Below are 55,719 nucleotides of genomic sequence, written 5' to 3'. Positions count from 1 at the left end.
ATAGAATGCAAATCAAGTGCAACGTCTCCTGTCCCTGGTGGTAGGTCAAGTAGTAAGTAGTCTAATTCTCCCCACTCTACTTCTTCAAAAAACTGATTCAACATCTTTCCTAACATTGGTCCTCTCCAAATAACCGGCGCGTTATCCTCTACGAAGAAGCCCATGGAGATCACTTTTACCCCTTGTCTTTCCACAGGAATAATGCGGTCACCACGTACGACTGGACGTTTTGTAATCCCCATCATATCAGGTACACTAAACCCATATATGTCAGCATCCACTAGCCCCACTTTTTTACCTTCTCTAGCAAGAGCAACAGCAAGGTTTACAGAAACGGTAGATTTACCTACGCCACCCTTACCACTTGCTATTGCCACAAACGTCGTTTTACTTAAAGGAGATAATAGCCCTGCACCAGTTTGGCCTCCTTGTAAACGGAACGATTCTAATTCCTCTGGAGAAAGATCCTCAAATCTAATGCCTACTGTATTAGCACCTGCATCTTTGACCACTTGAACCACTTTTTGCTGAAGAGCCATTTGTTCAGGAGTGCCCGTTTTGGCTATCCTCACTTTTACACTAACATGGTTCTTCTCTTCTTTAATACTTACGGACTCTATGCCGTTTGTTTCACTTAATGGTTTATGTAAGAACGGATCTTCTAATGCTCCGACTTTTTCACGAATAATTTGTTCCGTAATCATATGTACCCGCCCCTTGTTTGTATTCGTTTTCATTTCCATTATAGCACATGCAAGAAAAGAATCCGACTATTCTGGCTTTATAATACAAAAAGGGGCTATTCTTTACTTTAAAGATGCTGAGTTAGGTTGATAGTACTCCATCACTCCTGCATAGATAGTTGCAGCAATTCTATCCTGGTATTTATCTTGCACCAAAAGCTCTCTCTCTGCAGGGTTGGATAAGAAACCAATTTCAATCAAGGCACCCGGTTTTGTCGTGTTCTTTAAAATAAATATGTTACTAACTGCTTTTGCGTCTCTAGTTGTATTTTCTAGTTGGCCTTTTAAATGATACTGAATGGCTTTTGATACTGCCTCACTTTCCTTCATATGCGGAGAAAAGAAAGCTTGAGCTCCGGACCATTTAGCAGAAGGTATAGAATTTAAATGGATACTTAAAAACATATCCGCTTCCGATTCATTTATGCGTTTTACACGCTCTTTTAAGTCTTCTACTTTTCTTCTCGAGTATCCTTTTGTATCTACATCAGCAAGGTCAGTATCATGTTCTCTTGTTAATATAACTAATGCACCTTGCTCCTGAAGGTAATCTCTTAGCTTAAGGCTAACCTCTAAAGCAATATCCTTCTCTAAAGCACCCACTTTACCTGCACCACCATCTACCCCACCGTGACCTGGATCTAAATAAATAATTTTCCCAGACAGAGGTAATTGTAGGCCATTAAACGTGTTATTTTTATCAAACTGAAATTGCAAAATAAAAAAAATGACGCCCACTCCGATAATGAGCAGGACCCATTTTCGATTAAATCCTATCATGCCTGTCCCTCCTTTTTCTCCATAAACTATATGGAGTTAGGACAGGTTTTAGAAGTAAGATTTTATCGTAATCGAAGTTTTAAGCGTCTAGTACCTTTATCAACACCCTCTTTATACCAGTGGTCAACAAAGGGTTCACATACAAAGTAAATCGATTCATCCATTCCCCCATGATCCCCTATTTTCGCCCAGTACAACCAGAAGTTATAAAGTGTATCTGTAATATGCTTGCGTGTAGAAATGCTTTTTTTCTCTATCGCATCCTGTCTTTCCCCTTTGTGTAAAAGGTGACTAAATTGTGCCCCAAGCAGGTAAGCTTCAATCGCTACATCGTAACAACCTTCCACAACACTCTCTTGGAGAGGCTTACCTCCCATAACTTTCACTGAGCCAAAGTGATTCATTACACTTTCATGTATATGATTTAATGTTATTTCCTTAAGAATTGTTCTTTCCCATTTCCATTGCTTCTCTCTTCTTTTAGCAGTAAAGGATGTAATGACTGTCAATGTTGCTCCCTCCTTACCCTTAGTGTGGGCAAGTTAGGGTAAACCTTGTCATACAATAAATGGGACTTTGTTTGGTGTATGTGGAAGTTTTTAGAGTTGGTCGCTTTTCCCTTTATTTCGGTCGCTTCTTCATAAAGTTGGTCGCTTTTCCCTCCACTTCGGTCGCTTCTACGATAAGTTGGTCGCTTTCTCTTCTTTTCGGTCGCTTCTACGATAAGTTGGTCGCTTTCTCTTCTTTTCGGTCGCTTCTCCGATAAGTTGGTCGCTTTACCCGACATTAGTCTTGGATTTCTTCACATACCAAAAAAACCCACCATAAATGGCGGGTTTTTTGCATAACGATAATATAGATTAACGTTTTGAGAACTGAGGTGCACGACGAGCGCCTTTAAGACCGTATTTCTTACGCTCTTTCATACGTGGGTCACGAGTTAGTAAACCAGCACGTTTTAGGCCTGGACGATACTCAGGATCAACTTGTAGTAATGCACGAGCGATACCGTGACGGATAGCTCCTGCTTGACCAGTGTAACCTCCACCGTTTACGTTTACGTGTACGTCGTAAGCGCCAAGAGTTTCTGTTACGTTTAATGGTTGTTTGATTACTTCGCGTAATGCTGCGAATGGAATGTAGTTTTCAACGTCGCGTCCGTTGATTGTGATGCGGCCTTCACCTGGAACTAGGCGCACACGTGCAACAGAGCTTTTACGACGACCTGTTCCGATATATTGAACTTGTGCCATCTTTATGCCCTCCTCTTAATTAACCGCGAAGCTCGTAAGCTTCTGGTTTTTGTGCTTGGTGATTATGTTCTGCACCAGCGTATACGAATAATTTTTTGAACATTTGGCGACCTAGAGAACCTTTTGGAAGCATTCCTTTGATTGCTAGTTCAAGCATTTTTTCTGAGTAGTTTGTACGCATTTCTAATGCTGTACGAGACTTTAATCCACCTGGGAATTGAGAATGACGGTAGTAGATTTTGTCTGTTAATTTTTTACCAGTTAATTCGATTTTCTCAGCGTTGATGATGATAACGAAGTCACCAGTGTCAACATTCGGTGTGAAAGTTGGTTTATGTTTACCACGTAAGATTGATGCAACTTCTGAAGAAAGACGACCAAGCGTTTTACCTTCTGCATCAACTACGTACCATTTACGCTCGATTTCATTAGCTTTCGCCATGTACGTTGTACGCATTGCGTTTACCTCCTAAAAGTAAATAAGTTTAATCATTTGTATTTATCTGTTCAACACGAAAGAGTTTCCGGGGCTCATCGTGGGGTTAAATACATACCATATGACATGATATAATTATCTAGAAAAAAAGTCAATAGCTATTGTACACCTGGTTGAGTTGACTTACTTATTTTTTTTATTTTATTCATAATCAACCGACCATAAATACAACCCATGGGGAGGAGCAGTTTTACCAGCATCTTGGCGAAAACGTGATTGTAGCGCGGTTTCTACACTAGTTACTGGTCGTGTACCTCTACCAATTTCTAATAATGTTCCTACCATAATTCTTACCATATTGTATAAAAAACCATTTCCTGTTATTTGAATAGATATGTCACCTTCCTGCTCCTCGACAGAGATGGAGTAGATCTCTCTCACCTTATCCTCTATTTCTGTCTTCGCAGAACAAAAGGCAGTAAAGTCATGAACACCCAAAAATTTTGAAGCCGCTTTTTTCATTTTATTTATATCTAAATCGTACTGCTCGAAATAAGCGTAATTTCTTTTAAATGGCGTTTTATGATTACCAGTATAGATTTTATAGCAATATGTTTTTCTCTTTACCGAAAAGCGCGAGTGAAAATCTTCTTGTACATAATCTGCCTTAGTGATGACGATATCACTAGGTAACTTTGTTTGAATTACAATGGGCCATTTCTCAGCTGGAATAGATAAAGGCGTATCAAAATGAAATACTTGTCCGAAGGCATGCACTCCCGCATCTGTTCTCCCAGAAGCAGCAATACGGATCTCCTGCCCTTTATGAATCATTGTTAAAGCTTGTTCTATTTCACGTTGAACAGTACGCTTACCTGGCTGTACTTGATATCCAGCAAAGTTCGTTCCATCGTATTGAACAATGCATCTCACGCGCCTCACAATCCTACACTCCTTACACCAACTAACAAGATAGCTAGTACACCCAGCGCTAAAATGGATAATGTATCGACCTTACTCCACGTTAGGGCTCGATATTTAGTACGTCCTTCTCCACCTCTATATCCTCTTGCTTCCATTGCTGTTGCTAAATCTTCTGCACGTTTAAATGCGGATACGAATAAGGGAATTAATAAAGGGATTAGAGCTTTTACTCTTTGAATAAGGGTACCAGTGGTGAAGTCACTACCTCTTGCTTTCTGTGCCTTAATAATTTTTTCTGTTTCATCCATTAACGTAGGAATAAAACGTAACGATATGGACATCATTAAGGCCACCTCATGTACTGGGAAGCGTATCTTTTTTAACGGGTGGAGTAAGTACTCTAGCCCATCGGTAATTGTAATAGGTGCAGTGGTTAACGTTAATAAGGACGTAACCAGAATGAGTAATAAAAAGCGAATAGAGATAAAAATACCTTGCCTTAAAGCCTCTGTATGAATCGCAATCCAGTTTAAATCTATTAATATAGGTCCTTCTTTTGTAAAGAAGATATGAAGCAAGAAAGTAAAAATAATGATGAAATAGAGTGGCTTTAACCCTTGCAACACATATAAAAGTGGGAATTTAGTTTCTTTAATTAAAAATAGCGTAAATAGCAATAATATTGCATACGTTGTTACACTATTAGCTAAAAAAACAACAAAAAGGAACAAGAATACGAATAGCAGCTTCATCCGAGGATCTGCTCTATGTACCCATGAATCTGTTGGAATATATCTTCCAAAGATCATTTTATTCATAGTACTTCACCTCTTTTTTGACTAGTTACAGCATCCACCAATTCTTTGATAGTTAAACACGTCTTATTTAAAGACAGCCCACTTTTTTGCTCCCACGCTTTTTGGAATCTTACCACTTCTGGGATACTAAGACCAATAGGGGCTAGTTGCTCAGCTTGGGAGAATACTTCTCTCGGAGTCCCTTGCATCACTACTTCACCTTTATTAAGTAAAACTAAATTCTCTGCATATTCAGCAGCATCCTCCATACTATGAGTTACCAAAATAATTGTAATACCATGCTCATTTCGAATATCCTCAAATAGATCCATGATTTCTTGTCTACCTCTTGGATCTAAGCCAGCAATGGGCTCATCTAGAACGAGAACGTCTGGGTTCATGGCTAACACTCCAGCGATCGCAACTCGTCTCATTTGCCCTCCTGATAGCTCAAAAGGAGACTTCTGTGCTATTTCTTGCCCTAAGCCTACTCTATTTAGCCAATAATCCGCTCTTTTCTTTGCTTCTTCTTCAGACAATCCAAAGTTAATAGGACCAAAACATATATCTTTTTCTACCGTTTCTTCAAACAGTTGATACTCAGGAAACTGAAAGACAATCCCCACTTGTTGGCGAATCGGTTTCAAATGCTTTTCTTTTGTCTTAGGATTAATAGTTGTATCTCCTATAGAGACAGTACCACTAGATGGAATTAAAAGGCCGTTTAAGTGCTGTAACAAAGTAGACTTACCAGAACCGGTATGTCCTATAATGGCAGCATAACTCCCTTTAGGAACCGATACAGACACATTGTGCAGAGCTCTTCGTTCGAAAGGAGAACCTTTTTGGTATACATAGTCTATATTCTTTATCCTAATGTCCATAAAGCATCCACCAACTCTTCCCTTGTAAGTGCAGGCTTGTCCAGTTGCCAACCTTTTTCTGCAAAAGCCTTTTGTAATTTTAACGAGAACGGAACATCTAATCCAAGCTTCTTCAATTCCACTTCATTCGTTAATACTTCCCTAGGAGTTCCTATTTTATATACTTCTCCCTTATTCATCATAATGATGGTATCAGCTTGCGTCGCTTCTTCCAGATCATGCGTAATGGATATTACCGTCATGCCACTATTTTTCTGCACTTGCTGTATGGTCTGAATTACTTCTTCTCTACCAATTGGATCTAACATAGATGTTGCCTCGTCTAATATAATTACATCTGGTTGAAGTGCCAAGACTGATGCAATGGCAACTCTTTGTTTTTGTCCACCAGACAGATGGTGCGGCTCTTGACGCAGAAAATCTGTCATTCTAACTTGATGTAAGGCTTCTTGTACTCTAGCTATCATTTCTTCTCTAGGAACCCCATTATTTTCTAATCCAAAAGCCACATCATCTTCCACTGTTGTCCCAACAAACTGATTATCTGGATGCTGAAAAACCATACCAATCTTCTTACGGATATCCCAAACAGTAGTCTCATTAGAAACTAGAGAATCAATCAATAGCTCTCCCTTTAAAGGAAACTGTAGGCCATTTAATAGCCTTGCAATTGTTGATTTACCTGATCCATTGTGACCTACGATAGCAGTCCAAGACCCCTTCATTATAGAAAAAGATACTTCATTAAGTGCATTTACCGTTTGACGTGGGTATCTAAATGTTACATTATTCAACTCTATGATAGGCTTCATCATTATCACCTCGTTACTATACTAACCATTCTAACCTAAGCTCCATATTTTTAAAAAAGTTCCACATAATAAAAAAGCCTGCACTCCTCCAACATAGCGAACGCCGCTATACTACTTTTCAGTAGACCTTAAAAAAGGGTGGAGAAGTACATGAGCTAGACAAGAGCATAGTTACATACCCTTATCATGACACTCTTATTTGCTTTTTCATACCCATCCACTCGAATGGGGGATAATTGCGGTCAATTATCTCTTTCGGGGCGTCCCAGGCGTACTTATAAATAGTACGATAAACAAAAAGGCAGGAAGCAGTTACGATTAGGAACTGTCCCTGCCCGGAGTATAACAAATTATACTAACTCGATAACTACCATTGGCGCGCCGTCTCCACGACGAGGTCCCAATTTCATAATACGAGTGTATCCACCTTGGCGCTCTGCATAGCGAGGAGCAACGTCAGCGAATAATTTTTGTAAAGCGTCTTGACCAGTCTCAGCGTTAGCAACTTCTTTACGGATGTATGAAGCAGCTTGACGGCGAGCATGAATGTCTCCGCGCTTTCCAAGAGTAATCATTTTCTCTACTGTTGAACGTAGTTCTTTTGCACGTGCTTCAGTAGTTTCAATACGCTCGCTGATGATTAGATCAGTTGTAAGATCGCGTAGTAAAGCTTTACGTTGAGAGCTAGTGCGTCCTAATTTTCTGTAAGGCATGAAGAGTTCCCTCCTTTGTTGTCGTTATCCATATTCTATAGACTAGTTATCAGTCGTCTTTACGAAGACCTAATCCTAGTTCATCTAATTTAGCTTTAACTTCTTCTAGTGATTTACGTCCTAAATTACGCACTTTCATCATATCTTCTTCGGTCTTATTCGCCAGCTCTTGTACCGTGTTGATACCTGCACGCTTTAAGCAGTTATAAGAACGGACAGATAGATCAAGTTCTTCAATCGTCATTTCTAGAACTTTTTCTTTTTGATCCTCTTCTTTTTCAACCATAATTTCAGCGTTTTGTGCTTCGTCTGTAAGACCAACAAAAATGTTTAAGTGTTCCGTAAGGATTTTAGATCCTAACGCAATCGCTTCTTTTGGTCCAATGCTTCCATCAGTCCATACATCAAGAGATAACTTATCAAAGTTTGTCAATTGTCCTACACGAGTGTTCTCTACTTGGTAGTTAACACGTGAAACAGGTGTGTAGATCGAATCAATTGGAATAACACCAATTGGTAGATCGTCACGCTTATTATGGTCTGCAGGAGTATAACCACGTCCACGACGAGCTGTCATACGCATGCGAAGGTGACCTTTATTAGATAATGTTGCAAGTTGAAGATCTGGGTTTAGTACTTCTACGTCACTATCGTGATTAATATCAGCAGCAGTAACAGTTCCATCACCCTGAACATCAATTTCAAGCGTCTTTTCTTCATCGGAGTAAATTTTTAATGCTAATTTTTTTACGTTTAAGATGATAGTAGTTACATCTTCAACGACGCCTTCAATGGTTGAGAATTCATGCTGTACGCCATCAATTTGAATGGATGTAACCGCAGCTCCTGGTAATGAAGATAATAGGATACGACGTAAGGAGTTACCTAAAGTAGTACCATATCCACGCTCCAGGGGTTCTACGACAAACTTTCCGTACTTAGCATCATCGCTAATCTCAACGGTTTCAATCTTTGGCTTTTCAATTTCGATCATTAGAATTTACCCTCCTTTAAACGTCGAAATCTCGACTCTTACTTTAGTAAGTTCGAAATTCCCCATGTTTACGTTCCCGAAGTACAAACTACGTTTCTCTTCTCAATCTGTAAAGAACGAAAACTCTTATCATACCCATTATAGACAAGGATATGAATTCTATACAGAAAAATTAAACACGACGACGTTTTGGTGGGCGGCAACCGTTGTGAGGTACTGGTGTAACGTCACGGATTGCTGTTACTTCTAGACCTGCTGCTTGAAGAGCACGAATTGCTGCTTCACGTCCAGCTCCAGGACCTTTAACAGTAACTTCAAGAGTTTTTAGACCATGCTCTTGAGAAACTTTTGCTGCAGTTTCTGCTGCCATTTGCGCTGCGAATGGAGTAGATTTACGAGATCCTTTGAATCCAAGTGCTCCTGCACTAGACCAAGCGATCGCATTACCATGAGTATCTGTGATTGTAACGATCGTGTTGTTGAATGTAGAACGGATGTGAGCTACACCTGCTTCAATATTCTTTTTCACACGACGTTTACGTGTATTTGTTTTACGTGCCATAGTAAGAGAGAACCTCCTTTACCGATTATTTTTTCTTGTTAGCTACAGTCTTACGAGGGCCTTTACGAGTACGAGCGTTGTTTTTCGTGTTTTGTCCACGAACTGGTAAACCACGACGATGACGAAGACCACGGTAAGAACCGATTTCCATAAGGCGCTTGATGTTTAAAGAAACTTCACGACGAAGATCTCCTTCAACTTTTAAGCGGTCAACGATGTCACGAATTTTACCTAACTCATCTTCTGTAAGGTCGCGTACACGAGTATTTTCAGAAACACCTGCTTCAGCTAAAACTTTCTTAGCAGTGTTGCTACCAATACCAAAGATGTACGTTAAAGAAATTACAATACGTTTGTCACGTGGAATATCCACACCTGCGATACGTGCCATTTTAATTGCGCACCTCCTTCAATATTAACCTTGTTTTTGTTTATGTTTTGGGTTTTCGCAAATAACCATAACTTTACCGCGTCTGCGAATTACTTTACATTTCTCGCAGATCGGCTTAACAGATGGTCTCACTTTCATCTTGTAATTACCTCCTTAGTAATACGGAGTGCCGATTTATTTATATCGATACGTAATGCGTCCGCGTGTTAAATCGTACGGTGAGAGTTCAACCGTTACTTTATCTCCAGGTAAAATGCGGATGAAGTGCATGCGAATTTTACCGGATACGTGTGCTAACACCGTATGACCATTTTCTAATTCTACCTTAAACATAGCGTTTGGCAAAGTTTCTAGAACTGTACCTTCAATTTCAATTACATCTTCTTTAGCCATTTTGCTTTCTCCCTTCTTCACTTCAATTGGAACCAACCGAAAACTAGTTATTGCTGAACAATAAGCGACTAAACGCTGCCAGTTTTCCTTGTAGATACTGCTACCTGCAAATATATAAGTTTCAGACAATACTTTTCATTATTAACATAGTGTCAATATTTCATAACCGTCTTCCGTGATTGCAACAGTATGTTCAAAGTGTGCACTTCGATTACCATCCATTGTAACAACGGTCCAACGATCAGATACTGTCTGTACTTTACGGTTACCTGCATTAACCATAGGTTCGATAGCAAGCACCATACCCGGCTTTAACAATGGCCCTTTATCCGGAGGCCCGTAATGTGGTATTTGTGGGGCTTCGTGTAAGTGATGACCGATCCCATGACCGACATACTCACGAACAATCGAAAACCCTTCATTCTCCACATAAGTTTGAATAGCATGGGAGATGTTCGACAGACGGACACCAGCTGCGGCTTGCTCTATCCCTTTATAAAGAGATCGCTCAGTCACATCTAAGAGTTGCTGCGATTGTTCATCTATATTCCCAACAGGATAGGTCCAGGCAGAATCTCCATGGTAGCCATTATAATAGGCACCGATATCGATGCTTATAATATCACCCTCACGTAAACGGTAATCCCCAGGTATTCCATGTACAACCTGTTCGTTAACAGATGTACAAATACTACCCCGGAAACCATTATACCCTTTAAATGATGGTTTTGCACCATGTTGTGAGATGTATTGCTCGGCAATTGTATCTAGTTCTCTTGTCGAGATTCCAGGAACAATATGTTTCTTCAACTCTATATGAGTCAAAGCAACGATCCGACCTGCTTCTCTCATGATGGAGATCTCACGAGGGGTTTTACAAATGATCATGCACGCAAGCCCTTCAGTAGTCCATCAATATCCTCAAACACTTCTGAAATTTCTTTTTGGCCATCAAAAGTACGAAGGTACCCTTTATCCTCATAGAAATCAAGTAATGGTTGAGTTTGTTTAATATTTACTTCCAAGCGGTTTTCAACTGTTTCTTCATTATCATCAGCGCGTTGATATAACTCGCCTCCACAACGGTCACAAACTCCTTCTTGAGCTGGTGGATTGAAGATTAGATGATAAGTTGCGCCACAGTCTTTACAAATTCGACGTCCTGTTAATCGATCTTTTAGAATAGATCGGTCAACACTGATGTTTAAAACATAGTCGATTTTTTTCCCTAACTCAGAAAGCATATTTTCTAAAGCTTCCGCTTGAGCAACCGTACGAGGGAAACCATCTAGTAGAAAACCATTTTGGCAATCTTCTTGAGAAAGTCTTTCACGTACAATGCCAATCGTTACGTCGTCAGGCACTAATGCACCTTGGTCCATAAACGATTTCGCTTTTAGCCCTAGCGCTGTTTCGTTTTTCATTGCAGCACGGAACATGTCACCAGTTGAGATGTGAGGGATACCGTACTTTTCAACGATGCGCTCTGCTTGAGTTCCTTTTCCTGCTCCTGGTAGCCCCATTAACACTAGGTTCACTCAAAGACCCCCTCGTTCTCTTGGTTACATCATTTTAGGAACAGATATCTGTTCCTAAAGTGATGTTATTTAATAAAGCCTTTATAATGGCGCTTCACTAGTTGAGCTTCAAGTTGCTTCATTGTCTCAAGGGCAACACCAACAACGATTAGTAAACTAGTACCACCAATTTGGGCTGATTGCGGAAGACCTGCAAAGTTGATAAAGAATACCGGTAATATAGAAATTACCGAAAGGAAGATTGCTCCAACAAACGTTAAACGGTATAAAACACTTGTTAAATAATCTTGAGTATTCTTTCCTGGACGAATCCCTGGAACATATCCACCTTGCTTCTTCAGATTTTCTGCCATTTGTTCAGGATTAACCTGAATGAAGGCATAGAAATACGTAAACGCAACAATTAATGCTACATAAATAAGTGCACCTACCGGCTTTGTATAATCAAAGATTTCGATGATTGTTTGTGTAACACTATTTTGATCAAAGAATGATGCAATAGTTTGAGGAGTTATAATGAAGGAAATCGCAAAGATTACCGGGATAACTCCAGCAGCATTTACTTTTAACGGTAAATGAGCAGTTTGCAAACCACCATTTCCTTGAGCAGATTGACGTTTAGCGTACTGCACAGGTATTTTACGTAATGCCTGTTGAATAAAGATTACTCCAACTATAATCGCTAAGACAGCTAAAGCGATAAGAGCTAAGATAACGATATTTAGGAATAATCGATCTCCGGCACCCTCAATTTGCTGTGCATATATTTGGTTAATCGTAGTAGGAATAGCAGCAATAATTCCACCTAAGATAATGATAGAAATACCGTTTCCAACACCCTTAGCTGTAATCTGTTCCCCTAACCACATTAGAAAAGCTGTACCAGCAGTTAATACTAACGCAATTAAAAGGTAATTACTAATGCCAGTTTCTGTTATTAACAATCCACCAGCCATTTGGTTAAATCCATAGGACATACCTAACGCTTGAATAAATCCAAGAACAATTGTGAAGTATCTAGTAAACTGAGCTAGTTTACGTCGACCAACTTCACCTTGCTTAGCCCACTCTGTAAACTTTGGTACTACATCCATTTGTAACAACTGCACAATGATAGATGCAGTGATATATGGCATGATTCCCATAGCAAAGATAGAGAAGTTAAACAGCGCTCCTCCTCCAAACGTATTCAAGAAACCAAATAAGGAAGCTTGATCTTGCATCTGAAGAACTTCAGCATTTACATTTGGAACAGGAATGAATGCACCAATTCGGAATACGATTAACATAAGAAGGGTGAAGATAATCTTGTTTCTTATTTCACCCACGCGCATAAAGTTGGAGATAGTCTGAAACATTAGATCACCTCAACAGAACCGCCAGCAGCTTCAATAGCTTCTTTAGCAGCAGCAGAGAACTTGTGAGCTTTAACAGTTAGCTTTTTAGAAATAGAACCTTTTGCAAGGATCTTAATTCCAGATAACTCTTTGCTTACAACACCTGTTTCAATAAGAAGCATAGGTGTTACTTCTGTACCATCTTCAAAGCGATTAAGTGTGTCTAGGTTTACTACTGCGTACTCTTTACGGTTGATGTTAGTGAATCCACGCTTAGGTAGACGTTGGAATAAAGGTGTTTGACCACCCTCGAATCCAAGACGTACACCGCCGCCAGAACGCGCATTTTGACCTTTATGACCTTTACCAGCAGTCTTACCGTTACCAGAACCGATACCACGACCAACGCGGTTACGTTCTTTACGAGAACCTACTGCAGGCTTTAACTCATGAAGTTTCATAACTCGGCACCTCCTTGATTAGTAGTGATATCTTATTGCTCTTTTACTGATACAAGGTGTGATACCTTGTTGATCATTCCACGAGTAGAAGCATTATCTTCTAAAGCAACAGTTTGGTGAAGCTTACGAAGACCAAGAGCTTCAACCGTCTTACGTTGTTTCTCTGGACGACCGATCAGACTGCGAGTAAGGGTGATTTCTAATTTAGCCATCGTTATCCCTCCCTTAACCTAACAGTTCTTCTACTGATTTGCCACGTAATTTAGCAACATCCTCAGCACGTTTTAGTTGTTTTAAGCCTTCGATAGTAGCGCGTACCATGTTGATTGGTGTGTTTGTACCAAGAGATTTAGATAGAATATCAGATACTCCACCTAACTCAAGTACCGCACGTACTGGACCTCCAGCGATAACTCCTGTACCCTCAGAAGCATTCTTAAGAAGAATTTGACCTGCTCCAAAGCGGCCTACTACTTCATGAGGAATTGTTGTACCAACAACTGGTACTTCGATTAAGTTTTTCTTTGCATCTTCAATAGCTTTACGGATTGCTTCAGGTACCTCTTGAGCTTTACCAGTACCGAATCCTACGTGACCATTCTTGTCACCAACTACTACAAGAGCAGAGAAACGGAAACGACGACCACCTTTAACAACCTTCGCAACACGGTTGACGGTAACTACGCGTTCTTCAAGTTCTAGTTTGTTTGGATCGATGCGACGCATACTTTTCCCTCCTTTTTAATTAGAATTGTAAGCCGTTTTCACGAGCAGCTTCAGCTAATGCTTTAATACGTCCGTGGTATAAGTAACCTCCACGATCGAATACAACACCGCTTAATCCTTTTTCAACAGCACGAGTTGCAATTAGTTGACCTACTTTAGTAGCAGCTTCAAGGTTTCCAGTGCTTTCTAGACCGAAATCCTTCTCGAAAGAAGAAGCGCTAGCAAGGGTAACACCATTAACATCATCGATAAGTTGAGCGTAGATGTATTTGTTTGAACGGAATACGTTTAGACGTGGACGAGTAGCAGTTCCAAATAATTTAGAACGTACACGTGCGTGTCTCTTTTTACGAACTTTGTTCTTATCTTGCTTCGTAATCATTGGTTAGTCACTCCTTTCTGACTGCCTAGGCGGCGTTACTTACCTGTTTTACCTTCTTTACGACAAACGAATTCGCCTTCGTAACGGATACCTTTACCTTTATAAGGCTCTGGTGGACGAACGTCACGGATGTTTGCAGCAAGAGCACCAACGCGCTCTTTGTCAGTTCCTTTTACGATGATTTTCGTATTAGCTGGAACTTCTACTTCGATACCTGCTTCAGGCTCGATTTCTACTGGATGAGAATATCCAACGTTAAGAATTAGTTTAGTACCTTGTTTTTGTGCACGGTAACCGACACCAATAAGTTCTAATCCACGTTCAAAACCTTTAGATACACCTTCAACCATGTTTGATAAAAGAGCACGAGTAGTACCGTGTAAAGCACGGTGTTCTTTCGCATCAGACGGACGAGCAACAGTGATGATGTTCTCTTCAACTGTTACTGTGATGTCTGGATTAAAAGTACGAGTTAGTTCGCCTTTAGGGCCTTTTACTGTTACTGTAGATCCTTCTTGAACGATAGAAACGCCAGCAGGGATCTCAATTAGTTTTTTACCTACACGAGACATGAGTTTTGCACCTCCGTTCTTTTCTTAAATTATTACCAAACGTATGCTAGAACTTCTCCGCCAACTTGCTTAGCGCGAGCTTCTTTATCAGTTAAAACACCTTGTGAAGTAGACACAAGTGCTACTCCTAAACCGTTAAGTACGCGAGGTACTTCATCAGATTTCGCATAAACACGAAGACCTGGTTTAGAAATACGTTTTAATCCAGTGATTACACGTTCGTTGTTCACACCGTACTTCATGAAAATACGGATGATACCTTGTTTGTTATCTTCAACGTACTCAACATCGCGAACGAAACCTTCACGCTTAAGGATTTCAGCGATTTCTTTTTTAATATTAGAAGCCGGAATTTCTAGCTTCTCATGACGTACCATGTTCGCATTACGAATACGAGTAAGCATATCTGCAATTGGATCTGTCATAACCATTGAATTTACCTCCTTCCCGAGTGTGGGATATTACCAGCTTGCTTTCTTTACGCCAGGGATTTGACCCTTGTACGCTAATTCGCGGAAACAAATACGGCAAAGCTTAAATTTACGTAGTACTGAATGTGGACGTCCGCAACGCTCACAACGAGTGTACGCTTGTACATTAAACTTTGGAGTGCGCTTTTGCTTTGCAATCATTGATTTTTTAGCCACGATTTCGCCTCCCTTTATGATCGATTACTTTTGGAACGGCATTCCGATTTGAGTTAATAGTTCACGAGCTTCTTCATCAGTGTTAGCAGTTGTAACAATAACGATGTCCATACCACGAACTTTAGATACTTTATCGTAGTCGATCTCAGGGAAGATCAGCTGCTCTTTTACACCTAATGTGTAGTTTCCACGACCGTCGAAAGATTTCTTAGAAACCCCGCGGAAGTCACGTACACGTGGTAAAGATACTGTTACTAATTTGTCTAGGAATTCGTACATACGCTCGCCACGAAGTGTAACTTTCGCTCCGATAGGCATACCTTCACGAAGACGGAAACCAGCGATAGATTTTTTCGCACGAGTTACTAGTGGTTTTTGACCAGCGATCTGTGCTAATTCTTCCACTGCTACATCAAGAGCTTTTGCGTTTTGTACAGCGTCACCAATACCCATGTTGATAACGATTTTATCGATTTTTGGAACCTGCATAACTGATTCATAACCGAATTTAGTTACTAATGCAGGACTAATCTCTTTATTGAACTTTTCTTTTAGGCGGTTCATTTAAGGTACCTCCCTTCACAATTAACTATTTATCTAGAATTTCACCTGATTTTTTTGCTACACGAACCTTTTTACCGTCCTCGACTTTATACCCTACGCGAGTTGGTTCGTTTGTCTTTGGATCGATTACCATTACATTAGAAACATGAATTGCTGCCTCTTGAGTAAGAATTCCACCTTGTGGATTAAGCTGAGAAGGCTTGGAGTGCTTTTTAACAACATTTACACCTTCAACAAGTACACGGTCTTTTTTAGGGAAAGCAGCTAAAACTGTACCAGTTTTACCTTTGTCTTTTCCTGTGATAACCATGACTTTATCACCTTTTTTTACATGCATTTCGTTCGCACCTCCTTGGTTGCACAGTCAATTATATTAAAGAACTTCTGGAGCTAGAGAAACGATCTTCATGAAGTTGTTTTCACGTAATTCACGAGCAACTGGGCCGAAGATACGAGTTCCACGTGGGCTCTTATCGTCTTTGATGATGACACATGCGTTCTCATCGAACTTGATGTATGTTCCGTCTGTACGACGTGCGCCACTCTTTGTGCGTACTACAACAGCACGAACTACATCACCTTTTTTAACAACGCCACCTGGTGTTGCTTGTTTTACAGTACATACGATAATGTCACCGATGTTGGCAGTTTTACGGCCAGATCCACCTAGAACTTTAATCGTAAGAACTTCACGAGCACCAGAATTATCAGCTACTTTTAAGCGAGATTCCTGTTGAATCATCTACGTTACCTCCTTCCGGAATAAGCGTATATCCAGACTTTTATCATTAGATAATTACTGCTTTTTCAACTACTTCAACTAAACGGAAACGTTTTGTTGCAGATAGTGGGCGAGTTTCCATGATGCGTACTACATCACCGATCTTCGCAGTGTTTTGCTCATCATGAGCTTTGAACTTCTTAGAGTACTTTACACGTTTGCCGTAAAGTGAGTGTCTTTTGTAAGTTTCAACCATAACCGTTACTGTTTTATCCATTTTGTCGGATACAACACGGCCAGTGTAAACTTTACGTTGGTTACGTTCACTCATTGTGCAAACCTCCTCTCAATTATCGGTTGTTTACTCCAATCTCTCTTTCACGAATCACAGTTTTCATACGAGCGATCGCTTTGCGCACTTCACGAATACGAGCAGTGTTTTCAAGCTGACCAGTCGCTAATTGGAAGCGTAAGTTGAATAATTCTTCTTTAAGAGATTTTACCTTTTGTTCGATTTCAGCAGTGGTAAGTTCACGAATATCATTAGCTTTCATTTGATTCACCACCAATTTCTTCACGTTTTACAAACTTACATTTAACAGGAAGTTTGTGTGATGCAAGGCGAAGAGCTTCACGAGCGATCTCTTCAGAAACGCCAGCAACTTCGAACATGATCTTTCCAGGTTTAACAACAGCTACCCATCCTTCTGGAGCTCCTTTACCGGATCCCATACGTACTTCTAGAGGTTTTGCTGTATATGGCTTATGAGGGAAAATCTTAATCCAAACTTTACCGCCACGTTTCATGTAACGTGTCATCGCAATACGAGCAGACTCGATTTGACGGTTTGTGATCCAAGATGCCTCAAGTGATTGTAGACCAAATTCACCGAAAGAAACTTCAGTTCCGCCTTTCGCACGTCCACGCATCTTTCCGCGGTGTTCGCGACGGTACTTCACGCGTTTAGGTAATAACATGATTAGTTTCCTCCTTCCTCGGTTTTCTTCTTAGTTGGAAGGACTTCACCACGATAGATCCATACTTTAACGCCAAGCTTTCCATAAGTAGTATCAGCTTCAGCATGTGCATAATCGATGTCAGCACGAAGAGTATGAAGTGGTACAGTTCCTTCAGAGTAAGACTCAGAACGAGCAATATCTGCTCCGCCTAGACGACCAGATACCATTGTTTTAATTCCTTTTGCTCCAGCGCGCATTGCACGTTGAATTGTCTGCTTTTGAGCACGACGGAATGAAACACGGTTTTCTAATTGACGAGCAATGTTCTCAGCTACTAATTTTGCATCAACATCAGCGCGTTTGATTTCAACGATATTGATGTGAACTCGTTTGCTAGTTAACGCGTTAAGAGCTTTACGTAAAGCTTCCACTTCCGTACCACCTTTACCGATAACCATACCTGGTTTAGCAGTGTGGATAGTGATGTTAACACGGTTAGCAGCGCGTTCGATTTCTACTTTTGATACAGACGCGTCGTTTAAGCGTTTTGCAATATACTCACGAATTTTTAAGTCTTCGTGTAATAGATCTGCATAATCTTTTCCAGCGAACCATTTTGATTCCCAGTCACGAATAACGCCAACGCGTAGTCCTATTGGATGTACTTTTTGACCCACGGATTATCCCTCCTTCTTTTCTGATACCACTACAGTAATGTGGCTAGTGCGTTTGTTGATTGCGCTTGCGCGTCCCATAGCACGTGGACGGAAACGTTTAAGTGTTGGACCTTCGTTTACGAATGCCTCAGTCACAACTAGGTTATTAATATCCATTTCGTAGTTATGCTCTGCGTTCGCAACAGCAGATAATAACACTTTCTCTACGATTAGAGAAGCAGCTTTAGGCGTATGTTTTAAAATCGCAACTGCCTCACCTACTTGCTTACCTCGAATAAGATCAGCTACTAGTCGTGCTTTACGAGGAGCAATACGTACTGTTCTTGCAACAGCTTTTGCTTGCATCAGGATGCCCTCCTCTCAATTAACGTCTTGTTTTCTTATCGTCTGCACCATGGCCTCTATATGCACGTGTTGGTGCGAATTCACCAAGCTTGTGACCTACCATGTCTTCTGTTACGTATACAGGAACGTGTTTGCGTCCATCGTATACCGCAATTGTATGACCGATGAAATTAGGGAAAATTGTAGAACGGCGAGACCAAGTTTTGATAACTTGTTTCTTGCTTGCCTCATTCATTTTCTCTACTTTAACCATAAGATGATCATCGACAAATGGTCCTTTTTTTAAGCTACGACCCATTGTGGTACCTCCCTTCGTGTTTGCGCTACGGCTCTTCTGGAGAACCGTAGTTCAATCACGTTATTTTTTACGACGACGTACGATAAATTTATCGGACTTATTTTTCTTCTTACGAGTTTTGTATCCAAGAGTTGGTTTACCCCAAGGAGACATAGGTGACTTACGTCCGATTGGTGAACGTCCTTCACCACCACCGTGTGGATGGTCGTTAGGGTTCATTACAGATCCACGTACAGTTGGGCGTTTACCTAACCAACGAGAACGACCTGCTTTACCAATGTTGATAAGTTCATGTTGCTCGTTACCTACTTGACCTACAGTCGCGCGGCAAGTAGCAAGAATCATACGAACTTCACCAGAGTTTAAACGAACTAGTACGTATTTACCTTCTTTACCTAGTACTTGTGCAGAAGTACCAGCAGAACGTACTAATTGTCCACCCTTACCTGGTTTTAATTCGATGTTGTGAATAACTGTACCTACAGGGATGTTTGTAAGTGGTAAAGCATTACCTACTTTGATATCCGCGTCAGGACCAGACATAACCTCTTGTCCTACAGTTAATGTTTTTGGAGCTAAGATGTAACGCTTTTCACCGTCAGCGTAGTTAACTAACGCGATGTTAGCGGAACGGTTTGGATCATACTCGATTGTAGCAACGCGTCCTGGTATACCATCTTTGTTTCGTTTGAAATCAATGATACGGTATTGACGCTTGTGGCCACCACCTTGATGACGAACAGTAATTTTACCTTGGTTGTTACGGCCTGCTTTGTTCTTTAATGGAGCAAGCAATGATTTTTCCGGCTTATCAGTAGTGATTTCCGCAAAATCAGAAGTCGTCATATTACGACGGCCGTTTGTGGTTGGTTTATACTTTTTAATCGCCATGTGTTTTCCCTCCTCTTCTTATTTTAAAGTGAATTACATTTCGAATAAGTCGATTGTTTTGCTATCAGCCGTTAATTTAACGATAGCTTTACGACGCTTGTTTGTATAGCCACCGAAGCGACCCATGCGCTTAAATTTACCTTTGTAGTTCATGATGTTAACTTTCTCAACTTTTACATCAAAGATTTGCTCTACAGCATCTTTAACTTGAGTTTTGTTAGCACGAAGATCAACTTCAAAAGTGAATTTATTTTCGCTCATTAAGTCAGTGGAACGCTCAGTAATAACGGGGCGCTTAATGATATCACGTACATCCATTATCCTAGAACCTCCTCTACTTTTTGAACAGCAGCTTTTGTCATAACAAGGTTGTTGTGACCAAGAACATCAAGAACGTTAATTCCTTCAGCTGGAACAACAGTTACACCTGGGATATTACGAGCAGAAAGTGCTACATTCTGATCTAGACCATCTGTAACGATTAAAGTCTTTTTCTCAAGAGATAGACCTTTTAATACGTTTACGAAGTCTTTTGTTTTTGGTGCATCAAATGCAAGACCTTCTAGTACAACTAGATTTTGATCTAACACCTTGCTTGATAATGCTGATTTAATTGCTAAACGACGAACTTTCTTTGGTAGTTTGTAGCTATAGCTACGTGGAACAGGACCGAATACTGTACCACCACCACGCCATTGTGGAGAACGGATAGAACCTTGACGCGCACGTCCAGTTCCTTTTTGGCGCCATGGCTTACGACCACCACCAGCTACTTCAGAGCGGCCTTTTACTTTGTGGTTACCTTGACGTAAAGAAGCACGTTGCATAACTACTGCTTCGAATAATACGGCTTGGTTAGGTTCGATACCAAATACAGATCCATTAAGTTCGATTTCTCCAACTTGAGAACCAGTTTGGTTAAATAACGCTACTTTCGGCATTCCTGTTTTCCTCCTTTCTCAGTATGAAAATTAGTTAGATTTTACAGCTTTTGCAACTTTGATTAGAGCTTTTTTCGCACCAGGTACGTTTCCGCTAACTAATAAAAGGTTACGTTCTGTATCAACTTTAACGATTTTTAGGTTTTGGATTGTCTTTTGTTCTCCACCCATGCGTCCTGGTAACAATTTGTTCTTGAACACGCGGTTTGGAGCTACAGGTCCCATAGAACCTACGCGACGGTGGTAACGAGAACCGTGGGACATTGGTCCACGAGACTGTCCGTGACGCTTAATAGCACCAGCAAATCCTTTACCTTTTGTAATTCCAGTTACGTCTACTAATTCGCCTTCTGCGAAAATATCAACCTTGACTTCTTGACCAAGCTCGAATTCTCCTTCTGCGCTGCGGATCTCACGAATGAAGCGCTTAGGAGCAGTGTTTGCTTTAGCAACGTGACCTTGTTCTGGTTTGTTAGAAAGCTTCTCACGCTTATCTTCAAAACCTAACTGAATAGCTTCGTAGCCGTCAGTGTCAACAGACTTCTTTTGAAGAACAACGTTTGGAGTAGCTTGGATAACTGTAACAGGGATTAAATCACCGTTCTCAGCGAACACTTGAGTCATACCGATTTTTCTTCCTAAGATTCCTTTGGTCATGAGTCACACCTCCTGTAAAAATTAAATTCTATTATAATTTGATTTCGATATCTACACCTGATGGTAGGTCTAAACGCATTAGTGAATCAACTGTTTGTGGAGTTGGGTTCACGATATCGATTAAGCGTTTATGTGTACGCATCTCGAATTGCTCACGAGAATCTTTGTACTTATGCACCGCACGTAAGATTGTGTAAACAGATTTTTCAGTTGGTAGTGGGATTGGACCCGATACTGCCGCACCTGAACGTTTAGCTGTTTCTACAATTTTCTCAGCAGATTGATCTAGAATACGGTGATCATATGCTTTTAAACGAATGCGAATCTTTTGTTTTGCCATTATTTTCCCTCCTTTTTCGCCTATTTCAATATAGACATTCTCCACGAAAATTTTCCGATCACTCGCCATGGCAAAGCGGCCGGGTGTGTCGGTAACCTCTCGCTTCATCGCAGTCAAAGACCAACATTGTCTATTATACATAAAGCCCAGTAGTATTTCAAGTGTTTCTTGAATATTTAACTGTCTTTAGCGCACTCTTGTAATTATAAAAAATATGAAGGTTAAATGCAACCCATTTAAGAGAAGTCTGCCAATTCAAATTTAGAGGATAATCATACGTATTCTGAGCAATATATATATAGAAGAAAGGTGGTGATTATATGCAAATGCCTAAAAATGCACGTGGCTATGTCCAAGACTCATGCACTTCACTAAACGAAGCCGTATCCTGTTTACAAAACGCGCTTAACACTGTTGAAAAAGATCAGAATCGAACACAAATTGAGCAATCTCTTCAACAAGTTCAACAAGCTCTTCAAACATGTAGTAGCACTTCAAACTCTCTAGAAGCACAATAAGCTATTACATAAAGGAGCCCCCTTGCTTCATTAAAAGCAAGGGGCTTTTATTGTTACTATAGTTTTTCAAAGAAGCTTGAATTACTCATTTGCTATTTTACTATGTATAACCTTGAGCATACAAAACTGTTCGTTGATATAATCTTTTATTAGAATTTTATAGACATAAAACTTCGTGGAGATTTGATCCCTTTTCTAAGTTGTTGTTGATCGCAAAACAGTAAAAAAGCTATCCGATAAATCGGATAGCTTTTTTTATATCACTATTACTCAGTGATTGTAGCAACAACGCCAGCACCAACAGTACGTCCACCCTCACGGATAGAGAACTTAGTACCTTCTTCGATAGCGATTGGAGCGATTAGCTCAACAGTCATCTCGATGTTGTCACCAGGCATAACCATTTCTACACCTTCAGGAAGGTTACAGATACCAGTTACGTCAGTTGTACGGAAGTAGAACTGAGGACGGTAGTTTGTGAAGAAAGGAGTGTGACGTCCACCCTCTTCTTTAGAAAGTACATAAACCTCAGCTTTGAATTTAGTGTGTGGAGTGATTGTTCCTGGCTTAGCAAGAACTTGTCCACGTTGGATGTCTTCACGAGATACACCACGAAGTAGTGCACCGATGTTGTCTCCAGCTTCTGCATAATCAAGAAGCTTACGGAACATTTCAACTCCAGTTACAGTAGTTGATTTAGACTCTTCAGCTAAACCGATGATGTCGATAACGTCACCAACTTTAACTTGTCCACGCTCAACACGACCTGTAGCAACAGTTCCACGACCAGTGATTGAGAATACGTCCTCAACTGGCATCATGAAAGGCTTGTCAGTTTCACGAGGTGGTGTTGGGATGTACTCGTCAACTGCGTTCATAAGTTCAACGATTTTTTCTTCCCAAGCAGCGTCACCTTCTAGTGCTTTAAGAGCAGAACCTTTGATTACTGGTACATCGTCTCCAGGGAAATCGTAGTCAGATAGTAGATCACGAACTTCCATTTCAACTAGTTCTAGTAACTCTTCGTCGTCTACCATGTCACATTTGTTCATGAATACAACTAGGTAAGGAACACCTACTTGACGAGAAAGAAGGATGTGCTCACGAGTTTGTGGCATTGGACCATCAGCAGCAGATACTACTAAGATACCGCCGTCCATTTGTGCAGCTCCAGTGATCATGTTTTTAACGTAGTCAGCATGTCCTGGGCAGTCAACGTGTGCATAGTGACGAGTATCAGTTTCATACTCAACGTGTGCAGTAGAGATTGTGATACCACGCTCTCTTTCTTCTGGTGCTGCGTCGATCATATCATACGCCATTGCAGCGCCTTTACCGCTACGCTTAGCTAGTACAGTTGTAATAGCAGCTGTTAAAGTTGTTTTACCGTGGTCAACGTGTCCAATTGTACCGATATTGGCATGTGTTTTGGAACGATCGAATTTCTCTTTACCCATTATAAATTCCTCCTTCAAATAGTAGAAATAGTATAGTTACGGAGCTAGATTCAGTGGGTCTGAATCTAGCATCCAATGCTTCCAATGATAGTTATACTTTATTAAAGACGATAAATCAATTATTCGCCTTTATTTTTTTTGATGATTTCTTCAGAAATAGACTTTGGTACTTCTTCATAATGATCGAAGTGCATGGAGTAGTTTCCACGTCCTTGCGTATTAGAACGAAGTGAAGTCGCATATCCGAACATTTCAGATAGTGGAACAAACGCTTTAACTAATTGAGCGTTACCGCGTGCTTCCATACCTTCAACGCGTCCACGACGAGACGTTACATCACCCATGATATCCCCAAGGTATTCTTCAGGGATAACAACTTCTACTTTCATAACCGGCTCAAGAAGAGCTGGTTGACACTTAGAAACTGCGTTTTTAAGAGCCATAGAAGCTGCGATTTTGAAGGCCATTTCAGAGGAGTCAACATCATGGTATGAACCATCGAATAGTTTAGCCTTGATGTCTACCATAGGGTAACCAGCAAGTACTCCATTTTTCATAGCGTCTTCAAGACCTGCTTGTACTGGTGCGATGAATTCACGAGGAACAGATCCCCCAACAACAGCGTTTTCGAATTCGAATCCTTTTCCTTCTTCGTTAGGAGAGAATTCAATCCAAACGTGTCCGAATTGTCCACGTCCACCAGATTGACGAGCAAACTTACCTTCCACTTTTGCAGAACCACGGAAAGTTTCACGGTAAGATACTTGAGGAGCACCAACATTAGCTTCAACTTTGAATTCGCGACGCATACGGTCAACGATGATATCTAAGTGAAGTTCACCCATACCTGCGATGATAACTTGTCCAGTCTCTTCGTCAGTACGAACACGGAATGTAGGATCTTCCTCTTGTAGTTTTTGAAGTGCAGTAGTCATTTTATCTTGGTCTGCTTTAGACTTAGGCTCAACAGATAGAGAGATTACTGGCTCTGGGAAAGTCATAGACTCTAAGATAACCAGGTTTTTCTCGTCACATAATGTGTCACCAGTTGTAGTGTCTTTAAGACCTACAGCAGCCGCGATATCTCCTGCGTATACTTCAGAAATCTCTTCACGAGAGTTAGCATGCATTTGTAGGATACGTCCTACACGCTCACGCTTACCTTTCGTAGAGTTCTGAACGTATGATCCAGCAGAAAGTACACCAGAGTAAACACGGAAGAATGTTAACTTACCAACATAAGGGTCAGTCATAACTTTGAATGCAAGAGCAGCAAATGGCTCTTCATCGCTAGACGTACGAGTAACAGGCTCTTCAGTATCTGGTAATGTACCTTTAATAGCTGGTACATCAGTTGGAGCTGGAAGATATTCAATAACTGCATCTAGCATTTTTTGAACACCTTTGTTTTTGAAAGCAGAACCAACAAGAACTGGATAGAACTCGATGCTTAGAGTCGCTTTACGAATACCAGCTTTAAGCTCTTCGTTAGAGATCTCTTCTCCACCAAGGTACTTTTCCATTAATTCTTCGTCAAGTTCAGCTACAGCTTCAATTAGTTTCTCACGGTATTCAACAGCTAGATCCATGTGCTCTTCAGGGATTTCACGGTCTTGAATATCCGTACCAAGGTCGTTTCCGTAGAAAGTAGCTTTCATTTCCACAAGGTCAATGATTGCTTCGAACTCATCCTCTGCACCAATTGGTAATTGGATTGGGTGTGCGTTCGCTTGTAAACGGTCATGTAACGTTCCTACTGAGTATAGGAAGTCAGCTCCCATTTTATCCATCTTGTTTACGAATACGATACGAGGTACTCCGTAAGAAGTAGCTTGACGCCATACAGTTTCTGTTTGTGGCTCAACACCAGATTGAGCATCTAGTACAGCAACTGCTCCATCAAGTACACGAAGAGAACGTTCAACCTCAACTGTGAAGTCTACGTGTCCAGGTGTATCGATGATATTTACACGGTGATCTTTCCAAGAAGCTGTTGTTGCAGCAGAAGTGATTGTGATTCCACGCTCTTGCTCTTGCTCCATCCAGTCCATTTGAGATGCACCTTCATGAGTTTCACCGATTTTATGAATACGACCAGTATAGTAAAGAATACGTTCTGTAGTAGTCGTTTTACCAGCATCGATATGGGCCATGATTCCAATGTTACGTGTTTTCTGTAATGAAAACTCTCTAGCCATGTCGTCAATCTCCTTCCTATTATGGAGTATATTAAAAAATTACCAACGATAGTGAGCGAACGCTTTGTTTGCTTCCGCCATTTTGTGAGTGTCTTCACGTTTCTTAACTGCAGAACCAGTGTTGTTAGCTGCATCAAGAATTTCGTTAGCTAGACGCTCTTCCATCGTTTTTTCACCACGAAGGCGAGAGTAGTTAACTAACCAACGAAGACCAAGAGTTGTACGACGATCAGGACGTACCTCAACTGGTACTTGGTAGTTTGCTCCACCAACACGGCGTGCACGTACTTCAAGTACAGGCATGATATTTTTTAAAGCTTGATCAAAAACTTCCATAGCATCTTTACCACTACGTTCTGAAACGATATCAAAAGCTGCATATAGAATCTTTTGAGATGTACCACGCTTTCCATCAATCATCATTTTGTTGATTAAGCGTGTTACAAGTTTTGAGTTATACATAGGATCTGGTAATACGTCACGTTTTGCAACAGGACCTTTACGAGGCATGTAAGTTCCTCCTTTCGAAATTTAAGTTTTTATTATTACTTCTTAGCTGCTTTAGGGCGCTTAGTTCCGTATTTAGAACGGCTTTGCATACGGCTGTCTACACCAGCTGTATCAAGAGCACCACGTACGATGTGATAACGTACCCCTGGTAAATCCTTTACACGTCCGCCACGGATAAGAACAACACTGTGCTCTTGTAGGTTGTGACCGATACCAGGAATATAAGCTGTTACCTCGATTTGGTTCGTTAAACGAACACGAGCATATTTACGAAGAGCCGAGTTTGGTTTCTTCGGTGTCATCGTACCTACACGAGTACATACTCCACGTTTTTGAGGAGATGAAACGTCAGTTTGCTCTTTCTTGAAGCTGTTGTAACCTTTGTTAAGTGCTGGTGATTTAGAGTTATACACCTTTGACTTACGAGGTTTACGAACTAATTGGTTAATAGTTGGCATTTGAAATGTCCTCCCTTCGACTTTCTTTAAGCCCACACATCCAGGTGGTTCATTTTAAAACAAAAACAAAGTCTTTATAGCTTTCTACTATAAAAACATGTTAACGAGTTATGGCGACTGTTGTAGCTCCGATATCAATACCGGCAACTTCTCCGAGCGTGTCCATTGAATTAACTGTAGAAATAGGAACTTTATGAAGTTCTGCTACTTCTATAATCTTCTTTGCAACAAGTGGATCAGCATCTAAGGCAACAACAACCTCTAGAACACTCCCTGATTTCAGAGCTTTCAATGTTTGTTTTGTTCCTATGATTTTACGTTTAGCCTGCGCTACTTTTTCATAAGACATAATCATATCCTCCAAAGTAATAACAGGATGCTAAATAGGAGCAACCTTAAGTATATTATCATCTGAAGATACCTATGTCAACACACACTAAAAAATATTCATAATAATTGCCGGGAGATCCTCCCGGCAATTATTACTTTTTATTCCACAGTAACTGTTTCTTCTTGCGGAGCTACAGGAACTGCGCGACGATAACGCTGCATTCCAGTACCAGCTGGAACTAGCTTACCGATAATAACATTTTCTTTAAGACCAAGTAATTCATCACGTTTACCTTTAATCGCTGCATCAGTAAGGACACGAGTAGTTTCCTGGAATGATGCTGCTGATAAGAAGGAATCCGTCTCTAGAGACGCTTTTGTGATACCAAGGATTACAGGTCTTGCCGTTGCAGGCATTTTGCCTTCCAGAAGTACTTTCTGGTTAGCATCAGTAAACTGATGGATATCAAGCAGAGATCCCGGTAATACATCAGTATCTCCAGCTTCGATAACACGTACTTTACGAAGCATTTGGCGAACCATTACCTCTACGTGCTTATCTCCAATTTCTACCCCTTGCATACGGTATACTTTTTGAACTTCGCGTAGTAAGTACTCTTGTACAGAGGATACATCACGAACTTTAAGTAACTCTTTTGGATCGATAGAACCTTCAGAGATTACTTGACCAGTTTCAATACGGTCATTCATAGATACTTTTAGACGAGCATTATATGGAGCCAAGTATGTGCGTGTTTCCACTTCACCTTGTACTACCACTTCTTGTTGGCGTTCACGAACTTCGTTAATCGCTACAACAACACCCTCAATTTCCGAGATAACCGCTTGACCTTTAGGGTTACGCGCTTCGAAAATCTCTTGGATACGCGGAAGACCTTGAGTAATATCGTCTCCAGCAACTCCACCTGTATGGAACGTACGCATCGTTAACTGAGTACCTGGCTCACCGATAGATTGGGCAGCGATGATACCAACTGCTTCTCCCACTTCCACTTGTTGACCAGTTGCAAGGTTACGACCATAACACTTCTTACATACACCATGACGTGTATTACAAGTGAATACAGAACGAATCCATACTTTTTCTACTCCAGCTTCAATGATAATCGTAGCAATATCTTCTGTGATTAACTCGTTACGAGCAATAATTACTTCACCAGTTTCAGGGTGTTTAACAGTTTTTTGAGAATAACGACCAATTAGACGCTCTTCTAGTGGTTCAATAATTTCTGTTCCTTCTTTAATTGAACCAATATGAAGCCCTCTATCTGTACCACAATCTTCTTGACGTACAATAACATCTTGCGCAACGTCTACAAGACGACGAGTCAGGTAACCTGAATCGGCAGTTTTCAGGGCTGTATCGGCAAGACCTTTACGAGCACCATGTGTAGAGATGAAGTATTCAAGTACTGTTAGACCTTCACGGAAACTTGATTTGATTGGTAACTCAATGATACGACCAGCCGGATTGGCCATTAGACCACGCATACCAGCTAGCTGCGTAAAGTTAGATGCGTTACCACGGGCTCCGGAATCACTCATCATAAAGATTGGATTTCGTTTATCCAAGGATTTCATTAGTAATCCTTGAATTGTATCTTTCGCTGCACTCCACACAGAGATTACACGATCATATCGCTCTTCTTCTGTAATTAGACCACGGCGGAATTGTTTTAGAACGTTATCTACTTTCGCTTGCGCTTCTTTTAGAATGTGTTCTTTTTCACCTAGAACTACGATATCGGCTACACCAACCGTGATACCGGCTTTTGTAGAGTATTTGAAACCAAGATCCTTCATTTTGTCTAGCATTTTAGACGTTTCAGAGATCTTGAACTTTTTAAATACTTCAGCGATGATATCTCCAAACATTTTCTTCTTGAATGGTGGGATTTCATCTACACCTTTGAAGTACTCCTTCACATCTGTAGAAGGTGATACGAAATACTTTTCAGGTGTTGCTTCTTCTAGGTTTGTTTTTGTAGGTTCATTCATGAACGGGAACGTATTCGGTAAGATTTCATTGAATACGATCTTACCAACAGTTGTCACTAACAGCTGCTTGTTTTGCTCTTCTGTAAATGTCAAGTTTCCTAGACTACCTGCTGCGATCGCAACACGTGTGTGAAGGTGAACATAACCATTTTGATAAGCAAGAATAGCTTCGTTAGCATCTTTAAAGACAGTACCTTCTCCGTTAGACCCTGCACGTTCCATCGTTAAGTAATAGTTACCTAGAACCATATCCTGAGATGGAGTAACTACTGGTTTACCATCTTTCGGGTTAAGGATGTTTTGTGCAGCTAACATTAGAAGACGAGCCTCTGCTTGTGCTTCTGCAGATAGAGGTACGTGAACAGCCATTTGGTCACCATCAAAGTCAGCATTGTAAGCTGTACATACTAGCGGATGAAGACGGATTGCACGTCCTTCTACTAGAGTTGGTTCAAATGCCTGGATACCAAGTCTGTGAAGCGTTGGTGCGCGGTTAAGTAAAACTGGGTGTTCACGGATTACGTTTTCTAATACATCCCAAACTTCCGGTTGAACACGTTCAATTTTACGCTTTGCACTCTTAATGTTGTGCGCTAATCCACGCTCAACTAATTCTTTCATAACGAAAGGTTTAAATAACTCTAACGCCATTTCTTTCGGTAAACCACATTGATACATTTTTAAGTTTGGACCTACTACGATAACGGAACGACCAGAATAGTCTACACGTTTACCAAGTAAATTTTGACGGAAACGACCTTGTTTACCTTTTAGCATATGAGATAGAGATTTTAATGGACGGTTACCAGGACCTGTAACAGGGCGACCACGACGACCATTATCGATTAACGCATCTACAGCTTCTTGTAGCATACGTTTTTCGTTTTGTACGATGATGCTAGGAGCACCAAGATCCAATAGTCTTTTTAGACGATTGTTACGGTTGATAACTCGACGATATAGATCATTTAAATCGGAAGTCGCAAAACGACCGCCGTCTAATTGAACCATTGGACGTAGTTCTGGTGGAATAACCGGAAGAACATCTAAGATCATCCAATCAGGATCGTTGCCTGAATGACGGAAAGACTCTAATACTTCAAGACGCTTAATCGCACGAGTACGACGTTGTCCTTGCGCAGTTTTAAGCTCTTCTTTTAGGAAGTCTACTTCTTTATCTAAATCAATATCTTGTAGAAGCTTTTTAATTGCTTCTGCACCCATCGCAGCTTGGAACTTAGTCCCATACTTTTCACGATATGCACGGTATTCTTTTTCTGATAGCAGCTGTTTCTTTTCTAAAGCTGTATCAGCTGCATCCGTAACTACATAAGAAGCGAAGTATATAACTTCTTCTAATGCACGAGGAGACATATCTAGAACAAGTCCCATTCGACTTGGAATACCTTTGAAGTACCAAATGTGGGATACAGGAGCTGCTAACTCAATATGTCCCATACGTTCACGACGAACTTTCGCACGAGTTACTTCTACTCCACAACGGTCACAAACTACGCCTTTATAACGAACGCGTTTGTATTTACCACAGTGACATTCCCAGTCTTTCTGAGGGCCGAAAATACGCTCACAGAACAAACCATCTTTCTCTGGCTTAAGCGTACGATAGTTGATTGTTTCTGGCTTTTTCACCTCACCGAATGACCAAGAACGAATCTTGTCAGGTGAAGCTAAACCAATCTTCATGTACTCGAAATTATTAACATCTAGCAAGGGGCCAACCTCCCTTTTTCTATCTGGTTTTGATGCGCTTATACGCAACCATGAAGCGAATTATATATATACAGAAAAGAACAGTAAGCCGCACCTCTCTATGTAGCTGTCGGCTTACTGATTACAAGTTTACTCTTTCATTCCAACTGGCTCAGATACTTCTTCACGATCACCAGCAAGGTTAAGTGTATCCGCATCTTGTTGCTCATCATCTTCTGTGTCGCGAAGTTCAATTTCTTGTTCATCGCTTGTTAACATCTTAACGTCCATACCTAAACTTTGAAGCTCTTTAATCAATACTTTGAATGATTCAGGAACTCCTGGTTCAGGAACGTTTTCACCTTTAACAATTGCTTCGTATGTTTTCACACGTCCAACAACGTCATCGGATTTAACTGTTAAGATTTCTTGTAGTGTATATGCAGCACCGTACGCTTCTAGTGCCCATACCTCCATCTCACCAAAACGCTGTCCACCAAATTGCGCTTTACCACCAAGTGGTTGTTGCGTAACTAGTGAATATGGTCCTGTAGAACGAGCATGTAGTTTGTCATCAACCATGTGAGCAAGTTTGATCATATACATAACTCCAACAGATACACGGTTATCGAACGGTTCACCCGTACGGCCATCGTATAGGACTGTTTTCGCATCACGTGACATTCCTGCTTCTTCAATCGTTGACCAAACATCTTCTTCTCGCGCACCATCGAATACCGGTGAAGCAACATGAATACCTAGGTAGCGTGCAGCCATTCCTAAGTGTAACTCAAGCACCTGACCGATGTTCATACGTGAAGGTACCCCTAGTGGGTTTAACATGATATCGATTGGCGTACCATCTGGTAGATACGGCATATCTTCTTCTGGCATGATACGAGAGATAACACCTTTGTTACCATGTCGTCCGGCCATTTTATCTCCTTCAGAGATCTTACGTTTCTGAACGATATATACGCGCACTAATTGGTTAACACCTGGAGGAAGCTCATCTCCATCTTCACGATTAAAGACTTTTACATCCAATACGATTCCACCACCACCATGTGGTACACGTAATGACGTATCACGAACTTCACGAGCTTTTTCTCCGAAGATTGCATGTAGAAGACGTTCTTCTGCTGTTAATTCCGTAACACCTTTAGGAGTTACCTTACCAACTAATAGATCACCATCTTTTACTTCTGCTCCAACACGGATGATTCCGCGCTCATCTAAGTTACGAAGCGCATCTTCCCCTACATTAGGGATATCACGTGTAATTTCTTCAGGTCCTAGCTTCGTATCACGAGACTCAGACTCATACTCTTCAATATGAATAGATGTGTATACATCGTCTTTTACTAAGCGCTCGCTCATGATAATCGCATCTTCGTAGTTATAACCTTCCCAAGTCATAAATCCTACTAATACGTTACGACCTAGAGCCAATTCACCTTTTTCCATTGAAGGACCATCTGCAAGGATTTCACCTTTAACCACTCTATCTCCAGTGCTAACGATAGGACGTTGGTTATAACATGTACCTTGGTTGGAACGGATGAATTTTTGCATACGGTAACGATCTAAGTTACCTTTTACTTCTTGACCATCTACAATTTCAATGCGTCTAACCGACACTTCGTTTGCTTGAACATGCTCAACAATACCTTCATGCTTACAGATTACTGCAGCACCAGAGTCTTTTGCAGATACATACTCCATACCAGTTCCAACAATAGGTGCTTCTGGATTTAATAGAGGTACTGCTTGTCGTTGCATGTTCGCTCCCATTAGCGCACGGTTGGAGTCATCGTTTTCTAAGAACGGGATACAAGCTGTTGCTGCAGATACTACCTGTTTAGGAGATACGTCCATGTAGTCAACGCGTTCTCTTTTAACAACAGTGTTTTCTCCACGGAAACGAGCTACGATGTTCTCATCAAGGAATGATCCATCTTCACCTAGACGAGCATTTGCCTGTGCAACTACATAGTTATCTTCTTCATCAGCTGTTAAGTAATCAAATTTATCTAGTACTTTACCTGTGTCTGGATCAACACGACGATAAGGTGTTTCAATAAACCCGAAGCGATTAACCTTTGCGAATGAAGATAATGAGTTGATTAGACCAATGTTTGGTCCCTCAGGTGTTTCAATTGGGCACATACGACCATAGTGAGAATAATGAACGTCACGTACTTCGAATCCAGCACGTTCACGTGTTAAACCACCTGGTCCTAATGCTGATAGACGACGCTTATGCGTTAATTCTGCTAATGGATTCGTTTGATCCATGAACTGAGATAACTGCGAACTACCAAAGAACTCTTTAATAGAAGCAATTACAGGTCTAATATTAATTAACTGTTGTGGTGTAATAGTAGCTGTGTCTTGGATAGACATACGCTCACGTACTACACGCTCCATACGAGAAAGTCCAATTCTGAACTGATTTTGTAGAAGCTCTCCTACTGAACGTAGACGACGGTTACCTAAGTGGTCAATATCATCCGTATCTCCAACCTCATGTAGTAAGTTGAAGAAGTATGAGATAGAAGAAATGATATCAGCTGGTGTGACATTTTTCACTTCTTCGTCAATGAAGGCATTACCAATAACATTGATAGCTTTTTCGCCTTCTTCATTCGGAGCGAAGATTTTAATAGATTGAAGAGTTACATCGTCTTCTAATACACCTGCAACAGGAGTAAGAGATTTGAAGTTAACCCCTTCTTCTAATTTAGGAATCAATTTATCTAAAGTACGACGATCTAACGTTGTACCTTTTTCACATAGAATCTCACCAGTCTCAGGATCCACTAACGTTTCTGCAAGAGTTTGGTTAAATAGGCGATTCTTAATATGAAGCTTTTTGTTCATCTTGTAACGACCAACGTTTGCTAAGTCATAGCGTTTTGGGTCAAAGAAGCGTGAGATTAATAGGCTCTTTGCGCTTTCTACTGTAGGTGGCTCACCTGGACGTAGACGCTCATAGATTTCAAGTAACGCTTTTTCTGTACTTTCCGTATTATCTTTTTCAAGTGTATTACGGATGTACTCGTTATCTCCTATTAAATCAATGATCTCTTGATCACTACCAAAACCTAAAGCACGTAACAACACGGTAACTGGTAGTTTACGTGTACGGTCAATACGAACATATACTACATCTTTTGCATCCGTTTCGTACTCTAACCAAGCACCACGGTTTGGAATTACAGTAGCTGTATAGCCACGTTTTCCGTTTTTATCAATTTTTCCACTAAAGTACACACTTGGAGAACGAACCAACTGAGATACGATAACACGTTCTGCTCCGTTAATAACGAATGTACCCGTTTCTGTCATTAGTGGGAAATCTCCCATAAAGACATCTTGATCTTTAACTTCGCCTGTTTCTTTGTTAACAAGACGAACCTTTACGCGAAGTGGAGCCGAGAACGTAACATCACGTTCTTTTGATTCTTCCACTGAATACTTCGGATCACCTAAACTATAATCGATGAACTCTAATGAAAGATTTCCAGTAAAGTCTTCGATCGGTGAAATGTCACGGAACATTTCACGTAAACCTTCTTCTAAGAACCAATCATACGAAGCGGTTTGGATTTCAATTAGATTTGGTAATTCTAAGACTTCACTGATGCGCGCAAAACTTCTACGTTGGCGGTGTCGTCCATACTGAACAAGTTGACCTGTCAACTGATTCACCCCTCAAATCATACGTTTTGAATGCGTCTATATGCTTCAATATCGAAGCAAAAAAGAAAAAGGGTTTCATTATGTAAAACCACATTTTCAAATGACGGACTATGTTTGTTATAGTTTTTCCAATATAGCCTCGTATTATACATAGAACTTAAAGAAGGCATAATACCGGAATTTAATATATTGGCATTTTATAATACTAACATAGGCACATTACTCCGTCAACTTTTTCTATTGACAAATAGATAGATTTGCAGTATACGGCTACTTGATTGCTTTTACAATCCAATAACCTTTCACTTTTTCTACAACTTCTACTTCTTTAAATAAACTTTCTAACTTTTCTACTGTGGAAGGTGCTCCTTGCTTCTTTTGAATTACCACCCACAACTCTCCATTCTCTATCAATCGATCATACGACTGTTCATAAATAGAATGAACGATATCTTTACCTGCCCTTATAGGAGGATTGGTCACGATTGCAGCAACAGAAGGAGCTATTATTTCCGCAAGTCGATCACTTTCATAAATTCGCACGTTACTGATTCCATTTAACTCTGCATTTTGTTTAGATAACAAAATAGCGCGTTGATTGACATCTACCATATGGATTGTACGTGAAGGCATGCTTGACGCTAGAGATAAACCGATAGGCCCATAGCCACATCCAACATCAATAATAGCTCCTTCTATTTCCGGCTCTTCAAAAGTATCTATTAATACCCTTGACCCAAAATCTACTTCTTTCTTTGAAAACACACCAGCATCAGTTGTAAAAGTGAAATCTTTTCCCATTAAGTTAAAAGTAAAACTTTGAGGTTTGCTCTCCACATCTGGTTTAGAAGTATAATAGTGACTCATTGTAAAACCTCCGTAAAAAGAGTAGAAAAAACCCGCTTTATTCAAGCGGGTTTTTAGTTCAAAGTAGAATTACTTAACTTCTACGCTAGCGCCAACTTCTTCAAGTTTACCTTTAAGCTCTTCAGCTTCTTCTTTAGAGATGCCTTCTTTAAGAGCTTTAGGAGTGTTATCAACAAGTTCTTTCGCTTCTTTAAGACCTAGGCCTGTGATTTCACGAACAACTTTGATAACTTTGATCTTTTGAGCACCAGCGTTAGCAAGTACTAGATCAAACTCAGTTTGTTCTGCAGCAGCGTCGCCACCAGCAGCGCCACCCATTACTGCTACAGGTGCAGCAGCTGTTACTCCGAATTCTTCTTCGATTGCTTTAACAAGATCGTTTAGCTCAAGAACTGTCATAGTCTTGATTGCTTCGATGATTTGTTCTTTAGTCATGATTAGTTCCTCCTTAAAATAGTTAAAATAGTTTTTTAGGATGCTTTACGAGATTCGTAAGCGATTAAGCGCCTTGCTCTTCTTTTTGATCTGCAACTGCTTTCGTTGCAAGGGCAACATTGCGCATTGGTGCTTGTAGTACGCTGAGTAGCATAGAAAGTAGACCTTCGCGAGACGGTAGTTCCGCAAGAGCTTTAACTTCTTCTACTGTAGCAACGTTTCCTTCAATTACACCAGCTTTGATTTCAAGAGCTTCGTTTTTCTTAGCGAAATCGTTAAGAATTTTAGCAGGAGCAACAACATCTTCTGTAGAGAATGCAATTGCGTTTGGTCCTGTAAGTACTTCATTTAAGCCTTCAAGACCTGCTGCTTCAGCTGCACGGCGAGTCATCGTGTTCTTGTAAACCTTGAACTCGATTCCAGCTTCGCGAAGTTGCTTACGAAGTTCTGTAACTTGCGCAACAGTTAGTCCACGGTAGTCAACTACAACTGTAGATACGCTAGCTTTAAACTGTTCAGTAATGTCAGAAACTAATTGTTTTTTCGTTTCAATTACACTGCTCATCATGACACCTCCTATTAGAATGGTTGATGAACATTTATACCGACTCAATGGAAAACCTCCATATCTATAAGACATGGAGGCATCACGAATAACAGTTTCCTGTTATATATATCGTCATGACCTCGGTAGGAAATTAAGCTTGTAAGCCCCTACTGTCTACGGTACAAATGTTTAATTAGCACAACAGAATCTACAATACAGTAAATTCGAGATCATGTCAACACTAATATTACTTAGCGTTGAAAGATGAAGCGTCAACCTTAACACCAGGGCTCATAGTTGAAGTAACAGTGATGTTCTTCATGTATGTTCCTTTAGCTGCAGAAGGCTTAGCTTTTAATAGAGTTTCAAAGATTGTTTGGAAGTTTTCCGCTAACTTGTCGTTATCGAAAGAAATCTTTCCGATTGGCGCGTGTACGTTACCAGTTTTATCAGCGCGGTATTCTACTTTACCCGCTTTGATTTCTTTAACTGCTTTGTCTACGTCAAATGTAACTGTACCTGTCTTAGGGTTTGGCATTAAGCCTTTAGGTCCTAATACGCGTCCAAGTTTACCAACTTCACCCATCATGTCAGGAGTTGCAACGATTACATCGAAATCGAACCAACCTTGTTGGATTTTTGAGATATATTCTGCATCGCCTACATAGTCTGCTCCAGCTGCTTCAGCTTCTTTAAGCTTCTCACCTTTAGCGAAAACTAGTACACGTTGAGTTTTACCAGTACCGTTTGGTAATACTACCGCTCCACGAATCTGTTGATCGTTTTTACGAGTATCTACTCCAAGACGGAAAGCAACCTCTACAGTTGCGTCGAACTTAGCGAAGTTCGTCTTTTTAACTAATTCAATCGCCTCTTCTACTGAGTAAGTAGTAGTACGATCTACTAATTTTGATGCTTCTAGGAATTTTTTCCCGTGTTTTGCCATTGTAATTTCCTCCTAGTTTGTGGTTTTAGCGGAATGACCTCCCACGAATAAAGGTTGCGAGCAAATTAAAATCGCAACGCAACCTCAAAACAAGTGCAACATTCCAAAATAATGCTATAAGATATAGCAATTTTGAAGATATTCCATCATAACAATGAGTTAATCAGAAATTAGTCTTCTACAACAATACCCATACTACGCGCAGTACCTTCTACCATACGCATAGCTGCCTCAACGCTGGCTGCATTAAGGTCAGGCATTTTTTGTTCAGCGATTTGACGAACAGTATCCTTGTTCACAGTCGCTACTTTGTTGCGGTTAGGTTCACCTGAACCAGACTCGATACCAGCTGCTTTCTTCAGAAGAACTGCAGCAGGTGGAGTTTTTGTGATGAATGTAAATGAACGGTCTTCAAATACCGAAATTTCAACCGGAATGATTAGACCAGCTTGATCCGCTGTACGAGCGTTAAACTCTTTACAGAATCCCATAATGTTCACACCTGCTTGACCTAGTGCAGGACCAACCGGTGGAGCTGGGTTTGCTTTACCAGCAGGAATTTGTAATTTTACAACTTTCACTACTTTTTTAGCCACGAGACACACCTCCTTAAGTCCGTGATGTGGTAATAGGGTTTTTACCCTCCCACTCAATGTAAATAAATCTTTATTTAACATAAAGATATTTGAATATGTTCAGTCTCTCTTTTGGAAGAGACATACTGACCTAAAAAATTCTATCACTTTCTACTACCAATATCAAGTTAATTTCTTTTATAATTTGCTAACTTGATTAAAATCTAGTTCTACAGGGGTTTCACGACCGAACATATTGACCATAACTTTGACTTTTGACTTGTCACGATCAATTTCCTCAATGTTCCCTTCAAAGTTTGCGAACGGACCTTCGATAACTGTAACTGCTTCACCAATTTCGAAGTCAATTTCCACTCTAGCTTCTTGTACACCCATGCGTTTTAACACAACATCGATTTCTTCAGGCAGTAATGGTGTAGGTTTAGATCCAGATCCTGATGAACCTACAAACCCTGTTACTCCAGGAGTATTTCGTACAACGTACCAAGAATCATCTGTCATAACGATTTCTACCAGTACATAACCAGGGAATACTTTTTTCTTCACTACTTTTTTCTTACCATTTTTAATATCTGTTTCTTCCTCTTCAGGTACTACTACTCGGAAAATCTTATCTTGCATGCCCATTGTTTCTACACGCTTCTCTAGATTCGCCTTTACTTTATTTTCATATCCTGAATAGGTGTGAACGACATACCAATTTTTCTCCATGTAATTGGACGAACGTCCTTCCCTCCTTTTTTGATCATAATCACACAACACTAACATAAAGTTGTTTACGCTAACATTTTTTGACAAATTAAAAAACCCGTAAAACGGGCTTTTTTGCTTTGCCTATGATTTTTTATCATTATAGCATGAAGTGATACTAGTTATTCAATACCTATACTATAATTTTAAAACTTCACGCACAACAAAGGATAATCCTAAGTCAACAGCCCATAGGAACAGTGTTAAAAATGAAACCGTCACTAATACTGTTATCGTATAACGAGTTAGCTCTTTTCTCTTCGGCCAGCTCGTTTTACGCATTTCACTTGCTACATTACGAAAGAACTGCATCATCTAGTGTGTACCTCCTATCGCGAATCCACTCGCGTCACTTCGTTTCGCGGTGAAGTGTATGCGCATTACAACGCTTGCAAAATTTCTTCATTTGTAAACGTTCTGTTGTACCAGAGGAAGGAGCAGGAACAGAATAATTGCGACTGCCACATTGTTCGCAGGCTAGTACTCTTTTAACTGCCATTTTTTCACCTCTATTAACATGAAACAGGATAAAAATATAGTCTTATCCTATCATTCTCTTAAGTGTATACCTTACAAAAAATAACACGAGGATTGTCTCCCTGTCAATTGCCTCTTTTCAGTTAAAGGGTTATTTCTCGTATTTCTAAATAACGCTCTAACTTCCTCTTTACCCTCTGTAAAGCATTATCGATAGATTTGACATGCCTATTCAATTCTTCCGATATTTCTTGATACGACTGACCATCTAGATATAAGTTCAGAACTTTTCTCTCCAGGTCGCTTAAGAGTTCTCCCATTTTCCCCTCTATGCTCGAAAACTCTTCACGATGTATCATTAACTGTTCGGGATCTGTAATCTGGTTATTTGTAATAACATCCATTAGCGTCCTATCCGATTCTTCATCGTATATAGGCTTGTCCAAAGACACATACGAGTTTAACGGAATGTGTTTTTGACGTGTTGCTGTCTTAATAGCTGTAATAATTTGTCTAGTAATACAAAGCTCAGCAAAAGCTTTAAAACTAGTCAATTTATCTCCCCTGTAGTCTCGAATCGCTTTATACAAGCCAATCATACCTTCTTGTACAATATCCTCTTTGTCTGCACCTATTAAAAAATAGGATCGTGACTTAGCTCGTACAAAATGCCGGTACTTTTGAATAAGAAAATCTAGTGCCTCCGTTATGCCATCATGAACTAGTGCAACTAACTCTTCGTCTTCCATACTTCCGAAACGCTGATCATTTACCTCTTGTTGGTTCCTGCTCACCGTGATCCCCCTTTACAGCTTTCGATGGATGTTTCCATCTTTCGCTAACCCGTAATCATCGTGCAGATCTTGATCATTTTGTACGAAATAGCATAAAGTTTGACACAAATAGTACCAATCCTTCACCATTTTACGTCCTTTTTACGACTTTTCAGATACATTAGATAGCAATATTATACAGGAGGGGTTTTTTTATCGTCAACAGCCTATTCTTGCCCACGACGCCATTTTTCAAACTTTTCTGCAACTTCTGGTGCTAAATGGATATTAGATATCGGTTTTTGTTGATAATTATTTTTCACCGACTTTTCTATCTTTCTTTGGATAACACCCATGTCTGTCAACAGTTCTCTTGCAGACTTCCGCAGAGCCCCTTGCCCAAAAATAGCCCATTGTTCTGTATAATCGGAAGTTGCAACATGGATTTGCGTTTTTCTATTATTTAATTCAATTGCTAATTTCTCAATGCGTTCATCAGCCGTTTCATTTTCTTTTGTAAAGATAATGTCCATTCCATAATTCTTTTTCTTTCTTTCTACATCACGGACAAAATGAGCATCAAATACGATAACTATCTTAAAACCAGTATAACCTTGATATTCTGCCATAAGTTCAATCAGACGATCTCTTGCTGCAGAAAGATCTTTCATCTTTAAGTCCCGAAGTTCCGGCCAAGCACCTATTATGTTATAGCCATCAACAATCAAGATGTCCATCTCTATGACTCCAGTGAGTGTCTCTTACGGTATACCTCGTACATTAAGATACTAGCTGCAACAGAAGCATTTAAGGATGTTACATGCCCAACCATAGGTAAATGGATTAGGAAGTCACACTTTTCTTTAATTAGTCTTCCAATGCCTTTTCCTTCACTACCAATGACTAAACCAAGTGGCATTGTTCCATCTAGACGTCTGTAATCTTGGCTATGCTTTGCATCTGTTCCCGCAATCCAAACGCCTTGTTCCTTTAAATCATCGATCGTTCTGGCTAGATTCGTTACTCGTACAACCGGAATGTGTTCGATAGCTCCTGTGGAAGCTTTCGCCACCGTTGCAGTTAGTGATACAGACCTTCTCTTTGGAATAATAATCCCGTGTGCTCCTACAGCATCAGCTGTTCTCATAATAGAACCTAAGTTATGAGGATCTTCTAATTCGTCTAATAAAATAAAGAACGGATCTTCTCCTCTATTTTGTGCAATTGCAAACAAATCATCTATATCTGCGTACTGATAAGCAGCAACTTGAGCGGCTACACCTTGGTGTTGCCCAAGCTCTAGTTGATCTAATTTACTACGTGGAACCGTTTGTACAGTAACGCCTGTATTTTTAGCTAAGTGTAATATATTTTGTATAGGTCCTTTTTGTGCACCTTCCGCTATCCAGATCTTATTAATATCACGCTCTGAACGTAAAGCTTCTTGTACAGGATTACGACCACCAATCCATTCTTGTTCTTGTGTCATTATTTACTTCCTCCTTCACGGTGTTGAATATAGGACACACTCTTCTCTAAAAGCACTTGCAATCGTTCTTCATTAGGAAGTAGATGTGTATAGCCAATAACCGCTTCAAATCCTGTTGCATTTTTATATGTTTGTACATCCGTGTTTTTAGGTACTGTACCGGATTTAGCGTTTCTTCCACGTTTAAAAACCGCTTCCTCTTCTTCTGTTAAAAGCTGATCTTGCAACATTTGCTGAATAATATAACTTTGTGCTTTTGCCGATACAAAGCTCGTTGCTGTTCGATGTAGTTGATGTGGGCGGATAACTCGTCCAGATGCTAAAAGGTAATGCCGGATATGCTTTTCATACACGGCATCCCCCATATAAGCTAGCGCTAAACTGTTTATTTCTAGAGGGTGTTTCATCCTCGTTTCCATCTCGTTCCTTGTGCTGTATCTTCTAATACAATATTTTTTTCTTTTAAAAGATCACGGATTTCATCGGCACGTGCGAAATTACGATCTTTTCTTGCTTGAATACGCTCTTCTAACAGCTGTTCGATTTCTTCATCAAGTAATTTACTATCTTCTTCCCAAGTTAAGCCTAGTACATGACCAATTTGATCAAACAAGTCTAAAAAGGCGTCGATTGTCTCAGTAGACGTAGTGGCTTCCAATAGATAAAGGTTAGCTTGTTTAGAAACATCAAACAGTACAGAAATTCCATCAGCAGTGTTAAAATCATCATCCATTCTAGCGATAAGCTGTTGTTTACTGTCTTCTATATTTTTTAACCACGTAGTTTCAACCGTCTCTAAATTCACACTAGATTCTTTTCTATGACGAAGATTCATTATTGTGGTGCGGATTCTATCTAATCCCGCTTTTGCACCTTCTAATAATTCTTGACTAAAGTTAATTGGGTTACGATAGTGTACTGACAACATAAAGAATCGAAGCACTTGTGGATCAATTTGCTTAATAATGTCATGTACTAATACAAAGTTCCCAAGGGATTTACTCATTTTTTCATTATTGATATTAATGTATCCGTTGTGCATCCAATACTTCGCAAACTGTTTCCCTGTCAAAGCCTCCGATTGCGCTATCTCATTTTCATGATGGGGGAACGCTAAATCTTGTCCTCCAGCATGAATATCTATTGTGTCACCAAGATATTTTCTCGCCATTGCGGAACATTCAATGTGCCAACCTGGTCTTCCTTGGCCCCAAGGTGAGTCCCAAGCAATTTCTCCTTCTTTTGCCGCTTTCCATAAAACAAAATCTAATGGATCTTCTTTCTTTTCCCCAACTTCAATACGAACTCCTGATTTCAAATCCTCTATTGATTGATGTGATAATTTACCGTATCCTTCGAACTTTCTTGTACGATAGTAAACATCTCCACTAGACTCATAGGCAAATCCCTTTTCTATAAGCGTCTCAACGAACTCAATAATGATATCAATATTTTCTGTTACCCTTGGGTGGACATCTGCTTTTTTACACCCTAATGCAGAAACATCCTCGTGGTATGCAGCGATAAATCTCTCGGCAATGGTTGGTACATCTTCTCCTAATTCGTTTGCTGCTCTAATCAACTTGTCATCTACATCTGTAAAGTTAGAAACAAAGTGCACGTCATACCCTCTAAATTCTAAATATTTGCGCACAGTGTCATACACGATAGCAGGTCTTGCATTACCAATATGAATGTAGTTATACACGGTTGGTCCGCATACATACATACTAACTTTTCCCTCTACCTGTGGTACAAATAATTCTTTTGATCGAGTTAATGTATTATAAATTTTTATGGACATCTTCTTCTGCCCCTTTCTTACGATATTTATCTAATTCTTCCTGAAGCTCATTGATTTGTGACTGTAACTTTTCACATCGATCTTCCATCGGATCTGGTAATGTATGATGATTAAAGTCTTTATTTACCCGGACTCCGTCTTGAATTACCACGTGTCCTGGGATTCCTACAACTGTTGAATTAGGTGGTACATCTTTCAACACAACAGAACCAGCACCTATTTTAGAATTCTCTCCAATGGTGATAGATCCTAATACTTTGGCACCTGTGGCGATTAGCGCGTTGTCTTGGATGGTAGGATGCCTTTTACCTTTTTCTTTTCCGGTTCCCCCTAACGTAACGCCTTGAAAAACAGTTACATTATCCCCTATTTCACACGTTTCACCAATGACAACACCCATACCATGGTCTATAAAGAATCTCCTACCAATCTTTGCGGCAGGGTGAATTTCTACTCCTGTCAAAAATCGAGTAAGCTGACTAATCACACGAGCGATAAAATATAATTTTCTTTTATAAAAAACGTGTGCAATTCGGTGTCCCCAAATAGCATGTAACCCAGAGTACGTTAAAATAACTTCAAGATAGCTCCTTGCTGCTGGGTCTTGCTCAAATACCGCTTCCACATCTTCTTTCATGAGCTTCCACATGGTTTAGCTCTCCCCTTTTTAAGCGAGTGCTGCAAACATCTCTTATTTCTCAGCACTACATTACGCTTTATTCTTCAAATATTGATATAAAATCCATACTTCATCACCATATGAACACATTCACAAACGGACACAATAATTAATTTATATAGGGTTTCCATTTATTTTGGCCTAATTAAGCGAACTTAATAGATACGTGTGTGATTCCGTTTGTAACAAGTAAACTCATCCGAAAACAAACCTCAGCACGTGGCTAACGATGAGTTGTTACTAATCACGTAACCAAAAAGAAAACGCCTCTGTTAAAAAACAGAGACGCTTCTATACGTGGTTCCACTCTGATTAAGTAAATGGAAGTCTTCAGAGTTCCATTACCTCACTCAAGCCTAATAACGGTAGGTAACCGCCATCCTCTAGTACCAAAAGGGTTCAAAGACAGACTCAAAGGTGCATTTCAGAGTTATAGGGACCCAAACCACTTTCAGCCGATGATGGTTTTCTCTTTAGAGTATATAGACTCTTACTTATCCTTTTCAACGTGTTAAATATGATCTAGTTATACTATATACCACACAAGAGAAAATGTTAATTAAAAATGCTCGTCAAATTATCCTAAAACTCTGTGTAGACGTGCTTTTACTTTTTCTCTTCCAAGTAGCGCTATCGCATTTGGCAATTCTGGACCATGTGTTTGACCTGTTGTCACTACACGGATAGGCATAAATAGTTTCTTCCCTTTATGACCAGTCTCTTTCTGTACTGCTTTAATCGCACTCTTAATAGCTTCTGGAGTAAACTCTTCTAATTGGTCTAGTTGACCATCTAAAGCTTTCATCACTTCTGGAACTTGTTCTTCGCTAACAACCGCTTCCGCTTCTGCGTCAAAGGCAAGTTCTTCTTTAAAGAATAAATCAGATAACTCTACAATCTCCGCTCCAAAACTCATTTGTTCTTGATAAAGACCAATCAGTTTCTCTGCCCAAGTTAATTCTGCCGCTGTTGGTTCTGCAGCAACTAATCCTGCTTTTTGTAAATGAGGTAAAGATAAAGCAACCACTTCGTCTAATTGCAGATTTTTCATATATTGATTGTTCATCCATGTAAGCTTTTGTGTATCAAAAACAGCTGGAGATGTAGATAAACGCTCCGGATCAAAGATTTCGATAAATTGTTCTTTAGAGAAGATCTCTTCCTCTCCTTTTGGAGACCAACCAAGCATTCCGATAAAGTTAAACAAAGCTTCTGGAAGATACCCTAAATCTTTATACTGCTCAATAAATTGAATAATGCTCTCATCACGTTTACTTAGCTTTTTACGAGATTCATTAACAATCAACGTCATATGGCCAAATACCGGTGGCTCCCAACCAAACGCTTCGTAAACCATTAACTGTTTCGGTGTATTAGAAATATGGTCATCACCACGTAAAACGTGTGTTATTTTCATTAAATGATCATCTACCGCAACAGCAAAGTTATACGTTGGAATACCATCTTTCTTCACAATAACAAAGTCGCCGATACCATCTGATTCAAATGATACCTCTTCCTTCACCATGTCTTGGAATTTGTATACTTTTCCTTCTGGTACGCGAAAACGAATACTAGGTAATCGTCCTTCCCCTTCAAAAGCTTCTTGCTCTTCTTTTGTCAGATTACGATGTTTGCCAGAGTATCTTGGCATTTCACCTTTAGCAATTTGCTCCTCGCGCTCCGCTTCCAGTTCCTCTTCTGTACAGTAGCATTTGTATGCTAAACCTTTATCAAGTAGCTCAGTGTATAGTTCTTTATAGATATCGTTACGCTCTGATTGACGGTAAGGACCATACTCTCCTCCAACATCAATACTCTCATCCCACTCAATACCTAACCATTTTAAGTATTTTAATTGACTTTCTTCTCCACCTTCAATGTTACGTTTCGCATCTGTATCCTCAATACGGATAATAAACTTCCCTCCCGTATTACGAGCGTATAAATAGTTAAATAACGCCGTACGAGCATTACCGATATGTAAATGTCCAGTTGGACTTGGTGCGTATCGCACACGAACTTCTGTTGTCATGGACGAATCCTCCTAATTAAATGGTGAATCTATTGTACCACTGAATTGATTTTGACAAAATGGTATTTACTCAGCAACTAGCAAGATTACCGCTTGTGATGCAATACCTTCTCCTCTACCAGTGAAACCTAACTTTTCTGTCGTTGTTGCTTTTACGTTAATTTGTGAAACATCAGCTTCTACTAATTGTGCAATACGCTCTCTAATTGGCTCAATATAAGGTGCCATTTTTGGCTTTTGCGCAATAATAGTACAATCCATGTTACCTAATTTGTACCCTTTTTCTTTTACTAGAGCCCACACATGCTCTAATAACTTTGCTGAGTCTGCATCTTTAAATGCTTCATCTGTGTCAGGAAAATGCTTACCTATATCTCCTTCTCCGATGGCTCCTAGTGCTGCGTCAGCTATCGTATGTAGCAATACATCTGCATCTGAATGTCCGAGTAATCCTTTTTCGTAAGGTATCGTGATACCACCCATTATTAAGGGACGACCTTCTACTAACTGATGTACATCAAACCCCTGTCCAATTCTCATTGTTTCTCCTCCTGACTCTTCGCTTGAAGAATCGCTTCTCCAAAATAAATGTCTTCTTTTGTTGTCAATTTTATATTGTCATAAGATCCTTCTACGATAGAAACTGGATAGGAAATTTTTTCTACTAGGGAAGCTTCGTCTGTTCCTAAATAGTTGTTCACCCTTGCCCACTGATGCGCTTCATGTAATATAGACAAGCGAAAAGCCTGCGGCGTTTGTATTTGCCACAAGCTTGAACGATCTATTGTTTCTTGCACAACGGAACTTTGAATGCGTTTAATGGTGTCTTTTACGGGTACACCTACAATTGCTGCACCGTTATCGTTGGCTTTCTGAACTACTTTTGCAATTACCTCTCTAGTAATAAACGGCCTTGCTCCATCATGCACCAATACTAATGTATCCTCTTTAGCATCTATACTAGACAATCCGTTTGCTACACTGTGCTGGCGTTCTACTCCTCCATTTACAAAAGTAATTTTCGATCGATCACCTTTTAGAGAGAGAGATAAAAATAACTCTCTCTCTTCTTCATTAGTAGATAAAATAACTGTTTCACATGAAGAATCTTGAAGAAACACATCAAGTGTGTGTGCGATTAAAGCTCGTCCACCCAAAGGAAGAAATAATTTATTATACCCTAAACCCATTCGCTTCCCTTGTCCTGCAGCAGGAATAATCACTCGATAGTTCATCTAATCTCCTCCTGACTAACTACAAAGCTTTTTCTAATACTTTAGGTTTCGCAAAGATCATGCGACCTGCTGAAGTCTGTAATACACTAGTTACCACTACTTCAATACGTTTACTAATATAATTGCGGCCTTCTTCCACTACAATCATTGTACCATCATCTAAGTAAGCTATCCCTTGATTATGTTCTTTTCCATCTTTAATAACTTGAACCATCATTTCTTCTCCTGGGAGAACTACTGGTTTAACAGCATTTGCTAGATCATTGATATTCAAGACTGGTACTCCTTGGAATTCACAAACTTTATTTAAATTATAATCGTTTGTAACAAGCATGCCATCCATTAATTTTGCTAGTTTAATTAATTTACTATCTACTTCTTGAATATCATCAAAGTCACCCTCATACATCTCCACGTTAACAGGTAATTCTTTTTGGATACGGTTTAAGATATCCAAGCCACGTCTTCCCCTATTACGTTTTAGTACATCAGATGAATCAGCAATATGTTGGAGTTCACCAAGGACAAACTGTGGTATCACTATTGTTCCTTCTAAGAAACGAGTTTGACAGATGTCAGCAATTCGACCATCAATTATGACACTAGTATCTAAAATTTTATACTGATAAGAATGCTCCTCTTCAGCGTGAACGGCAGATCCTTTTTTCTTTTGTCCTTTTGAAGAAGGTGTAAATAACTGAACTAGCTCATCTCGTCTTTTGAATCCCACTTGGAAACCCATATATCCTAGTAACAACGTCAGTAGAATTGGAATAATTGTATTAATTACTGGTATATCCATTGCATTAAAAGGTAGTCCGGCTAAAAAGGCTAATAATAAACCTATGATAAGTCCTAATCCCCCAAATAATAAGTCTGTTACTGGAGCTTTTACTAATGAATCTTCCATCCATTTTATTACCCTTAAACAATAATCTATCGCCCAAAATGTCATAAGATAAAATAATACAGCGCCTATAATTGCAGTCATATAGTTGTTGTTAATAATAGGTTGGTTTAACACATCAAACCCTCTTATAGCATATGGGAGGAAAAGCACTCCGAGCGTACCACCAATTAGCAGAAAACATAATTGAACAATTCGTTTTAACATCCTTATTCACCTCCTCTAATCATTATAAACAATTCAAATTAATGTAAACGTGGAATTGAATAATATTTTGGTAATGTAATAATACCGTCATCATCTTGTTAAAATTCTCAGTATTTTTTCATACTTTTCCTTAAAATTTTAGAGATGACGGTCAGCAAAAGTTTGTTCCCTCACTTGTCTAATTCCTTCAATTATCTTTCTAGCTCTTGCCTCTCCAACACCTTCCACATCATCTAGTTCCGCTACACTTGCCTTATAGATTGCTGGGAAAGTTCCGAAATGGTCTACTACATTTTCAATAATCATAATTGGAAGTCTAGGGATACGCATCAACACTCGATATCCTCTTGGATGCACGATCTCCTCTGAGTGAGTTGTCGTTTGGTATCCTAGTAGCCTTAATAAAACATGTTCCTCTAAAAACTCTTGATGAACAAGATTCTGAAGTTTTCCTAATTGTTCATAAGGCTTTAACGCTCCTTCTGGACTATAATCACGAAGAACATGTAAAGCTTCTTCTTCTATATCAGACAGTAACTCATTCATCTGTAACTGAATTAGACGACCTTCCGTACCTAGTTCGCTTAAGTAGATAAGCAATTCATTTTTTACACGTAACACCATTGCTACACGATTTAACACCTGAAGCAAATCATTAATTGTGACTAACTCTTCAAACTCTAAAGCTGCAAGATTTGCCATCGCTTGATCGTGAACAATTTTATATTTCTCTAATGTATTAATAGCTTGATTAGCCTTTGTCAGTATTACCTCTATCCCTTTAACTGCGTAACGGAAATTACCTTGATATAAGGTAATGACATTCCTTCTTTGACTAATCGCAATAACTAGAGCTCCTGTTTGTTTTGCAACTCTCTCTGCTGTACGATGTCTCATTCCTGTTTCCGTAGATACTAATGAAGCATCAGGATTTAGATGTGCATTAGCATAGATGATCTTGGTTCCTTCTCTATTGAGAATAATAGCACCATCCATTTTCGCTAATTCGTATAGATAACTTGGGGTAAATACTGTATCTATATAAAAGCCACCATCAACAAGGGCTTTCATACTCTCGTCAAACCCTAATACTATTAACCCACCTGTGTTTGCACGCAACACATTGTCTATTCCTTCTCGTAAAGGACTACCTGGCGCTACCCATTGAAGAGCTTCCATCATCCTCCTACTATGTGCTTTATGCTCATCCATTTAGTCACGTCCCTCCTAACGCATACTTCATCGCTTCTGCAACAGAGTGTACTCCTATTACCTGAATAGAAGATGGAGGCGTCCAGCCCCCTATATTATTGGCAGGTAATATAATTCTTTCAAAACCTAATTTAGCCGCTTCTTGTACTCTTTGTTCTACACGCGAAACTCTTCGCACTTCCCCTGTAAGTCCTACTTCTCCTATGATGCAGTCAGTAGGCTTTGTTGGTTGATCTCTAAAGCTTGAGACAACACTTACAGCTACGGCTAAATCAATTGCAGGTTCATCTAATTTTACGCCACCAGCCACTTTTACATACGCATCCTGTTGTTGCAATAACATCCCTAATCTTTTTTCCAGGACAGCCATAATTAGTGGTAAGCGACTATGATCTATTCCTGTTGCCATTCGTCTAGGATTTCCATAACTAGTAGGAGATATTAACGCCTGTATTTCAACAAGTACCGGACGTGTTCCTTCCATTGAAGCTACTACAGTAGATCCGGCTGCTCCTTTAGAACGCTCTTCTAAGAACATTTCTGAAGGGTTAGCCACTTCCTCTAATCCTATTTCTTTCATTTCGAATATACCCATTTCATTAGTCGATCCAAAGCGGTTCTTTACAGCTCGTAGAATTCGATACGAATGGTGTCTTTCACCTTCAAAGTAAAGAACGGTATCTACCATGTGCTCTAAAATTCTTGGACCTGCAATGGAGCCTTCTTTCGTTACGTGACCAACGATAAAGATGGCAATCCCTTTTGTCTTGGCTAAACGCATCAACTCTGCCGTGCATTCCCTAACTTGCGATACGGATCCTGGGGCAGAAGTAACATCTGGGTGATAGATAGTTTGGATGGAGTCAATAATAACAAAAGGTGGTGATAACTCCTCAATTGTTTGTCTGATAGGGTCAAGGTTTGTTTCTGCGTATACATAAAGATTTTCACTCTTGATATCTAACCGATTTGCTCTAAGTTTTGTTTGTTTAACAGATTCTTCTCCAGAAATGTATAATACCTTCTCTTGTTTTCTCGTTAATTGATCGGAAACTTGGAGTAATAGAGTGGATTTCCCGATCCCCGGATCTCCTCCGATTAACACTAACGAACCTGGTACTATCCCCCCACCTAAAACTCGGTTAAGCTCCAACATATCTGTAGTAACTCGAGGTTCTTCCATTGATTCAATTGAGGTAAGCGGAGTTGCTTTAGTAGGTGTAGAAGAGGCTGTATGATTAAATACTCCTCTTGTTTTTGTCACTACTTCTACTTCTTCCACCATTTGATTCCATTCACCACATCCAGGACATCTTCCCATCCATTTCGGTGATTCATATCCACAAGACTGGCACATGAATTTGGTTTTCTTTTTAGCCATTTACTCACTCTTTTCCGAACTAGTATTATCATAATTGTAAGTTTTTTATAGGTGTTTTTGCAAACCGGAAGAAAAGATAGGTTGCATATCCAGCTATTTGTACTCTATTATTATTTTAGAAAACGACGTGTAAAGAAGAAAAGACTTCGCTACCTGCATAGCGAAGTCTTTTTAATTTATGATTGTACAGAAGGCTCTTTTTTATTAACTAAGAACTCTCCTTCTCTGTAATCTAATTCAATATGGTCACCCATTTTGATTGATCCTCGAAGTAAATCTTCTGACAAGCGATCCTCTACATGCTTCTGGATCGCTCTTCTTAAAGGTCGAGCACCATACTCTTGATCAAAACCTTCATCAGATAGCTTTTCTTTCGCTGCATCTGTAATAGATACGTGTAAATCTTGATCTGCCAAACGTTTTGTTAACTGTCCCGCTAGAAGAGTAACAATCTCTTTAATATGTGTCTTCTCAAGAGAGTGGAAGACAATTGTCTCATCTACACGGTTTAAGAACTCTGGACGGAAAGCTCGCTTCAATTCTTGCAGAACATTCCCTTTCATATCTTTATAGTCTTGTTCTCCATCGTTAACATTGAAGCCGACATTCTTATTCTTCTTCAACTGTTCAGCACCTACGTTAGATGTCATGATGACAATCGTATTTCTAAAGTCAACTGTACGACCCTTAGAGTCTGTTAAACGACCATCTTCTAATACTTGCAACAAGATATTAAATACGTCTGGATGTGCCTTTTCAATCTCATCTAGAAGCACTACTGAATAAGGCTTACGACGTACTTTTTCTGTTAATTGTCCACCCTCATCGTATCCTACGTATCCTGGAGGAGAACCAACGAGACGAGAAGTAGAGTGTTTTTCCATGTATTCGGACATATCAATACGAATCATTGCTTCTTCGTCACCAAACATAGACTCAGCTAAAGCTCTAGCTAATTCTGTTTTACCTACTCCAGTAGGTCCCAAGAAAATAAAGGAGCCAATTGGACGCTTAGGATCCTTCAGTCCTGCACGTGCACGGCGAACTGCTTTAGAGATAGCTTTAACTGCTTCTTCTTGCCCAATAACTCGTTTGTGTAAGATCTCTTCTAGGTTCAACAAACGATCTGTTTCTGTTTGTGCTAACTTAGAAACTGGTACACCAGTCCAGTTGGATACTACCGTAGCAATATCTTCAACTGTTACTTCCGTATTTTCTTGGCCTTGTTGTTCCTTCCAAGACTTTTTCGTATCATCTAATTCTTCACGTAATCGCTGTTCTGTATCACGTAAGGAAGCAGCTTTTTCAAATTCTTGGCTTTGCACAGCCTCGTCTTTTTCGTTTTTAATATTTTCTAGACGTTGCTCTAATTCTTTTAAGTTAGGTGGTGTTGTGTAGGAACGTAAACGAACTTTAGAACCAGCTTCATCAATAAGGTCAATTGCCTTATCTGGTAAAAATCGATCTGTAATATAACGATCTGATAATTTCACCGCCGCATCAATTGCTGAATCTGTAATGGATACACGATGATGCGCTTCATATCGATCACGTAAACCAGTTAGAATTTGAATAGATTCTTCTACAGTAGGTTCATCGACTTGAATTGGTTGGAAACGTCGCTCTAATGCAGCATCTTTTTCAATATATTTACGATACTCATCTAGCGTTGTAGCACCAATACATTGAAGTTCACCACGTGCTAGAGACGGCTTTAGAATATTCGAAGCATCAATGGCTCCCTCCGCTCCTCCAGCACCAATCAGCGTGTGTAACTCATCAATGAATAGAATAATATTACCTGCTTGTCGTATTTCGTCCATAACTTTCTTCAAACGATCTTCAAATTCACCACGATACTTAGTACCCGCAACAACTGTACCCATATCTAATGTCATTACTCGCTTGTCACGTAAGATTTCTGGAACTTCATTTGCCACAATTTGTTGTGCTAGGCCTTCAGCTATAGCAGTTTTACCTACCCCTGGTTCACCAATTAATACAGGATTGTTTTTTGTACGACGGCTTAATACTTCAATTACACGTTGAATTTCTTTACTTCTCCCGATAACCGGATCTAAGCTTCCTTCTCTAGCTACAGCAGTAAGATCTCTAGCTAACGAATCTAATGTAGGGGTATTAGCATTTGTCGTAGTATTTCCTTGGTGACCAGCTGTTTCATTACTACCAAGAAGTTGAAGTACTTGCTGGCGGGCTTTGTTTAAGCTTACACCTAAGTTGTTTAACACTCGGGCAGCAACGCCTTCTCCTTCACGGATTAACCCTAGTAAAATATGCTCCGTACCTACGTATGAATGACCTAGTTTACGAGCTTCATCCATTGAAAGTTCAATAACTTTTTTGGCTCTTGGAGTATAATGCGGATTATCTGGCTTTTCTGTACCTTTACCAATTAACGTTTCTACTTCTTTTTGAATTTTTTCAGAACCCAAGTTAAGGCCTTGGAGTGCTTTTGCAGCAATGCCTTCTCCTTCACGAATTAACCCTAACAGTATGTGCTCTGTACCAATATTATTATGAGACAATCGAACTGCCTCTTCTTGTGCTAATGCTAATACTTTTTGTGCACGCTCTGTAAATCGACCAAACATCATAGGTTATTCCTCCTTCAGTTCTTCTTTTAATCTAGATCTGATTAAGTTAGCTCTTCTCACATCGCGTTGACTAGCAGATAAAGTTTCTCCTGCTCCTAGTTGCAAAAATGCTGGCTGACTTTGTATCATCAATTCCGTTAATAATGGACGCTGAAGTCCCTTAATATACCCTAAGTCTATCCCTAATTGTATATCCGATAAACATTGAGAAGCTTCTTTTGATTCAATAATTCTTGCATATTTCAACGTTCCAAAAGAACGATGTACTCTATCTTCTAATTGTATGTTGGATTGCTTAACTAATGTCTCTCTTGCAAGACGTTCTTGTTGAATGATTTGATGAACGACAGATTCTAAATGTTCAATCAACTCTTCTTCCGATTTCCCTAACGTCGTTTGATTGGATATTTGAAACATGTTTCCTAATGCTTCTGAGCCTTCACCATAAATTCCTCTTACCACCAAACCTAATTGGCTAACAGCAGTAATGAGACGATTGATTCGATTAGTAAGTACAAGACCTGGGAGATGTATTAGAACAGAAGCTCGTAAACCAGTACCTACATTTGTAGGACAACTAGTTAAATAGCCAAATGAGTCATGATAAGAATAGGTTAAAGACTTTTCTAACAGATCGTCCACCTCTGTGGCAGTTTGAAATGCTTCTTTTAATTGCAATCCTGGAAGTAGACTTTGTATTCTTATATGATCTTCTTCGTTCACCAAGACACTTACGTTTTCTTTTTCAGATATCAGTACTGCTCCATTCTCTTCATGAGAGGCTAGCAAGGGACTAATTAGGTGTTTTTCCACTAGCACAGCTCTTTTTAAAGATGATAACTCGCTCATAAGCGTCCAATAGGATGGAACGTTAATTGTTTGTTGTTCTTCTTTCCATGCGTCATAGATTTTCTTTAAAACGTGTTTACCCTCTTCTAAAGAATGTGTTGTTGGAAATTCTATGTCTTCTAAGTTCCGGGCTAATCTAATACGCGAACTTAATACAATATCATTTTCTGGTCCATTCCAGTCCATCCAAGGACTGCGACCTGTTTGTAACATTGTCTCTGGGATCATCACTCTTCCCCCATTTGCTCTTGTAATAATCTAATTTCATCCCGTACTTTAGCGGCTTCTTCAAATTCCTCTTGGTGGATTAAGTCTTTTAGTTTTTCTTTCAAGGATATGATATGTCTTTTCCGATGTATATTTTCACCAGCTCGAACAGGGACTTTGCCTAAATGTTCTATACTACCGCCATGCAACCTTCTTAATGCTGGTTTAAGGTGTTCTTCGAATGTTTCATAACATTCACCGCAACCAACCTTTCCTACTTTAGAAAACTTTTGTAAAGTCATTCCACAACGCGGACATGATACCACTTGTTTTTCCAAACTAGTTGTTGGTTTGGATTGATTTGGAATCACATAAGACTCTGGTGAAAATAAACCTGCTAAGATATGTTGTAACGAAAAGTCAGATGATGAAAACATACTCATATCCCCTTGCTCCTGGGCACATTTCTCACATAGATGCATTTCTCGCTTTTCTCCATTAACTACCTGTGTTACATGTAAAGCAGCTTCGCGAGCATGACATCGTTGACATTCCATTATCCTCACCTCTTTTGTATTTCTATCTTTATTTGAATTTAAGGGTTTGTAGCATTGTTTTTAATAAAGAAGCTCGCAGCTGGTCTCTGTATGGTAGATCAAGGTTCAAAACCGATCTATCCATAATTCCCACGATCATTCTAGCTTCACGTTGTGTAATAATTTTTTCTTCAAATAACCGTAATACTATACTCTCTGCAGCTGGTTGTGTGACATTGTTACCTGTCACTTCAATTGCCTGGTCTATCATATCTGAACGGTCATGAAGTTTTATTTTCATAATCCTAATATAGCCACCACCGCCACGCTTACTTTCGACCAAGTATCCTCTTTCGACAGTAAACCTAGTATTTATTACATAGTTGATTTGACTTGGTACACAACTGAATTTATCAGCCATTTCACTTCGTTTCATCTCTACTATGTCAGATGGACTGCTATCTATAATCTGTTTTATATAAGCTTCTATAATGTCTGATATATTTCTCATTTAGCCCTCCTCCAATA

71 protein-coding genes and 2 other annotated features (1 of these 73 running past the window's edge) are annotated in these 55,719 nt (G+C 39.8%); of the genes, 1 reads left to right on the top strand and 70 read right to left on the bottom strand.

The features are described from left to right. The 39 genes from G8O30_RS14570 to rpsJ form a co-directional block, all read right to left on the bottom strand. On the bottom strand, positions 1-704 hold the 5' portion of the coding sequence (locus G8O30_RS14570; RefSeq protein ID WP_239672751.1) for an Mrp/NBP35 family ATP-binding protein. 349 nt of this gene lie to the left of the window's left edge; the window shows 704 of its 1,053 coding nt (coding positions 1-704); it begins with the start codon at positions 702-704; its stop codon lies off the left edge, out of view. Between the two features lie 102 nt (positions 705-806). Continuing rightward, positions 807-1,523 carry an N-acetylmuramoyl-L-alanine amidase CwlD gene (gene cwlD / locus G8O30_RS14565; RefSeq protein ID WP_239672750.1) on the bottom strand — a complete coding sequence of 239 codons (717 nt, stop codon included), beginning with the start codon at positions 1,521-1,523 and terminating at the stop codon, positions 807-809. 62 nt (positions 1,524-1,585) lie between these two features. Then, positions 1,586-2,032 carry a DUF2521 family protein gene (locus tag G8O30_RS14560; protein ID WP_239672749.1) on the bottom strand — a complete coding sequence of 149 codons (447 nt, stop codon included), beginning with the start codon at positions 2,030-2,032 and terminating at the stop codon, positions 1,586-1,588. Between the two features lie 351 nt (positions 2,033-2,383). After that, positions 2,384-2,776 carry a 30S ribosomal protein S9 gene (gene rpsI / locus G8O30_RS14555; protein ID WP_239672748.1) on the bottom strand — a complete coding sequence of 131 codons (393 nt, stop codon included), beginning with the start codon at positions 2,774-2,776 and terminating at the stop codon, positions 2,384-2,386. A gap of 19 nt (positions 2,777-2,795) precedes the next feature. Next, complete coding sequence (gene rplM, locus G8O30_RS14550) at positions 2,796-3,233, bottom strand: 50S ribosomal protein L13 (RefSeq protein WP_239672747.1); 438 nt, start codon at positions 3,231-3,233, stop codon at positions 2,796-2,798. A 180-nt stretch (positions 3,234-3,413) separates the two neighbouring features. Continuing rightward, positions 3,414-4,154: a tRNA pseudouridine(38-40) synthase TruA gene (truA, locus tag G8O30_RS14545; RefSeq protein WP_239672746.1), complete on the bottom strand. Its 741-nt coding sequence runs from the start codon at positions 4,152-4,154 to the stop codon at positions 3,414-3,416. Continuing rightward, entirely contained in the window at positions 4,151-4,954 is an 804-nt protein-coding gene (locus G8O30_RS14540) for an energy-coupling factor transporter transmembrane component T family protein (RefSeq protein WP_239672745.1), read from the bottom strand. Before G8O30_RS14540 ends, truA begins: the two co-directional genes overlap by 4 nt. Beyond that, complete coding sequence (locus G8O30_RS14535) at positions 4,951-5,817, bottom strand: energy-coupling factor ABC transporter ATP-binding protein (protein WP_239672744.1); 867 nt, start codon at positions 5,815-5,817, stop codon at positions 4,951-4,953. The genes G8O30_RS14540 and G8O30_RS14535 overlap by 4 nt, the downstream gene beginning before the upstream one ends. Next, positions 5,802-6,632, bottom strand: coding sequence for an energy-coupling factor ABC transporter ATP-binding protein (locus G8O30_RS14530; protein ID WP_239672743.1), 831 nt, complete (start codon positions 6,630-6,632; stop codon positions 5,802-5,804). The genes G8O30_RS14535 and G8O30_RS14530 overlap by 16 nt, the downstream gene beginning before the upstream one ends. A 347-nt stretch (positions 6,633-6,979) precedes the next feature. Then, complete coding sequence (gene rplQ, locus G8O30_RS14525) at positions 6,980-7,342, bottom strand: 50S ribosomal protein L17 (RefSeq protein ID WP_239672742.1); 363 nt, start codon at positions 7,340-7,342, stop codon at positions 6,980-6,982. Positions 7,343-7,391: 49 nt separating this feature from the next. Further along, positions 7,392-8,336 carry a DNA-directed RNA polymerase subunit alpha gene (locus G8O30_RS14520; RefSeq protein ID WP_239672741.1) on the bottom strand — a complete coding sequence of 315 codons (945 nt, stop codon included), beginning with the start codon at positions 8,334-8,336 and terminating at the stop codon, positions 7,392-7,394. A gap of 172 nt (positions 8,337-8,508) precedes the next feature. Continuing rightward, positions 8,509-8,898 (bottom strand): 30S ribosomal protein S11, encoded by a 390-nt coding sequence (rpsK, locus tag G8O30_RS14515; RefSeq protein ID WP_239672740.1) that lies wholly within the window; start codon positions 8,896-8,898, stop codon positions 8,509-8,511. 25 nt (positions 8,899-8,923) lie between these two features. Next, positions 8,924-9,289, bottom strand: coding sequence for a 30S ribosomal protein S13 (gene rpsM / locus G8O30_RS14510; protein WP_239672739.1), 366 nt, complete (start codon positions 9,287-9,289; stop codon positions 8,924-8,926). Positions 9,290-9,313: 24 nt separating this feature from the next. Continuing rightward, entirely contained in the window at positions 9,314-9,427 is a 114-nt protein-coding gene (gene rpmJ / locus G8O30_RS14505; protein WP_000868344.1) for a 50S ribosomal protein L36, read from the bottom strand. A 36-nt stretch (positions 9,428-9,463) separates the two neighbouring features. Next, entirely contained in the window at positions 9,464-9,682 is a 219-nt protein-coding gene (infA, locus tag G8O30_RS14500) for a translation initiation factor IF-1 (RefSeq protein ID WP_239672738.1), read from the bottom strand. 141 nt (positions 9,683-9,823) lie between these two features. Further along, entirely contained in the window at positions 9,824-10,570 is a 747-nt protein-coding gene (gene map / locus G8O30_RS14495; protein WP_239672737.1) for a type I methionyl aminopeptidase, read from the bottom strand. Then, positions 10,567-11,220: an adenylate kinase gene (locus G8O30_RS14490; RefSeq protein WP_239672736.1), complete on the bottom strand. Its 654-nt coding sequence runs from the start codon at positions 11,218-11,220 to the stop codon at positions 10,567-10,569. The genes map and G8O30_RS14490 overlap by 4 nt, the downstream gene beginning before the upstream one ends. Before the next feature lie 65 nt (positions 11,221-11,285). Continuing rightward, the gene (secY, locus tag G8O30_RS14485) at positions 11,286-12,578 is read right to left on the bottom strand and encodes a preprotein translocase subunit SecY (protein WP_239672735.1); all 1,293 of its coding nucleotides are present in this window, start codon (positions 12,576-12,578) and stop codon (positions 11,286-11,288) included. Then, positions 12,578-13,018 carry a 50S ribosomal protein L15 gene (rplO, locus tag G8O30_RS14480; protein WP_239672734.1) on the bottom strand — a complete coding sequence of 147 codons (441 nt, stop codon included), beginning with the start codon at positions 13,016-13,018 and terminating at the stop codon, positions 12,578-12,580. Before rplO ends, secY begins: the two co-directional genes overlap by 1 nt. A 32-nt stretch (positions 13,019-13,050) precedes the next feature. Then, on the bottom strand, positions 13,051-13,230 hold the full coding sequence (gene rpmD, locus G8O30_RS14475; RefSeq protein ID WP_239672733.1) for a 50S ribosomal protein L30: 180 nt from the start codon (positions 13,228-13,230) through the stop codon (positions 13,051-13,053). A 13-nt stretch (positions 13,231-13,243) separates the two neighbouring features. Beyond that, positions 13,244-13,744, bottom strand: a complete 501-nt coding sequence (gene rpsE / locus G8O30_RS14470; protein WP_239672732.1) for a 30S ribosomal protein S5 — start codon at positions 13,742-13,744, stop codon at positions 13,244-13,246. Between the two features lie 19 nt (positions 13,745-13,763). Beyond that, positions 13,764-14,126: a 50S ribosomal protein L18 gene (rplR, locus tag G8O30_RS14465; RefSeq protein WP_239672731.1), complete on the bottom strand. Its 363-nt coding sequence runs from the start codon at positions 14,124-14,126 to the stop codon at positions 13,764-13,766. 35 nt (positions 14,127-14,161) lie between these two features. Further along, positions 14,162-14,698, bottom strand: a complete 537-nt coding sequence (rplF, locus tag G8O30_RS14460; RefSeq protein ID WP_239672730.1) for a 50S ribosomal protein L6 — start codon at positions 14,696-14,698, stop codon at positions 14,162-14,164. A gap of 32 nt (positions 14,699-14,730) precedes the next feature. Continuing rightward, complete coding sequence (gene rpsH / locus G8O30_RS14455) at positions 14,731-15,129, bottom strand: 30S ribosomal protein S8 (protein WP_239672729.1); 399 nt, start codon at positions 15,127-15,129, stop codon at positions 14,731-14,733. A 30-nt stretch (positions 15,130-15,159) separates the two neighbouring features. Continuing rightward, positions 15,160-15,345 (bottom strand): type Z 30S ribosomal protein S14, encoded by a 186-nt coding sequence (locus G8O30_RS14450; protein WP_239672728.1) that lies wholly within the window; start codon positions 15,343-15,345, stop codon positions 15,160-15,162. 24 nt (positions 15,346-15,369) lie between these two features. Further along, positions 15,370-15,909 carry a 50S ribosomal protein L5 gene (rplE, locus tag G8O30_RS14445; protein ID WP_239672727.1) on the bottom strand — a complete coding sequence of 180 codons (540 nt, stop codon included), beginning with the start codon at positions 15,907-15,909 and terminating at the stop codon, positions 15,370-15,372. A gap of 25 nt (positions 15,910-15,934) precedes the next feature. Continuing rightward, positions 15,935-16,246, bottom strand: coding sequence for a 50S ribosomal protein L24 (gene rplX, locus G8O30_RS14440; protein ID WP_239672726.1), 312 nt, complete (start codon positions 16,244-16,246; stop codon positions 15,935-15,937). A 36-nt stretch (positions 16,247-16,282) separates the two neighbouring features. Then, positions 16,283-16,651, bottom strand: coding sequence for a 50S ribosomal protein L14 (rplN, locus tag G8O30_RS14435; protein ID WP_239672725.1), 369 nt, complete (start codon positions 16,649-16,651; stop codon positions 16,283-16,285). Between the two features lie 46 nt (positions 16,652-16,697). Beyond that, positions 16,698-16,961 (bottom strand): 30S ribosomal protein S17, encoded by a 264-nt coding sequence (gene rpsQ / locus G8O30_RS14430; RefSeq protein ID WP_239672724.1) that lies wholly within the window; start codon positions 16,959-16,961, stop codon positions 16,698-16,700. Between the two features lie 19 nt (positions 16,962-16,980). After that, entirely contained in the window at positions 16,981-17,184 is a 204-nt protein-coding gene (gene rpmC / locus G8O30_RS14425; RefSeq protein ID WP_239672723.1) for a 50S ribosomal protein L29, read from the bottom strand. Next, the gene (gene rplP, locus G8O30_RS14420) at positions 17,174-17,608 is read right to left on the bottom strand and encodes a 50S ribosomal protein L16 (protein ID WP_239672722.1); all 435 of its coding nucleotides are present in this window, start codon (positions 17,606-17,608) and stop codon (positions 17,174-17,176) included. Before rplP ends, rpmC begins: the two co-directional genes overlap by 11 nt. A 2-nt stretch (positions 17,609-17,610) precedes the next feature. Next, positions 17,611-18,267 carry a 30S ribosomal protein S3 gene (rpsC, locus tag G8O30_RS14415; protein WP_239672721.1) on the bottom strand — a complete coding sequence of 219 codons (657 nt, stop codon included), beginning with the start codon at positions 18,265-18,267 and terminating at the stop codon, positions 17,611-17,613. 3 nt (positions 18,268-18,270) lie between these two features. Beyond that, positions 18,271-18,612, bottom strand: coding sequence for a 50S ribosomal protein L22 (gene rplV, locus G8O30_RS14410; protein WP_239672720.1), 342 nt, complete (start codon positions 18,610-18,612; stop codon positions 18,271-18,273). Between the two features lie 19 nt (positions 18,613-18,631). Next, positions 18,632-18,910 carry a 30S ribosomal protein S19 gene (gene rpsS, locus G8O30_RS14405; RefSeq protein ID WP_239672719.1) on the bottom strand — a complete coding sequence of 93 codons (279 nt, stop codon included), beginning with the start codon at positions 18,908-18,910 and terminating at the stop codon, positions 18,632-18,634. A gap of 60 nt (positions 18,911-18,970) precedes the next feature. Then, on the bottom strand, positions 18,971-19,801 hold the full coding sequence (gene rplB, locus G8O30_RS14400) for a 50S ribosomal protein L2 (RefSeq protein WP_239672718.1): 831 nt from the start codon (positions 19,799-19,801) through the stop codon (positions 18,971-18,973). Positions 19,802-19,834: 33 nt separating this feature from the next. Further along, positions 19,835-20,119 carry a 50S ribosomal protein L23 gene (gene rplW / locus G8O30_RS14395; RefSeq protein ID WP_239672717.1) on the bottom strand — a complete coding sequence of 95 codons (285 nt, stop codon included), beginning with the start codon at positions 20,117-20,119 and terminating at the stop codon, positions 19,835-19,837. Next, positions 20,119-20,742, bottom strand: a complete 624-nt coding sequence (gene rplD / locus G8O30_RS14390) for a 50S ribosomal protein L4 (RefSeq protein ID WP_239672716.1) — start codon at positions 20,740-20,742, stop codon at positions 20,119-20,121. Before rplD ends, rplW begins: the two co-directional genes overlap by 1 nt. Positions 20,743-20,772: 30 nt before the next feature. Next, positions 20,773-21,399 carry a 50S ribosomal protein L3 gene (rplC, locus tag G8O30_RS14385; protein WP_239672715.1) on the bottom strand — a complete coding sequence of 209 codons (627 nt, stop codon included), beginning with the start codon at positions 21,397-21,399 and terminating at the stop codon, positions 20,773-20,775. A 31-nt stretch (positions 21,400-21,430) separates the two neighbouring features. Beyond that, positions 21,431-21,739 (bottom strand): 30S ribosomal protein S10, encoded by a 309-nt coding sequence (gene rpsJ / locus G8O30_RS14380; protein WP_003354783.1) that lies wholly within the window; start codon positions 21,737-21,739, stop codon positions 21,431-21,433. A gap of 326 nt (positions 21,740-22,065) precedes the next feature. Between rpsJ and G8O30_RS14375 the strand changes: the two genes are divergently transcribed. Beyond that, positions 22,066-22,257 (top strand): hypothetical protein, encoded by a 192-nt coding sequence (locus tag G8O30_RS14375; protein WP_239674573.1) that lies wholly within the window; start codon positions 22,066-22,068, stop codon positions 22,255-22,257. A gap of 266 nt (positions 22,258-22,523) precedes the next feature. Here the strand turns inward: G8O30_RS14375 and tuf are convergent, their stop codons facing one another. The 31 genes from tuf to G8O30_RS14220 form a co-directional block, all read right to left on the bottom strand. Then, positions 22,524-23,714, bottom strand: a complete 1,191-nt coding sequence (gene tuf, locus G8O30_RS14370) for an elongation factor Tu (protein WP_239672714.1) — start codon at positions 23,712-23,714, stop codon at positions 22,524-22,526. 119 nt (positions 23,715-23,833) lie between these two features. Then, positions 23,834-25,912 carry an elongation factor G gene (gene fusA / locus G8O30_RS14365; protein ID WP_239672713.1) on the bottom strand — a complete coding sequence of 693 codons (2,079 nt, stop codon included), beginning with the start codon at positions 25,910-25,912 and terminating at the stop codon, positions 23,834-23,836. A 39-nt stretch (positions 25,913-25,951) separates the two neighbouring features. Further along, the gene (gene rpsG / locus G8O30_RS14360; RefSeq protein ID WP_239672712.1) at positions 25,952-26,422 is read right to left on the bottom strand and encodes a 30S ribosomal protein S7; all 471 of its coding nucleotides are present in this window, start codon (positions 26,420-26,422) and stop codon (positions 25,952-25,954) included. A gap of 35 nt (positions 26,423-26,457) precedes the next feature. Further along, positions 26,458-26,880 carry a 30S ribosomal protein S12 gene (gene rpsL, locus G8O30_RS14355; RefSeq protein WP_239672711.1) on the bottom strand — a complete coding sequence of 141 codons (423 nt, stop codon included), beginning with the start codon at positions 26,878-26,880 and terminating at the stop codon, positions 26,458-26,460. 100 nt (positions 26,881-26,980) lie between these two features. After that, positions 26,981-27,229 (bottom strand): ribosomal L7Ae/L30e/S12e/Gadd45 family protein, encoded by a 249-nt coding sequence (locus tag G8O30_RS14350; protein ID WP_239672710.1) that lies wholly within the window; start codon positions 27,227-27,229, stop codon positions 26,981-26,983. Positions 27,230-27,369: 140 nt separating this feature from the next. Continuing rightward, positions 27,370-30,960, bottom strand: a complete 3,591-nt coding sequence (gene rpoC, locus G8O30_RS14345; RefSeq protein WP_239672709.1) for a DNA-directed RNA polymerase subunit beta' — start codon at positions 30,958-30,960, stop codon at positions 27,370-27,372. A gap of 129 nt (positions 30,961-31,089) precedes the next feature. Then, positions 31,090-34,644 carry a DNA-directed RNA polymerase subunit beta gene (rpoB, locus tag G8O30_RS14340; RefSeq protein WP_239672708.1) on the bottom strand — a complete coding sequence of 1,185 codons (3,555 nt, stop codon included), beginning with the start codon at positions 34,642-34,644 and terminating at the stop codon, positions 31,090-31,092. A 270-nt stretch (positions 34,645-34,914) separates the two neighbouring features. Next, positions 34,915-35,511, bottom strand: a complete 597-nt coding sequence (locus G8O30_RS14335) for a class I SAM-dependent methyltransferase (protein ID WP_239672707.1) — start codon at positions 35,509-35,511, stop codon at positions 34,915-34,917. A 69-nt stretch (positions 35,512-35,580) separates the two neighbouring features. Further along, positions 35,581-35,946, bottom strand: coding sequence for a 50S ribosomal protein L7/L12 (rplL, locus tag G8O30_RS14330; protein ID WP_239672706.1), 366 nt, complete (start codon positions 35,944-35,946; stop codon positions 35,581-35,583). 64 nt (positions 35,947-36,010) lie between these two features. After that, positions 36,011-36,511, bottom strand: coding sequence for a 50S ribosomal protein L10 (rplJ, locus tag G8O30_RS14325; RefSeq protein WP_239674572.1), 501 nt, complete (start codon positions 36,509-36,511; stop codon positions 36,011-36,013). Between the two features lie 40 nt (positions 36,512-36,551). Then, positions 36,552-36,691: a sequence feature (ribosomal protein L10 leader region), on the bottom strand. A gap of 49 nt (positions 36,692-36,740) precedes the next feature. Further along, complete coding sequence (rplA, locus tag G8O30_RS14320) at positions 36,741-37,439, bottom strand: 50S ribosomal protein L1 (RefSeq protein WP_239672705.1); 699 nt, start codon at positions 37,437-37,439, stop codon at positions 36,741-36,743. Between the two features lie 170 nt (positions 37,440-37,609). Next, positions 37,610-38,035, bottom strand: a complete 426-nt coding sequence (gene rplK / locus G8O30_RS14315) for a 50S ribosomal protein L11 (RefSeq protein ID WP_239672704.1) — start codon at positions 38,033-38,035, stop codon at positions 37,610-37,612. Positions 38,036-38,212: 177 nt separating this feature from the next. After that, positions 38,213-38,746 (bottom strand): transcription termination/antitermination protein NusG, encoded by a 534-nt coding sequence (gene nusG / locus G8O30_RS14310; protein WP_239672703.1) that lies wholly within the window; start codon positions 38,744-38,746, stop codon positions 38,213-38,215. Between the two features lie 177 nt (positions 38,747-38,923). After that, positions 38,924-39,097 (bottom strand): preprotein translocase subunit SecE, encoded by a 174-nt coding sequence (gene secE / locus G8O30_RS14305; protein WP_239674571.1) that lies wholly within the window; start codon positions 39,095-39,097, stop codon positions 38,924-38,926. Positions 39,098-39,134: 37 nt separating this feature from the next. After that, positions 39,135-39,284, bottom strand: a complete 150-nt coding sequence (gene rpmG / locus G8O30_RS14300; protein ID WP_239672702.1) for a 50S ribosomal protein L33 — start codon at positions 39,282-39,284, stop codon at positions 39,135-39,137. Between the two features lie 121 nt (positions 39,285-39,405). Further along, on the bottom strand, positions 39,406-40,056 hold the full coding sequence (sigH, locus tag G8O30_RS14295) for an RNA polymerase sporulation sigma factor SigH (RefSeq protein WP_275576495.1): 651 nt from the start codon (positions 40,054-40,056) through the stop codon (positions 39,406-39,408). 206 nt (positions 40,057-40,262) lie between these two features. Beyond that, positions 40,263-40,772, bottom strand: coding sequence for an NYN domain-containing protein (locus tag G8O30_RS14290; RefSeq protein WP_239672701.1), 510 nt, complete (start codon positions 40,770-40,772; stop codon positions 40,263-40,265). 2 nt (positions 40,773-40,774) lie between these two features. Beyond that, entirely contained in the window at positions 40,775-41,524 is a 750-nt protein-coding gene (gene rlmB / locus G8O30_RS14285; RefSeq protein ID WP_239672700.1) for a 23S rRNA (guanosine(2251)-2'-O)-methyltransferase RlmB, read from the bottom strand. Next, a complete protein-coding gene (locus G8O30_RS14280; protein WP_239672699.1) occupies positions 41,524-41,931 on the bottom strand; it encodes a Mini-ribonuclease 3 in 408 nt (135 codons plus the stop codon). The genes rlmB and G8O30_RS14280 overlap by 1 nt, the downstream gene beginning before the upstream one ends. Next, on the bottom strand, positions 41,928-43,328 hold the full coding sequence (cysS, locus tag G8O30_RS14275) for a cysteine--tRNA ligase (RefSeq protein ID WP_239672698.1): 1,401 nt from the start codon (positions 43,326-43,328) through the stop codon (positions 41,928-41,930). The genes G8O30_RS14280 and cysS overlap by 4 nt, the downstream gene beginning before the upstream one ends. Beyond that, positions 43,309-43,977 carry a serine O-acetyltransferase gene (gene cysE / locus G8O30_RS14270; protein ID WP_239672697.1) on the bottom strand — a complete coding sequence of 223 codons (669 nt, stop codon included), beginning with the start codon at positions 43,975-43,977 and terminating at the stop codon, positions 43,309-43,311. Before cysE ends, cysS begins: the two co-directional genes overlap by 20 nt. A 308-nt stretch (positions 43,978-44,285) precedes the next feature. Next, positions 44,286-44,523 (bottom strand) — a binding site (T-box leader). Positions 44,524-44,584: 61 nt separating this feature from the next. Further along, positions 44,585-46,042, bottom strand: a complete 1,458-nt coding sequence (gltX, locus tag G8O30_RS14265) for a glutamate--tRNA ligase (protein WP_239672696.1) — start codon at positions 46,040-46,042, stop codon at positions 44,585-44,587. A 66-nt stretch (positions 46,043-46,108) separates the two neighbouring features. Then, positions 46,109-46,582: a 2-C-methyl-D-erythritol 2,4-cyclodiphosphate synthase gene (gene ispF, locus G8O30_RS14260; RefSeq protein ID WP_239672695.1), complete on the bottom strand. Its 474-nt coding sequence runs from the start codon at positions 46,580-46,582 to the stop codon at positions 46,109-46,111. Next, the gene (gene ispD, locus G8O30_RS14255; protein WP_239672694.1) at positions 46,579-47,277 is read right to left on the bottom strand and encodes a 2-C-methyl-D-erythritol 4-phosphate cytidylyltransferase; all 699 of its coding nucleotides are present in this window, start codon (positions 47,275-47,277) and stop codon (positions 46,579-46,581) included. Before ispD ends, ispF begins: the two co-directional genes overlap by 4 nt. A gap of 19 nt (positions 47,278-47,296) precedes the next feature. Next, positions 47,297-48,391 (bottom strand): PIN/TRAM domain-containing protein, encoded by a 1,095-nt coding sequence (locus G8O30_RS14250; protein ID WP_239672693.1) that lies wholly within the window; start codon positions 48,389-48,391, stop codon positions 47,297-47,299. Between the two features lie 138 nt (positions 48,392-48,529). Next, the gene (disA, locus tag G8O30_RS14245; RefSeq protein ID WP_239672692.1) at positions 48,530-49,603 is read right to left on the bottom strand and encodes a DNA integrity scanning diadenylate cyclase DisA; all 1,074 of its coding nucleotides are present in this window, start codon (positions 49,601-49,603) and stop codon (positions 48,530-48,532) included. Between the two features lie 4 nt (positions 49,604-49,607). Further along, on the bottom strand, positions 49,608-50,984 hold the full coding sequence (gene radA / locus G8O30_RS14240) for a DNA repair protein RadA (protein ID WP_239672691.1): 1,377 nt from the start codon (positions 50,982-50,984) through the stop codon (positions 49,608-49,610). A 176-nt stretch (positions 50,985-51,160) separates the two neighbouring features. Next, positions 51,161-53,599 (bottom strand): ATP-dependent protease ATP-binding subunit ClpC, encoded by a 2,439-nt coding sequence (clpC, locus tag G8O30_RS14235; protein WP_239672690.1) that lies wholly within the window; start codon positions 53,597-53,599, stop codon positions 51,161-51,163. Between the two features lie 3 nt (positions 53,600-53,602). After that, positions 53,603-54,676 carry a protein arginine kinase gene (locus G8O30_RS14230; protein WP_239672689.1) on the bottom strand — a complete coding sequence of 358 codons (1,074 nt, stop codon included), beginning with the start codon at positions 54,674-54,676 and terminating at the stop codon, positions 53,603-53,605. Then, positions 54,676-55,212, bottom strand: coding sequence for a protein-arginine kinase activator protein McsA (locus tag G8O30_RS14225; protein WP_239672688.1), 537 nt, complete (start codon positions 55,210-55,212; stop codon positions 54,676-54,678). The genes G8O30_RS14230 and G8O30_RS14225 overlap by 1 nt, the downstream gene beginning before the upstream one ends. Positions 55,213-55,240: 28 nt before the next feature. Further along, positions 55,241-55,702, bottom strand: coding sequence for a CtsR family transcriptional regulator (locus tag G8O30_RS14220; RefSeq protein WP_239672687.1), 462 nt, complete (start codon positions 55,700-55,702; stop codon positions 55,241-55,243). Positions 55,703-55,719: the final 17 nt, after the last annotated feature.

This window comes from Mangrovibacillus cuniculi (assembly GCF_015482585.1).
GTDB classification, from domain to species: domain Bacteria; phylum Bacillota; class Bacilli; order Bacillales; family R1DC41; genus Mangrovibacillus; species Mangrovibacillus cuniculi.
This window is presented reverse-complemented; position numbering and strand designations above follow the sequence as displayed.

Excerpts from the sequence above, each read along its gene's own strand:
- cwlD (WP_239672750.1), bottom strand. The coding sequence starts at position 1,523 with ATGATAGGATTTAATCGAAAATGGGTCCTGCTCATTATCGGAGTGGGC.
- rpsI (WP_239672748.1), bottom strand. The coding sequence starts at position 2,776 with ATGGCACAAGTTCAATATATCGGAACAGGTCGTCGTAAAAGCTCTGTT.
- rplM (WP_239672747.1), bottom strand. The coding sequence starts at position 3,233 with ATGCGTACAACGTACATGGCGAAAGCTAATGAAATCGAGCGTAAATGG.
- G8O30_RS14540 (WP_239672745.1), bottom strand. The coding sequence starts at position 4,954 with ATGAATAAAATGATCTTTGGAAGATATATTCCAACAGATTCATGGGTA.
- G8O30_RS14535 (WP_239672744.1), bottom strand. The coding sequence starts at position 5,817 with ATGGACATTAGGATAAAGAATATAGACTATGTATACCAAAAAGGTTCT.
- G8O30_RS14530 (WP_239672743.1), bottom strand. The coding sequence starts at position 6,632 with ATGATGAAGCCTATCATAGAGTTGAATAATGTAACATTTAGATACCCA.
- rplQ (WP_239672742.1), bottom strand. The coding sequence starts at position 7,342 with ATGCCTTACAGAAAATTAGGACGCACTAGCTCTCAACGTAAAGCTTTA.
- G8O30_RS14520 (WP_239672741.1), bottom strand. The coding sequence starts at position 8,336 with ATGATCGAAATTGAAAAGCCAAAGATTGAAACCGTTGAGATTAGCGAT.
- rpsK (WP_239672740.1), bottom strand. The coding sequence starts at position 8,898 with ATGGCACGTAAAACAAATACACGTAAACGTCGTGTGAAAAAGAATATT.
- rpsM (WP_239672739.1), bottom strand. The coding sequence starts at position 9,289 with ATGGCACGTATCGCAGGTGTGGATATTCCACGTGACAAACGTATTGTA.
- rpmJ (WP_000868344.1), bottom strand. The coding sequence starts at position 9,427 with ATGAAAGTGAGACCATCTGTTAAGCCGATCTGCGAGAAATGTAAAGTA.
- infA (WP_239672738.1), bottom strand. The coding sequence starts at position 9,682 with ATGGCTAAAGAAGATGTAATTGAAATTGAAGGTACAGTTCTAGAAACT.
- map (WP_239672737.1), bottom strand. The coding sequence starts at position 10,570 with ATGATCATTTGTAAAACCCCTCGTGAGATCTCCATCATGAGAGAAGCA.
- secY (WP_239672735.1), bottom strand. The coding sequence starts at position 12,578 with ATGTTTCAGACTATCTCCAACTTTATGCGCGTGGGTGAAATAAGAAAC.
- rplO (WP_239672734.1), bottom strand. The coding sequence starts at position 13,018 with ATGAAACTTCATGAGTTAAAGCCTGCAGTAGGTTCTCGTAAAGAACGT.
- rpmD (WP_239672733.1), bottom strand. The coding sequence starts at position 13,230 with ATGGCTAAATTAGAAATCACCCTTACTCGCAGTCTGATCGGTCGTCCA.
- rpsE (WP_239672732.1), bottom strand. The coding sequence starts at position 13,744 with ATGCGTCGCATCGATCCAAACAAACTAGAACTTGAAGAACGCGTAGTT.
- rplR (WP_239672731.1), bottom strand. The coding sequence starts at position 14,126 with ATGATTACGAAGCAAGATAAGAACAAAGTTCGTAAAAAGAGACACGCA.
- rplF (WP_239672730.1), bottom strand. The coding sequence starts at position 14,698 with ATGTCTCGTGTAGGTAAAAAACTAATTGAGATCCCTGCTGGCGTTTCT.
- rpsH (WP_239672729.1), bottom strand. The coding sequence starts at position 15,129 with ATGGTTATGACAGATCCAATTGCAGATATGCTTACTCGTATTCGTAAT.
- rplE (WP_239672727.1), bottom strand. The coding sequence starts at position 15,909 with ATGAACCGCCTAAAAGAAAAGTTCAATAAAGAGATTAGTCCTGCATTA.
- rplX (WP_239672726.1), bottom strand. The coding sequence starts at position 16,246 with ATGCATGTAAAAAAAGGTGATAAAGTCATGGTTATCACAGGAAAAGAC.
- rplN (WP_239672725.1), bottom strand. The coding sequence starts at position 16,651 with ATGATTCAACAGGAATCTCGCTTAAAAGTAGCTGATAATTCTGGTGCT.
- rpsQ (WP_239672724.1), bottom strand. The coding sequence starts at position 16,961 with ATGAGTGAACGTAACCAACGTAAAGTTTACACTGGCCGTGTTGTATCC.
- rpmC (WP_239672723.1), bottom strand. The coding sequence starts at position 17,184 with ATGAAAGCTAATGATATTCGTGAACTTACCACTGCTGAAATCGAACAA.
- rplP (WP_239672722.1), bottom strand. The coding sequence starts at position 17,608 with ATGTTATTACCTAAACGCGTGAAGTACCGTCGCGAACACCGCGGAAAG.
- rplV (WP_239672720.1), bottom strand. The coding sequence starts at position 18,612 with ATGCAAGCAAAAGCTGTTGCAAGAACAGTACGTATTGCTCCTCGTAAA.
- rpsS (WP_239672719.1), bottom strand. The coding sequence starts at position 18,910 with ATGGGTCGTAGCTTAAAAAAAGGACCATTTGTCGATGATCATCTTATG.
- rplB (WP_239672718.1), bottom strand. The coding sequence starts at position 19,801 with ATGGCGATTAAAAAGTATAAACCAACCACAAACGGCCGTCGTAATATG.
- rplW (WP_239672717.1), bottom strand. The coding sequence starts at position 20,119 with ATGGATGTACGTGATATCATTAAGCGCCCCGTTATTACTGAGCGTTCC.
- rplD (WP_239672716.1), bottom strand. The coding sequence starts at position 20,742 with ATGCCGAAAGTAGCGTTATTTAACCAAACTGGTTCTCAAGTTGGAGAA.
- rplC (WP_239672715.1), bottom strand. The coding sequence starts at position 21,399 with ATGACCAAAGGAATCTTAGGAAGAAAAATCGGTATGACTCAAGTGTTC.
- rpsJ (WP_003354783.1), bottom strand. The coding sequence starts at position 21,739 with ATGGCAAAACAAAAGATTCGCATTCGTTTAAAAGCATATGATCACCGT.
- G8O30_RS14375 (WP_239674573.1), top strand. The coding sequence starts at position 22,066 with ATGCCTAAAAATGCACGTGGCTATGTCCAAGACTCATGCACTTCACTA.
- tuf (WP_239672714.1), bottom strand. The coding sequence starts at position 23,714 with ATGGGTAAAGAGAAATTCGATCGTTCCAAAACACATGCCAATATCGGT.
- fusA (WP_239672713.1), bottom strand. The coding sequence starts at position 25,912 with ATGGCTAGAGAGTTTTCATTACAGAAAACACGTAACATTGGAATCATG.
- rpsG (WP_239672712.1), bottom strand. The coding sequence starts at position 26,422 with ATGCCTCGTAAAGGTCCTGTTGCAAAACGTGACGTATTACCAGATCCT.
- rpsL (WP_239672711.1), bottom strand. The coding sequence starts at position 26,880 with ATGCCAACTATTAACCAATTAGTTCGTAAACCTCGTAAGTCAAAGGTG.
- G8O30_RS14350 (WP_239672710.1), bottom strand. The coding sequence starts at position 27,229 with ATGTCTTATGAAAAAGTAGCGCAGGCTAAACGTAAAATCATAGGAACA.
- G8O30_RS14335 (WP_239672707.1), bottom strand. The coding sequence starts at position 35,511 with ATGAGTCACTATTATACTTCTAAACCAGATGTGGAGAGCAAACCTCAA.
- rplL (WP_239672706.1), bottom strand. The coding sequence starts at position 35,946 with ATGACTAAAGAACAAATCATCGAAGCAATCAAGACTATGACAGTTCTT.
- rplJ (WP_239674572.1), bottom strand. The coding sequence starts at position 36,511 with ATGAGCAGTGTAATTGAAACGAAAAAACAATTAGTTTCTGACATTACT.
- rplA (WP_239672705.1), bottom strand. The coding sequence starts at position 37,439 with ATGGCAAAACACGGGAAAAAATTCCTAGAAGCATCAAAATTAGTAGAT.
- nusG (WP_239672703.1), bottom strand. The coding sequence starts at position 38,746 with ATGGAGAAAAATTGGTATGTCGTTCACACCTATTCAGGATATGAAAAT.
- secE (WP_239674571.1), bottom strand. The coding sequence starts at position 39,097 with ATGCAGTTCTTTCGTAATGTAGCAAGTGAAATGCGTAAAACGAGCTGG.
- rpmG (WP_239672702.1), bottom strand. The coding sequence starts at position 39,284 with ATGGCAGTTAAAAGAGTACTAGCCTGCGAACAATGTGGCAGTCGCAAT.
- G8O30_RS14290 (WP_239672701.1), bottom strand. The coding sequence starts at position 40,772 with ATGGACATCTTGATTGTTGATGGCTATAACATAATAGGTGCTTGGCCG.
- rlmB (WP_239672700.1), bottom strand. The coding sequence starts at position 41,524 with ATGACACAAGAACAAGAATGGATTGGTGGTCGTAATCCTGTACAAGAA.
- G8O30_RS14280 (WP_239672699.1), bottom strand. The coding sequence starts at position 41,931 with ATGAAACACCCTCTAGAAATAAACAGTTTAGCGCTAGCTTATATGGGG.
- cysS (WP_239672698.1), bottom strand. The coding sequence starts at position 43,328 with ATGTCCATAAAAATTTATAATACATTAACTCGATCAAAAGAATTATTT.
- cysE (WP_239672697.1), bottom strand. The coding sequence starts at position 43,977 with ATGTGGAAGCTCATGAAAGAAGATGTGGAAGCGGTATTTGAGCAAGAC.
- gltX (WP_239672696.1), bottom strand. The coding sequence starts at position 46,042 with ATGACAACAGAAGTTCGTGTGCGATACGCACCAAGTCCAACTGGACAT.
- ispF (WP_239672695.1), bottom strand. The coding sequence starts at position 46,582 with ATGAGAATTGGACAGGGGTTTGATGTACATCAGTTAGTAGAAGGTCGT.
- ispD (WP_239672694.1), bottom strand. The coding sequence starts at position 47,277 with ATGAACTATCGAGTGATTATTCCTGCTGCAGGACAAGGGAAGCGAATG.
- G8O30_RS14250 (WP_239672693.1), bottom strand. The coding sequence starts at position 48,391 with ATGTTAAAACGAATTGTTCAATTATGTTTTCTGCTAATTGGTGGTACG.
- disA (WP_239672692.1), bottom strand. The coding sequence starts at position 49,603 with ATGGATGAGCATAAAGCACATAGTAGGAGGATGATGGAAGCTCTTCAA.
- radA (WP_239672691.1), bottom strand. The coding sequence starts at position 50,984 with ATGGCTAAAAAGAAAACCAAATTCATGTGCCAGTCTTGTGGATATGAA.
- clpC (WP_239672690.1), bottom strand. The coding sequence starts at position 53,599 with ATGATGTTTGGTCGATTTACAGAGCGTGCACAAAAAGTATTAGCATTA.
- G8O30_RS14230 (WP_239672689.1), bottom strand. The coding sequence starts at position 54,676 with ATGATCCCAGAGACAATGTTACAAACAGGTCGCAGTCCTTGGATGGAC.
- G8O30_RS14225 (WP_239672688.1), bottom strand. The coding sequence starts at position 55,212 with ATGGAATGTCAACGATGTCATGCTCGCGAAGCTGCTTTACATGTAACA.
- G8O30_RS14220 (WP_239672687.1), bottom strand. The coding sequence starts at position 55,702 with ATGAGAAATATATCAGACATTATAGAAGCTTATATAAAACAGATTATA.